Raw genomic sequence first — 57671 nt, forward strand, 5'->3', positions numbered from 1 at the left:
GCAAGCTGCTCGTCATCCTCAATGCAAAAGCACGCGATGCGCGCATCGAGTTCGCTAATGCAACTTGACACGTCAGATAGTCGCTCATCGCCCTGCCGGGCACTTCTCCCCGTAAACGGGGAGAAGGTAGCCGGCCGCAAATGAAGGCACCTTTTCTGCAACGTTGGCGATTGGCGAAATCAAAACGGCAGTCGTCCTTCTCCCCGTGAACGGGGAGAAGGTGCCGGCAGGCAGATGAGGGGCTGCGCCAACCGTCAAACCTTAGAGCCGTTTGCAATCCCCTCCGCCGGCATGAAGCGTGCGTCAAGCGAGTTGCAGAACGCGCTACCCAACCATCTGGCGCCAACGCCTCGCAAAGGCCTCCCACTCCGCGCCAGGCGACGTGATCGCCTGGCCGTCTGGCGCTGATTCAGCTGGCATCTCTCCGTCTGCCGCCAGCAACGCCGCGCCGATGCTGGTGCCGGTGGCGCTTGTTCCGGCCGAGATCACCGGCTGCGCCGTGGCGGCGGCAAGCATCTTCGCAAAGAGCACATTTGCGGCGAACGGACCCTCGATGATCGCCGGCCCCTTCGCCCCGATGAGTTCGAGCGCTGTAGCGGTCATCAAAGCGAGATAGAACGACGCGGCGGCAGTGCGCACTCCGCCCTCCGGCTCGCCGCCAATCCACTCGCTCTTCCGATCCGGAAACGGACCGGAACCCCGCTGGATTGACGGCGTGAGCATGATCGGCGATTTGAGCACCGCCTCGACCTCATCGCCCGCCGACGCGGGCGCATTCTCCCCGACAAGGATCGCGAACTCGCGCCCGCCCATGAAGCGCGCCGACGGCACCGGTTCGCCGAATGCACTGACGTTGACCAGCGTGTCGCGTGTCGGATCGAGTCCGACCCGCTCGCCCCCGATGGCCATCGAGATCACCCAGGTGCCGGTCGAAACCACGGAGAACGGCTGTTCCCGGCCGATCAGGTGCGGGAGCAGCGAAGCGTTGGAATCGTGAATGCCGCAGTGGACCGGCGTTCCGGAAGCAAGCCCTGTTGCCGCCGCGACCTCGGGCAAGATCGGACTCAGCCTGTCAGCGGCGCGCCGAACCGGAGCCATCAGCTCGCGCCAACCCATGCGCTCGACCAAAGAGGAGAAGTGACCTTCGCGGACGCCCCACAGGTCCGTGTGGCAGCCGAGTGAGGTCGTCTCGTTGGCGCGGACCCCGGTGAGACGGAATGCCCAATATTGCGGGTACATGAGGATACTCGCCGTGCGAGCGAAATCCTCGGGAAACGTCCTTGCCTGCCAGAAGAGCTGGGCGCCCAGGTTCAGGCCGACCGGCAGGCGCGGCGTCCCGGTTTCGGCAAAGGGCGGCCGCTCGGCATCATATTCGCCTGCAACCCGGTCCGGACCGTCATGCTCATAGTCGAGGATCGGCAAGGCGAGCCTGCCACCGGCATCGATAAGCGCTGCCGTCGCACCATGCGTCGTGATGGAAACGGCATCGATCCTCTGCTCGCGGTTCAGTGCGGCGAGACTGTCGAGGACGAACGCCCATAGCCGCTCGGTATCGAAATGCGGATAAGGGCCATCCCTGAGGACCGCGTTCGGCATGCGCCGCACGCCGGTCTCGGCCCGGCGATCGAGATCGACCACCACCACCTTGGCGTTCGTTTTGCCGATATCGATAACGGCGACATGGCGTACGGGCATGAGAATACCAGGAAGAAGAGGGGCACAGCGCCTTGGCGCCGTGCCCCTTGCCTGTTGGCGAGGTCGGCCTACTTCGCCGCTGCCTCAACGTTGCTCTTGTCGTAGACGGTGAACGGCCCCATCAGGACGCGCAGCCCCTTCTCGCGGGTCGGGTCCTTGGTGATCTCGTAGTCACCCATGCGACCGGCCGTGAACTTCGCGCCCTCCTCCGCCTTCAGGTCGCCGGCCGCGAGCATGTAGGCAGTGTAATAAGTGAGATAGCCGAGGTCGACGAAGCTCCACAACGCAAACTGCGGAGCGCAGCCATTCATGGTGTAGGACACCATCTCGGCCGGCAGGCCGAGGCCGCTCACCTTCACCTTGTCGCAGAGCTTCTCATCCTGCATTGCCTTGGCCGCCGCGGCGATGCCGACAGTCGTCGGAGCCATGATGAGCTTGAGGTTCGGATGCTTGTCGACGAGCGCCAGGGCCTGGTTGTAGCTCTGCTCGGACTGGTCGTTGCCGTAGACGAGGTCGACCTGCTTGAGCTTGGCGTATTTCGGGTCCTTCAGGACTTGCTCGAACGCTTTGATCCAGGCGTTCTGGTTGGCCGCGTCCGGAGAGGCCGAAAGGATAGCGAATTCGCCGCCATCGGGCAGGATGTTGAGCGCCATATCGGCCATCACCTGCCCGGTCTTGTTGAAGTCGACCTGCGCGACGAATACGTCCTCGCCTTCCGCGGTGGGGATCGGCGAATCCCACGTCACGATCTTGATGCCCTTGTCATGCGCGGCCTTGGCCGCCGGCGCGATCTGGTCGCCGGCATTGTTAGAGATCATGATCGCCCCGACATTCTGCGTCGTAGCGTTGGTCACGATTTCGATCTGGCCGGCCACACTGTTTTCGGGCGTCGGTCCCAGGAACTTCACCTCCTTGGGATTCTTCAGCTCTTTCTGCGCTTCGGCCGCTCCCGTGTGCGCCTGATCGAATACGGCGATACCGAGGAATTTCGGCAGGAGCACCATGTCGATGCTCTTGCCGGGGGTTGCCTTGGCGTCTGCGGCATAGGCCGCATGGGCCATCACGCTGACCAGGGCCAGGGCGGCCGTGGTCGTCAGAAACTTCTTCATGTCTCTCTCCCCTTCAGTCGTTTTAGAGTGCTTTGCACGATGTTCGGAACCAGGACTGAAAGGATCAGCAGGGCTCCGATCACGCTCGTTTGGGTATTGCCGGTGATGTTGGCCAAACCCATCCCATTGCGGAGGTTGAGAATAAGGAAAATCGACAGCCCAACCCCCAGAAGACTGCCTGATCCGCCGAAGATGCTGACCCCGCCCAGAAGCACGATGGTGATGATGTCGAGTTCGAAGCCGAAGGCAGTGTCGCCGCGCACCGAGCCGAGCCGCGCGGCATAGAGGAGCCCTGCGATCGCCGCGACGACGCCGGAAGCCGTGAACAGCATCAGCTTCACCCGCTTGACGTTCACGCCGGAGTAGCGCGCCGCCTCGATGCCGTTGCCCATGACGTAGATGTAGCGGCCGAGCGCCGAGCCGTGCAGCGCGATGCCGATGACGGCAAAAAGCAGGATAAAGACGATGATAGAGAAGGTGAGCGGCCCGAAGATCGGCTGTTGCCCAAGGCTGTTGAACCAGGCCGGATAGCCGCCGATGGCGCGGTCCTCCAGGAAGATGCGTGCAACACCCCGAAATCCGATCAGGCCGGCAAGCGTGACTGCCAGCGACGGCAGCCCCACATAGGCCACCCAGAAGCCGTTGAACGCTCCGCAAAACGCCCCGATCAGGATCGCCGCCAGAAGGCAGAGTGGCATCGGCAGGCCCAACTGGAACAACCATGCCATGACGCAGGCGGCGAGCCCCATGATCGAGGCGACGGAGAGGTCGATCTCGCCGCTGATGATGATCAGCGTCATGACGAGCGCCACGATGATCTTCTCGATCGAGAGCTGGAACAGGTTCACGATGTTCTCGACGCCGAGATAGTAGGGCGAATAGCCGATATTGATCGCGACGATGACGACAAGCAGAGCGAGCAGCAGCCCCTCCCAGCTCATCAGCCGGCTCTGCACCGCGGTCATGGCGCGACCTCCCCTTCGCTGCCGACAGCCGACGTCGGCCTGGCGACGGGCCGCATGTCGGCGCGCGCCCACAGCGCTCTCAAGCGGTTCAGCAGCACTGCGTCGCTTGCGACGGCAAGCAGGATGAGCAGGCCGAGAATGGCGTCGCGCCAGAACTCGTTGATCTGCAGGCGGAACAGGCTCTGCTCCAGCGTGCCGATCATGACCGCGCCGAGCATCGCGCCGATCAGCGTGCCCGAGCCGCCGAAGATATTGACGCCGCCCACCACGACGGCAGCGACCACCTGCAGCTCGAGCCCGCGGCCGGCCTCGACGGTGATGTTGCCGAAGCGGGCGAGAAACATGAAGCCGGCGAGCCCTGACAGCGCGCCGGAAAGCGCGAAGGCGGTGAAGATGATGCGCTGCTTGGGCAGCCCGACCAGCTCGGCCGCGTCCGGGTTCGAGCCTATCGCATAGAAGCCGCGACCGAAATTGAAGAAGCTGAGGAGCAGCTGGAATACGATGACAACGATCAACGCCAGCACGACGATCGCGCGGATCTCGAGGCCGCCGATGGTCATGAGCGGCATCTGCGGCAGATCGACGAGCCAGGGCGGCAGGCTGTCCGTGGTCACCGTCTTGGCGCCGGAATAGTCGATCAGGATGCCCCGGTAGATCGCCAGCGTGCCGAGCGTCACGATGATAGACGGAACTCGGCCCCAGGCGACGATGACGCCGTTGACAGCCCCCATCAGAAGACCGAGCCCCATGGCGATCGCGATCGCCGACAGGGCTCCGAGATTGGGATTGGCCGCGAGCTGAACACCGGTGAAATAGGCGGTGCAGCCGACGATCGAGCCGACCGAGAGATCGATGTTGCGGGTGAGCACGACGAGCGTCATGCCGGCACCGATGACGGTGACGATGGCGACGCTGGTGGCGATACGGTTGAACGTGCGCGAGGTGTAGTAGCCGTCGATCATGGCGCCGAACACGATCACGGCGAGAATGATGATGAGCAGCAGGCTGAGCTCGCGGACCTGCTCCGGCCGGATATGGCGCTGCAGCCAGCTCATGCCGCCACCTCTACAGGCGCCACCGCCGGAGCCTGCCCCATAGCCGCCGTCATGATGCTCTCCTGCGTCGCGGCCTCCCGGTCGAAGATCGCCACCCGCCGCCCTTCGCGCATGACAAGGATGCGGTCGCTCATTGCCAGCACCTCCGGCAGATCCGATGAGATCATGATGATCGCGATTCCCTCGGCTGCGAGCTCGCCGATCATGGCATGCACCTCGGCCTTCGCGCCCACATCGATGCCGCGGGTTGGCTCGTCGAGGATGAGCAGAGAGGGATGCGTGTTCAGCCATTTGCTGAGCATCACCTTCTGCTGGTTGCCGCCCGAGAGCTTGGCGACCGGCAGTTCGACTGACGGGGTACGGATCGCCAGCCGCTTCCTGAAGCTTTCGGCGGTCGCCCGTTCCTCGGCGGCGCGGATCAGACCGAGCCGGCTCAGATAGCGCCGCAGGACTGGCAATGTGATGTTGGAGGCGATCGACATCGGTAGCGACAGGCCGAGCTGGCGCCTGTCCTCCGAGACATAGGCTATGCCGCAGCTCATCGCCTCGCGCGGAGACTTGATGATCCGCTCCTTGCCGTTCAACGTGATCGTTCCGGCAGTCGCCGGTTCGATGCCGAACAGCGCCAGGCCGACATCGGTGCGGCCGGCACCAATCAGTCCGGCGAGGCCGAGCACCTCGCCCTTCTTCACGGAAAAGCTCACATCGCTGAAGACGCCGTCGCGCGCTAGCCCGTGCACCGTGAGCACAGTCTCGTCCCCCGCGACGGACGGGCGCTGCTCGAATAACCCCAGCTCACGCCCTACCATGTCGGCAATGGCGCGCTGCGGCGTCATCTCCGAGCGCGGACGCGTAGAGATCAGCCGGCCGTCGCGAAAAACCGTGATGCGATCGGCGATCTCGAACACCTCTTCCATGCGATGACTGACGAAGACGAGCGCGACGCCGCGGTCACGCAGATCCTTCACCCGCTTGAAGAGCTGGGCAACCTCATGGGCGGAAAGCGACGCCGTGGGCTCATCCATGATCAGGACACGCACATTCATCGAAATCGCCTTCGCGATCTCGACCGACTGCTGCGCGGCAAGGGTCAGCCCGCGCGCCGGGCTCTTCACATCGAGCGCCACGCCGAGGGTCGCCAGGATGCGCTCGGCCTCGCGCGACATCTGCCGCCAGTTGGTCAGCGCGCCGCGGCCCTGGTGGCCGATGAAGATGTTCTCAGCGACATTGAGGTCGGGGAAGAGCAGCGGCTCCTGGTAGACAGTCGCAATGCCGGCATAGGAAGCCTCGCGCGGGGAGCTGAAGGTGACCGGCTTCTCGTCGATCGTGATTGTGCCGCTATCAGGCGAATGCACGCCGGACATGATCTTGATGAGCGTCGACTTGCCGGCGCCGTTTTCGCCGAGCAGCGCATGCACCTCGCCCGGCCGCACGTCGAAGCTCACATCGTTCAGCGCCTTCACGCCGGCAAAGGACTTGGAGATGTTCGTGAGCTTGAGAACTGGGCTCATGGCAGGCCCCGCGAGAAATCGCTGCCGCAGCTTGTCCGCTGAGGAAATGATGCGCTAACCGGCGGCACGTTCGTCTGCCCTCAAAGTGACGATCTCGACGCGCACCCCTTTGTCGCGCAGCATGGTCACGGCTTCCTCCGGTGCTTCGTCGTCGGTGATGACCGTGCTGACGCGTTCGAGCGGGCAGAGAATAAGGCTCGAGCGGCGCTCGAACTTCGACGAATCCACGAGCAGGACGAGTTCGTCGGCCTGGTCGATCAGCTTCTGCTCCGCCTGGATGATCAGCGGGTCGCCTTCCATCACGCCGAGCTGGCTTACGCCCTGCGCGCCCATGAACATGCGCCGCGCGTAGAAGTTGCGGGTCACGTCGTTGTCGAATGGGGAGAGGATGATGTTCTGCTCGCGATAGATCGTGCCGCCCGACAGCATCACCGTATTCTTCGAATGCTTGAGCAGATGCTCGGCGATCGGGAAGGAGTTGGTGAAGACCGTCAAGCGGCGGCTCGCCAGGAAATGCACCATCTGGAAGGTCGTGGTGCCGCCATTGATGATGATCGACTCGCCGTCGCTGCAGAGCGCGACGGCGGCCCGCGCGATCGCCCGCTTCTGGGCGGCGTTCAAGGTCTCGTTGACGCTGAAGGGACGGCCGGCTAGCCCGATGAACTGCGGCGGGGTGAGCGCTTCGGCGCCGCCGCGCACGCGGCGCAGGCGCTTCTGAAGATGCAGCGCAGCAATGTCGCGCCGGATCGTCGCCTCCGACGAGGAGGTCAACTCCACCAGCTCCTGCACCGTCACCACAGGCTTTTCCTGGATGGCGGCCACGATGAGCCTATGACGCTCCTTTTCGTGCATGACTCCTCCCCGAGCCAGTCCATTAATTCACCCGCAAACGACGCTGTCAATCAACTTCGATCATAATATTTCATTGTGCAGTGCAATATGATCGTTTCTGATCGTTTTTGATTGACACGCTCTCGGCCAACATGTGAATTTGAGGCATGATTGCCGTGCCGGACCTGCTCGGCACCAGGAGACTTCCATGCTTGAAACGCGCACCAATCCGCGCCTCGCCAACCTTTGGGACGATGCGAAGGCGGCAGGCATGAGCGAGCCTGAGCGGTTGCTTTATCGCTCGAACCTGCTCGGCTCCGACAAACGGATCACCAATTATGGGGGCGGCAACACCTCGGCGAAGGTGATGGAGAAAGACCCGCTCACCGGAGAGCCGGTCGAAGTGCTTTGGGTCAAGGGCTCCGGCGGCGATGTCGGCACCATCAAGCTCGACGGCTTCGCCACGCTCTACCAGGCCAAGCTCGAAGCGCTGAAGAAGCTTTATCGCGGCCTCGAGCACGAGGATGAGATGGTGGGCTACCTCGCCCATTGCACCTTCAACCTCAACCCGCGCGCTGCCTCGATCGACACGCCGCTGCACGCCTTCGTGCCCAAGAAGCATGTCGACCACATGCACCCGGATGCGATCATCGCGATCGCTGCATCGAAAAACAGCAAGGAGCTGACGGAAAGGGTCTTCGACGGCGAGATCGGCTGGCTGCCCTGGAAGCGGCCTGGATTCGAGCTCGGCCTGTGGCTGGAGAAGTTCTGCAAGGAGAACCCGGACGCCAAGGGCGTCATTCTCGAGAGCCACGGCCTTTTCACTTGGGGCGACACGGCGAGCGAAAGCTATGAGACCACGATCAGGATCATCAATCGCGCTATCGAATGGTTCGAAGGCGAGACCAAAGGCAAACCGGCTTTCGGCGGCGAGACGCATCCGCCCCTGCCCGCCGCCGAGCGCCGGGCGATCGCGGCACGGCTCATGCCGGCGATCCGAGGCATGATCTCCGCCTCCGAGCGCAAGGTCGGCCATTTCGACGACCAGGCGGCCGTGCTCGAATTCGTCGGCTCGAAAGAGCTCGAGAGGCTCGCCGCCCTCGGCACGAGCTGCCCCGACCATTTCCTGCGCACCAAGATCAGGCCGCTGGTGGTCGACTTCGACCCGGCCAATCCGGATCTCGAAAAGACGCTTGCGGGTTTGTCCGGCGCGATAGAGGCCTACCGCGACGGCTATGCGGATTATTACGAGCGCTGCAAGCGGCCGGACAGCCCTGCTATGCGTGACCCGAACGCGGTGGTCTACCTCGTGCCCGGCGTCGGCATGATCACCTTCGCCGGCGACAAGGCGACCGCGCGCATCTCGGCGGAATTCTACGTCAACGCGATCAACGTGATGCGCGGCGCGTCCGGCGTCTCGACCTATGTCGGCCTGCCCGAGCAGGAGGCCTTCGACATCGAATATTGGCTGCTGGAAGAGGCAAAGCTCCAGCGCATGCCCAAGCCCAAGCCGCTTGCCGGCAAGGTGGCGCTGATCACCGGCGGAGCCGGTGGCATCGGCAAGGCGACCGCTGAACGTTTCCTGCGCGACGGCGCCTGCGTGGTGATCGCCGATATCGACGAGCCGGCGCTTGCCGCGGCCGAGAAAGATCTCGCCGGCCGCCATACCGCCGACGCCATCCGCAGCGCCCGCCTCGACGTGACGAAGGAAAAGGACGTGACCGACGCCTTTGCCTTCGCAGCCGCCGAATATGGCGGGCTCGACATGCTGATCTCGAACGCCGGCATCTCCTCCGCCGCGCCGATCGACGAGACGGAGCTGTCCATGTGGAACCGCAACATGGACATACTTTCGACCGGCTACTTCCTGGTCGCGCGCGAGGCCTTTCGGCTGATGAAGAAGCAGAATACGGGTGGCGCGATCGTCTTCATCTCGTCCAAAAACGGGCTTGCAGCCTCGCCCAATGCAGCGGCCTACTGCACGGCCAAGGCCGCCGAAATCCACCTTGCGCGCTGCCTTGCGCTGGAGGGCGCGGAGTTCGGCATACGCGTCAATACGGTAAATCCGGACGCCGTCCTGCGCGGTTCCAAGATCTGGACCGGCGAATGGCGTGAGCAGCGTGCCGCCGCCTACAAAATGGCGCCGGACGAGCTGGAAGAGCATTACCGCAAGCGTTCGCTGTTGAAGCTCGGTGTCTTTCCGGAGGATGTCGCGGAAGCTGCGTTCTTCCTCGTCTCCGACATGTCGGCGAAGTCGACCGGAAACATCATCAATGTGGACGCGGGTAACGCACAGAGCTTTACGCGGTAGTGACGGTGCCAAGCTGGGAGGAGAACCAATGGCCGAGCAACTGATCGCCGCCGATATCGTCGAGAAGGACAACGCCGCGCGCGAAGCCAATCTCAAGCGGGACTACGATGCGCTCGGCGAGCAGCTCGCGCGGCGCGGGATCGCGATCGACGGCATCTTGAAGAAGGTTTCGGCCTTTCACGTGGCCATTCCCTCCTGGGGCGTCGGCACGGGCGGCACGCGCTTCGCGCGCTTTCCCGGTCCCGGAGAACCGCGCGACGTCTTCGACAAGATCGAGGATTGCGCCGTCATCCAGCAGCTTGCCCGCGCCACGCCGACGGTCTCGCTGCACATTCCCTGGGACAAGGCCGACCCGAACCGCCTGAAGCAAGCCGCTTCGCGTTTCGGGCTCTCCTTCGACGCGATGAACTCGAACACCTTCTCCGATGCGAAGGACCAGAAGCTTTCCTACAAGTTCGGCTCGCTCTCGCATAGCGACCCGGCCGTACGTCGGCAGGCGGTCGAGCACAATCTCCAATGTATCGAAATCGGCAAGGTAATAGGCTCGAAGGCGCTGACCGTGTGGATCGGCGACGGGTCCAATTTCCCCGGCCAATCGAATTTCACCAGAGTCTTCGAACGCTATCTCGAAGCGATGCGCGAAATATACGGCGCATTGCCCGAGGACTGGCGGCTCTTCACCGAACACAAGATGTACGAGCCTGCCTTCTATTCGACCGTCGTCCAGGACTGGGGAACGAACTACATCATCGCTGAGCAGCTTGGGCCGAAGGCCTACTGCCTCGTCGACCTCGGCCACCACGCTCCGAACGTCAACATTGAGATGATCGTGGCGCGGTTGATCCAGTTCGGAAAGCTCGGCGGCTTTCACTTCAACGATTCCAAATATGGCGACGACGATCTCGACGCCGGCTCGATCGACCCGTTCCGGCTTTTCCTGGTCTTCAACGAGCTGGTCGATGCCGAACTGCGAGGCGCGAGCGGCTTCGATCCCGCTCATATGCTCGATCAGAGCCACAACGTCACCGATCCGATCGAAAGCCTGATGCTGTCCGCGGTCGAGGTGCAGCGTGCATACGCACAGGCGCTGCTCGTCAATCGCAAGGCGCTCGAAGCCTACCAGGACGACAATGACGCGTTGATGGCGCGCGAGACGCTCAAGGCTGCGTACCGGACCGACGTCGAACCTATTCTCGCCAGGGCAAGACTCGATGCGGGTGGCGCGATTGATCCAGTCGCTGCCTATCGTACGAGCGGCTACCGGAAGAAGGTAGCAGCGGAGCGACCGGCGGTGGCAAGCGGGGGCGGCGGCATCGTTTGACCCCTCAGACCGATAAGGCGCATGCCGATTCGGCCCCGAGCAGCAGGCCATAGCGAAGGTCAGCCGAGCAAAAGCTGCAGAATTTTCGGACGGGATCATGCTCCTACAACAAAGAGCTACCTCTTTTTCGGTATCAGCAGCCGGAAAAGTCACGAAATATCAATAAGCTTGTGTTGAAAGTGAATGCGGTCGGACCCTATTTCTGTCAATAGGAGGGGCGGGCGCGCAATCCGTCATGATTTGCGCACAAATGGTCGCCAAAGCCTGATGAAGGCGACAAGAGAAATGTGCGGGGCATGCTTACCAAGAAGGGAAAATACGGTCTGAAGGCGCTCGTTCATCTATCCGGGCTGCCTCAGGGTCAACTCGCTTTCGTCAACGACATCGCAGTCAAAAACAATATTCCGAAGAAGTTCCTGGACGCGATCCTTGGCGAGCTCCGCAATGCCGGCTTCGTGCAGAGCCGCAAAGGCAAGGACGGTGGCTACCGTCTCGCCCGCCTGCCTTCCGAGATCAAGGTCGGCCATGTGGTCCGGGTGCTCGACGGGCCGTTGGCGCCCATCCCGTGCGCCAGCCGTACACAGTATCAGCCCTGCGAAGACTGTGACGAGGCGATCTGCCAGGTCCGCCACATGATGCTCGAGGTGCGTCAGGCGATCGCCGAGGTTCTCGACAATCGCAGCCTCGCCGACATGCGCGACGCCGCCAACGACGACGTGCTCGCCGGTATCAAGTACCAAATTTAGAAAATCGTTTCGCTACCCTGCCTGCGTTAACATTTGTCGGCTTCGCTCGCAGCCTGTATCCTATATATGCCAGGATCCCAACCGGAGGCGTTGCTGAATGACCGGCAGGCCAGGCAGGCTGGCGATCATCATTATCGGCGGAGGCGCGAGTGGCGTATTGCTAGCCGCGCATCTGCTGAGTGATCCCGAAGCCGATATCCGCGTCACGCTGATCGAGAAGCGCCAGGCCTTCGGCCAGGGCCTCGCCTATTCGACCACGCTAGACGACCATATTCTCAACGTCAGTGCGCTCGGCATGAGCGCCTATGCCGACGATCCCGAGCATTTCTGGCACTGGCTGGAGCGCACTGGACGCGCGCCGGACAAAAACCCCCGCAAGCTCTATCTGCCCCGCCATCTCTATGCCGAATACCTCGCCGGCATTCTTGATGAGATGCGCGCGAGGGAAGCACAGTCCGGGCGTCTTCATATGATGTCCGAGGAATGCGTGTCCGCCGCGGCAACCCCGTCGGGCGTCGCCGTCGACCTTGCCAACGGCACGAGCCTCGTCGGCCATATCGCAGTCCTCGCGGTCGGCCATGAGGAGCAGCCCCTGGTTGGCAAGGATATCGCCATTCGCCCGGGCAGCGAAGCAGACACACCGGTCGATCCTGACGCGGACGTGCTCATCCTCGGGACGGGGCTCAGCATGGTGGATGCCTGGCTCTCGCTCGTTGCGCATGGCCATCGCGGCCATGTCGTCGCGCTGTCGCGGCGTGGTCTTCTCCCCTCCATGCACCGCAAGGGCAACCCGATCCGCCTGGATGCCGCGGACGTACCGCTTGGCACCGAGCTATCCTATTTCGTTCGCTGGTTCCGAGATCTGGTTCGGACCACAGTGCGCGCCGGCGGCGATTGGCGCGACGTGGTGGACGGCATCAGGCCCTTCAACCAGAAGATCTGGCGCAGCTGGCCGCCGAGCGCCCGGCGACGGTTCATCGAGCACACGCGCGCCTGGTGGGACATCCATCGTCACCGTATGCCGCCGGACCTCCACGAACGCGTGACCCAGGCCGTGACGGACGGGACGCTCGAGCTCGCGACCGGCAAGCTGGTCGGCGCCAGCCGCGAAGGCGATGCCATCGCGGCGACGATCAAACGTCGAGGCGCGCCAGGCCCCGAGACGCTGCACGTCGCTCGCGTCTATGACTGCACCGGCATTACGGCAGACCTGACCACCGGCACGAATCCCGTAGTGCGCGCGCTGATTGACCGCGGCCTGGCTCGGCCCGACCCCCTGCATATTGGACTCGACGTGACGGAAGGCTGCGCCATCATCAAGGCGGACGGCCAACCCTCGGAGCGCCTCTACGCGATCGGTCCCCTGACGCGCGGCGCCTTCTTCGAGATCGAGGCGATCCCGGACATCAGGGTGCAGTGCTCGATGCTGGCAAAGAACCTGACCGAACGTGCTCGGATGGCTCAGGCGGGGTAGTGCCGCCACCAGACGTTGCGGAACTTGCCGTGCCGCGGCCGCATGGCCGCATCGCTGCAGCACTCACATTCCGCGTGGACCTTAGGCCGAGTACCGTCCCCAGTGCGCGTAGACAACATTCGCGGACCGTGCCTGGATGTCCTCCCGCTGATCAAAGCCGCGATGCGCAAGCGCACGCCGCACCATCGGAGCGACGGCGCTGCCGAAAGCGGAAATATCGCGGGCTGTGCTGAGCCCGGTCACGATGAAGTCGGTGACCCCGATGTCGCGATAATCGAGAAGCGTGAGCGCGGCCTTCTCGGGGGCGCCGGGGATGACGGCCGCCTCCGCGCCGGTCGAACCCATTTCGGCAAAGCCGGCGTAACGATTGGCCGACCACCGCACCGGAAGCGCAAAGCGGATGGTGTCCGCGCGGCGGTGACAGGAGGCGGCAACTCTGACACGCTCGATGGTCCGCCGCGTCTCCTCCATGGTTGCAGCGGGCAGCACGAAGAGATCGGCATGCCGCGCCGCGATCTTCACGGCCGTACCGGAAGCGCCGGCCAACGCCAGCGGAACCGAACTGCCGTTGAAAGGCTTGGCGCCGGAGAAGGCCGCCTTCAGACGATGGAAGGTGCCTTCATAGTCGATCGGCTTGTTGTTCGACCAAAGCCGCTTCAACAGCACGACATATTCGTCGAGCCGGGCCAGGCTCTCTTCATGCGAAAGAGGCGGTGCCTCGCAGGACGCAGGCTCCATGCGGACGGTGATGCGCCCGCTGCTCAACTGGTCGAGCGTCGCAATCTGCCGCGCTGCAATCTCGGGCGAGAGCGATCCGGCGCGATGCTCGACCTCGAGGCCCAGCACCGAGGTCGCATTCAAAACGCAGGAGGCAAGTGTCGCTGCATCCTGCGCCCCGCCCTTCTCGGCGATCAGCAGCCGGTCGAAGCCTGCCGCCTCTGCGGCGCTCGCAAGCTCGGCAAGTGCATCGCGGCTGATCCGCCCTTCACGATCCGCTGCGCCAAGACTTGGAATATCGACAGTGAATTCGATCCGCATTTTGTCCTCCGCTGGTTGCGCAAGGCACAACCATGCACCGCCCAGGCTGACCCGTCCGGCGAAATGCTGCGCAGGCGATCAACCCGCCTGCCGATGGTGCTAGTGGCCGATAACCCCAAAGACTAGGGCGGCCGCGAATCCGACGGAGAGGAAAAAGGTGAGCATCAGGACGATGTCCTGAAGCGAACGCCGGCGATGTGCCGTGCTGTGCAATCGGGGCCGGTCATCGGCCGAACGGGTAAGGTACGTCATGTAGACCTCCGTCTTGCACCTTGAATCTAGCAAATTAGTAGACATTGTCGATTTCGATTTTTATGGGAAACGCGATATCCTATTCTAAAAATAGCATGCTAATTGGCATGTAATTCCAATTGTTCAGGGATTCCTTTGGCACCTGTGGAGAAGGCGTTGGTCCACCGTCACGAGTCAGTCACAATCCTAAACGTGTTGTGACCGTCTGCTTCGGAAGGCGATTAACGGCTCAAGCGGCAAAGCGATCCCGCTGGATCGAAATTTTCTCCGAAGCTGCCGCTTGTCGGAAAACGCATCTCTGGCATTCCTGCGGTGGCCATCCATAATCCACTAGGAAACAGCGGCGCGGGCGGCAGATGCAGGCAATGGGGTGGAGCTTTCGCTCTGCGGTGCGCCTGGAAGGGGACTTTCAATGTCTTACGAACTGATTTCTCGGCGCAGCATTCTCAAGGCCACTGGCCTGCTCCTCGCTTCGACGGCCATGCCTACCCTCCTTGTCGCGCAGGAGGCGCCCAAGAAGGGCGGCCGCCTCACCGTCGCAGCCGATTCGGAGCCGCGCAACCTCAATCCCGCGATCGTGGCGTCCAACGGCGTGTTCTTCGTTTCGAGCAAGGTGGTGGAGCCGCTCGCCGAAGCTTCGTTCGATGGCGAAGGCGGGCTCGAGGGGCGGCTGGCGACGAGCTGGGAAGGCTCGGAAGACGGGCTGACGGCGACCTTCCGGTTGCGCGAGGGCGTGAAGTGGCATGACGGCAAGCCGTTCACCTCGGCCGACGTCGCCTTCTCGGCGCTGCAGATATGGAAGCCGCTGCAGAATCTCGGCCGCGTCGTATTCAAGGACCTGGAGGCGGTCGAAACGCCTGATCCGCAGACGGCGGTGTTCCATTTCAGCAAGCCGACCCCGTTCCAGCTCATCAGGAATGCCCTGCCTGCGCTTTCCAGCGTGGTGCCGAAGCACCTCTACGAAGGGACCGACATCAGCAACAACCCCGCAAACAATGCGCCAGTCGGCACAGGTCCATTCAAGTTCGCCGAGTACAAGCCCGGCGAGTTCTACCGGCTGGAGCGCAATCCCGACTATTGGCGCCAGGACCAGCCCTATATCGACGAGATCATCTACCGCGTGCTGCCGGACCGCGCCGCGGCCGCAAACTCGCTCGAAGCCGGCGAGATCGACCTCGCCGCCTTTTCGATGGTGCCGCTCGCCGATCTCGATCGCATCGGCAAGGTCGAGGGCCTGGAGGTGGTCACCAAGGGCTATGAAGCCCTCACCTACCAGCTGATCGTCGAGATCAATCACCGCCGCAAGGAACTCGCCGACCTCAAGGTGAGGCAGGCGATCGCTCATGCGATCGACAAGGATTTCGTCGTCAAGACCGTCTTCCTCGGTTATGCCGAGGCAGCAACTGGGCCCGTGCCGCAGAACGACAAGCAGTTCTACACGGCGGAGGTGCCGACCTATCCTTTCGATGTGGCAAAGGCCAATGCTCTGCTCGACGAAGCCGGCTATAAGCGCGGCGGCAACGGAATCCGTTTCAAGCTGAAGCTGCTCCCCGCGCCCTATTTCAACGAGACGAAGCAGTTCGGCGACTATCTCCGCCAGGCGCTTGCCGCGATCGGCATCGATGCCGAGATCGTCAACAACGACGCGGCGGCGCACCAGAAGGCTGTGTATACCGACCACGCTTTCGACCTGGCCGTGGCGCCGCCCGTCTTCCGCGGCGACCCGGCCATCTCGACGACGATCCTGGTGGAGAGCGGCATCCCGGACGGCGTGCCTTTCTCCAACCAGGGCGGCTACGCCAATCCCGAGCTCGACGCGCTGATCGCCAAGGCCGCGAGCGAGCTCGATCCGGACAAGCGCATCGCGCTCTACCATGATTTCCAGAAGCTGGTCGCCGCCGACCTGCCGCTGATCAACGTCGCCGAATGGGGCTTCACCTCGGTTGCGAGCCAGAAGGTGAAGAACGTCGCCAACAACCCGCGTTGGGCGGTGTCGAACTGGTCGGACGTGTGGGTGGAGGGGTGATGAGAAAGGCGATTGCCTGATGTCATCGCAGCTTGATAACCGATAGGCCTGCTTTGCCTAACGGTCGTTGAACGTGGTGCTCTACGTTGCCCCCCCCCCCCTCTGTCCTGCCGGACATCTCCCCCACAAGGGGGGAGATTGGACGGCCGCTTCGGTTTCGCCAATCGCCAACGCTGCAGAACGTGTGCTGTCAAAAATGAAGGCCAATCTCCCCCCTTGCGGGGGAGATGTCCGGCAGGACAGAGGGGGGCGCGACGGGGCGAAAGCTTCATCAGATAGAAGCAATCAGCGGAGCACCCCATGCCCCGCGCGCTGATCCTCCTCCGCCGCCGCCTGCTCACCGCCATCCCCGTGCTCCTGCTCGTCGTCATCGGCACATTCTTCCTGCTGGAGGCTGCGGGTGGCGACGCGGTCGACGCCTACATCGCTTCGACTGGCGGCGATGCGGGCCTGATCGAACAGCTTCGCCACCAATGGGGGCTCGACCAATCGGCCGGCGCACGGCTAGCTGCCTATCTCTGGGCGCTCGCCCATCTCGACCTTGGCTGGTCCGTCTCCTTCTCCCGGCCGATCGGCGAGGTGATCGCCGAGCGCTTGCCGAACACGCTGCTTTTGATGGGCTCGGCGACGGCGCTCTCCTTCGGCCTCGGCTCGGCGCTGGGCATCGTCGCCGGTGCGCGGCCGGGCAGCCTGCGCGACCGAGCGCTGTCGATCGGGTCGCTGGCACTCTACGCCGTCCCCGGCTTCTGGCTCGGGCTGGTGCTGACCGTGATCTTCGCGGTCCAGCTGCGCTGGCTGCCGCTCTCCGGCATGGAGACGATCGCTTCCGGCAAAACCGGCCTGGCCCGCGCTGCCGACATTGCGCGGCATCTGGTGCTGCCCGTCGCAGCGCTCGGCTTCATCTATCTCGCGCTGTATCTCAGGACCATGCGCGCCGCCATGGCGGAAGCCTGGCGGCAAGACTTCGTGCTCGCTGCCAAGGCGCGCGGGCTCTTACGCCGCCGCATCGTGCTCATCCATGTCGCCCGCAATGCACTGCTGCCGCTGGTGACGGTGCTCGGTGTCCAGTCAGCGGCGATGCTCGGCGGCAGCGTCGTCATCGAGACTGTCTTCTCGATCCCCGGCCTCGGCAGGCTGGCGCAGGAAGCGGTCGCCTCGCGCGATACGCCGCTGCTGCTTGGCATCATTCTCGTCAGCGCAGTGCTAGTGATCGCCATCAACCTCGTCGTCGATCTGGTCTATGCAATGCTCGACCCCCGTATCGGGCGTGATCCCGGAAAATTGCAGGGTTTTCGGATGAGATCAGGCTATAGAGGCAAGAACAGCGGAGAGCCGGCGTGAACACGCTGCGCCGTTTCTTTGCGACGCCGGAAGGTGCCGCCGGGGCGGCTATTCTCGGTATGCTCGTACTGATCGCTCTTTTTGCGCCGCTCCTCTTCCCGCAGGACCCCCTGTCGATCGCCGGCCCCCCTCTTCTGCATCCGTTCACCGACTGGTCGCTTCCGCTCGGCACGGACCGCCTTGGCCGCGACGTGCTCGCCGGCATCGTGCATGGCGCCCGCACCTCGCTCGCGGTGGCGCTGGCCGCGGCCCTCGCCTCCATCGTCGTCGGCGCAACCGTGGGGACGATCGCAAGCTTCGCAGGAGGTCTGGTCGACGAGGCTTTGATGCGCCTGGTCGACGCCTTCCAGACGGTGCCCGGCTTCCTGCTGGCGCTCGCTTTCGTCAGCATCGTCGGCCCCTCGCTCGCAGTGGTGGTGGTGGCCATCGCGCTGTCGGCCTGGACCGGACCTGCCCGCATCGCCCGCGCCGAGGTTCTGTCGATCCGCGAGCGCGACTATGTCGCTGCCGCACGCGTTATCGGCATGCGCCCGTCCGAGATCGCCTTCCGCGAGATCCTGCCCAACGCGCTGCCCCCCGTGCTCGCGCTCTCCGCGATCATCGTCGCCTCGGCGATACTGATCGAGGCGGCATTGTCCTTTCTCGGCCTCGGCGACCCGAACCGTGTCACCTGGGGTGGCATGATCGCCGAGGGGCGCACCGTGTTGCGCTCTGCACCCTACCTCTCGATCATTCCCGGCATCGCGCTGGTGCTCGCCGTGCTCGGCGTTTACCTCGCCGGGGAAGGCATAGTCGAGGCGACCGCTGCCAGACGGGGCTACACGTGACCCCTCGCCTTTCCATCCAAGATATTTCGGTCCGCTATGTCGGCGCTGCGGTGCCTGCGCTCGATCGCGTGAGCTTCGACCTTGCGGCCGGCGAGCGGCTCGCCGTCATCGGCGAAAGCGGCTCGGGCAAGAGCACGCTGGCGCTCGCCGTCGTTGGCCTGCTCCCATCGCGGACGGTCGTGTCGGGCAGCACGGACTGGCCCGGCCTCGGCCATCCGCCTGTCAATGGTCGCGATATCGGCTTCGTCTTCCAGGACCCCGGCGCGAGCCTCGATCCCGTCATGCGCGTCGGCAGGCAGATCGCGGAAGTGGCCTACACGCATCTCGGCATCGGCTGGCAGGCCGCCCATGCCACCGCGATCGAGCTGATCGGACGCGTCCGCTTGCCCGAGCCGGCGCGCATCGCCGAAGCCTTCCCGCATCAGCTCTCCGGCGGGCAGAGACAACGCGTCGCCATCGCCGCCGCGATCGCGGCGCGGCCGAAGCTGCTGATTGCCGACGAGCCGACCAGCGCCCTCGACACCATCGTGCAAGCCGAGATCGTTTCGTTGATCGACCGGCTTGTGAAGGAGGACGGCATGTCGCTGATTTTCATCAGCCACGACATAGCGCTGGCCTCCACGATCGCAGACCGAATTGCCGTGTTCCGCGCCGGCCGCATGGTGGAGATCGGCAAGACCGAAGATGTCGTCGCCGTGCCGCGAGAGGCCTATACGCGGACCCTGATCGAAGCAGCGGTCATTCCCCTTGCCACCTCCGCTGACCATGCTGGAGGCGGCCAGTCATGAGCGCAGCGCTTCTCGAGCTGCGAGGCGTGTCGAAGTCCTTCCTTCGCGCAGGCCAGCCCGTCAGCGCCGTCGATAGTGTTTCGCTCGACCTCGGATGCGGCGAGACGCTGGCGCTGGTCGGCCCTTCCGGCAGCGGCAAGTCGACGCTCGCCCGCATCGTCATGCGCCTTGTCGAGCCGGACAGCGGAGAAATCCGCTTCGACGGCGTCGACCTCGCCGCCGCGCAAGGCGAGGCGCTGCGCAAGCTGCGCCGGCGCTTCCAGATGGTCTTCCAGGATCCGCTCGCCGCGTTCAACCCGCGCGCGACGGTCGCCCGCGTGCTCGACGATCCGCTGCGCATCCACCGCCTGGCCGGTCGCGACGAACGCCCGAGCGCTATTGCCGCCCTCCTTGAACGTGTCGGCCTCGATCGGTCGCTCGCCGGCCGGCGCATCCACGAGATTTCCGGTGGCCAGCGACAACGCATCGCCATTGCCCGCGCCATTGTGACGAAGCCTGACCTTGTCGTGCTCGACGAGGCGCTCTCCGCTCTCGATGTGACCGTGCGCTCTGCCGTGCTGAAGCTGCTCCGCGACCTGCAATGCGAACAGCAGCTCTCATATCTCTTCATCTCTCACGACCTCGCTCTTGTGTCATCCTTTGCCGAAAGGATCGCGATCATGGATGCCGGCCGCATCGTCGAGACAGGGCCGGCCGCAAAGGTGATCGCCGACCCACAATCGGCTACCGCCAAGGCGCTGGTCGCGGCAATCCCAAAGCTGAAGACGGGAGCAGTCCAGCCATGAACGATCTTCCGGACAAAAAGGCCGACCGCGCCGAAAGGTTGAGCCGTGAGCTCGACGCCGCCTTCAGGAACCGCGCCGACCTCTACCGTCTCCTTCTCGACGAACTGACGGCCGAGATTGGCAGCCAGGCCGCAGAAGCCGTCATGATCCGCGCAATCGAGAAGCGCGGCCGCGAGGTGGCGGCCGCAGCCTTCCCGAGCTTCGGGCCGAACGACGCGCGCGCGATCGGCGAGGCTTTCCTCGCTGTCAGTCCCGATGATGGCCGTATGTACCCGACCGATGTTGAGAGGAGCGACACCGGCATCGCCTTGAAGGTGCGCCGCTGCCCGCTGAAGGACGCCTGGATCGAGGCCGGCGTAGGCGGGGCCGAACTGGCGACGCTCTGCCGCATCGCCGGCGCCTTCGATCGTGGGCTCTTCGAGGCGACGGGTGTCCGCTTCGAGAACGTCACCTGGACGCCGGGCCACGGTCCCGGCTGCTGCCATATCCGGCTCACCGATCGCGATGCGTGAGCCGCAAGTCAAACGCTGGCAAACCGATGCGCGGCTGCGCTAAGGTGGATCAACAGCGACGGCCGATTGGGAGGAGCCTTTGCCGAACGAGATCATGGATTGGTCGAAGGTTACGCCGAGGACCGTGATCCCCGGCTTTGTCGGCCGCTTCCTGCATTCCGACACGATGACGTTCGCGCTTTGGGAGATCGCCGCCGGATCGACGCTGCCCGAGCATTCGCATCATCACGAGCAGGTCGTGCATCTCTACGAGGGCGAGTTCGAAATGACGGTTGAAGGCAAGACGATGCGGATGCTGGCAGGGACGGTCTTCGCCATCCCAGCCAATGCCCGCCATCACGGGCGCGCGCTTACCAACTGCCGCATCATGGACGTGTTCTACCCGGTGCGGGAGGACTATCGCGAAGGTGCCGGCAAGACCATTATCGGCGATGCTGCGAGGGACTGACGCCATAGCGCGCCTGAAACCTTCTGTTACATCTGCGTCTCCGCCAAACTCCGGCGTTTGAGATTTGCGGCGAGCGAAATGCCAAGCTCCCCCTTCTCCCCTTGTGGGAGAAGGTGGCTCGGCGCTTGCGCCGAGACGGATGAGGGGTGCTCCAGAAGGCGATGTCGGTTGTGGAGCTGGACGAAATGCGACGCTGAAGGAAGAAACGCCGGTGCGGAAGCTCACCAGCGCCCTATTCGGAACCGCCGCGCTCCACGCAACACCCCTCATCCGTCTCGGCGCTATCGCGCCGAGCCACCTTCTCCCACAAGGGGAGAAGGGGGAGCTCTGCATTTGCGTCTCCGCCAACCTCAAACGTTGCGATTTGCTTGAAGGTGAAAGGCTGCCTCGCCCCCTACATCACCGCGCCGACCTGCCAGGGCACGAACTCGTTGTCGCCATAGCCGAGCTCTTCCGACTTCGACTTTTTGCCGGAGGCCACTGCGAGCACTTCGCGGAAGATCTCCTCGCCCTTGTCGGCGAGCGAAACGCCGTCGAGTATGTCGCCGCAATTGATGTCCATGTCGTCGACCATCTTCTCGTACATCGGCGTGTTTGTGGCGAGCTTGATCGATGGCACGGGCTTGCAGCCATAGGCCGAGCCGCGGCCGGTGGTGAAGCAAAGCACGTTCGCCCCGCCCGCTACCTGCCCGGTCGCAGACACCGGATCGAAGCCGGGCGTATCCATGAAGACGAAGCCTTTCTCGTTCACCAGCTCCGCATATTCGTAGACCGCGGTGAGCGCCGTCGTGCCGCCCTTGGCCGCCGCGCCGAGGGATTTCTCCAGGATTGTCGTGAGCCCGCCGAGCTTGTTGCCCGGCGACGGGTTGTTGTTCATCTCGCCGCGGTTGCGGGCGGTGTAATCCTCCCACCACTTGATGCGCTCGACCAGCTTCTCGCCCACCGCCCGGCTCACGGCGCGGCGCGTGAGCAGGTGCTCGGCGCCGTAGATCTCGGGCGTTTCCGAAAGGATTGCCGTGCCGCCATGGCGCACGAGAATGTCGGCGGCCACGCCGAGTGCCGGATTGGCGGTGATGCCGGAATAGCCGTCGGACCCGCCGCATTGCAGCGCGAGCGTGAGCTCGGCCGCCGGCAGTGTCTCGCGCTTTGCCCGCGCCACGATAGGCAGCATCTCCTTGATGCGCTCGACGCCCCATTCCACCATCTTCTTGGTGCCGCCGATCTCCTGGATCGTCATGGTCTGGAACGTGTCGCTCTCCTCGATGCCGTAGACCTCCTTCATCTTGCCGATCTGGAATGCCTCGCAGCCGAGGCCTACCAGCAACGTGCCGCCGAGATTGGGATTGCAGGCATATCCCCACTGCGTGCGGCGAAATATCCGGAAGCCCTCGCCGTCGAGATCCATCGCGCAGCCCGTGCCGTGCACGAAGGGGATCACGCCGTCGATCGTCGGATAATCGTCGAGGATGCCGGATCGGTTGATCTCCTGTGCCATGTACTTGGCGACCGTCGCCGAGCAGTTCACGCTGGTTAGGATGCCCAGATAGTTGCGCGTTCCCGCCTTGCCGTTTGCGCGGCGGAAGCCTTCGAATGTCGCACGCTCGCCCTCCGGCACGAAATCGGTCCGCGGAGCGGCAGCGGAGAAGTCGTAGTCGCGTTCGAAGGCGCCGTGCTCCGGCCCCATGTCGCAATTGTGCGTGTGCACCCAGTCGCCGGTCACAATCGGCTGGCTGGCGAAGCCGATGATCTGGCCGAACTTGATGACCGGCTCGCCGACGCCAATGTCACGCGCCGCAATCTTGTGGCCGAACGGAATGCGCTGCCGCGCCTTCACGCCCTCCGTCGTGGCGGCATCCTTTTCGATGCGTTCGCCGGCGACGAGGATGTTGTCCTCAGGGCTGAGACGCAGTGTGCGGGCGGTAGTGACGGTAAGCATGGCAGATTCCGGAAGCTGGCTGGACAATGCTGTTTTGGCTGCCCGTTATCTGCCACGCTGGGCGGGTGCGGGCAATCGCCTTCGTTTGTCACATTTGTCGGACGATTGCGACAGGCGGTGACGTTCAGGAGGAACTTCGCCCCGCCCTGGGCACCAAAATTCTCCTGAGGTCTCGTCAATCCTCAAGAGTGCTATTCGGGCGGGCTCCGATAAAAGGATCAGTCGTGGTGAAAAACCTCGACCATGCTTGCCCACCACTCGCCTTTCGCACGCGTGTCGAGCGGGACCTGCATGGGGTCGCAGATCGTCCACCATTTCTGCATCGCGGGATTGTCAGCCATTACGGCGGCGTCGGCTGCGAAATCGGTCCCATGGTATTCCCAATAGGCGAAGAGGATATCCTCCGGTTCGCGCAAGAAGATCGAGTAGTTGCGGATGTTGGCCTTCGTAATGGCCGCTAGTACTTCCGGCCACACGGCGGCGTGGATTTTCCGGTATTCCTGGATCACCTCCCGCTTCAGCCCGATACATAAGCCCATCCGCTGCATGCTTTTCCTTTCCTCGTTGGATGACGTGCTCATCCTATAGGTCGGAGGCGGGCACGTTCGATTCCGCATTCAAGGCGATCGAGTCCGACGCTATCTCAAGCGTATTGCGCAGCGACGTCGCCAGATGCTCGCGCATGCATTGCACCGCGAGCTCGGCGTCTCCGGCCTGCAGCGCTTGCAGGATCTGCATGTGCTGGCGGATCGTCACCGCCCCCAGACCGGGCTGGGGTATGGCGAGGTGCCGGCCGCGATCCATCTGCGCCTTGGAAATATCGACGGCACGCCAAAGCATATGCAGCCCGTTCACCTCTGCGATCATGCGATGGAAGGTATCGTCGAGCCGGATCGCGTCATCGAAACGCTGACGGTTGATCGCGAGCTCGTGAGCGGCGATGTTGTCGGCGAACGCCTCGGCTGCCTGGACCGTTAGTCGGCCCGCCGCGCGAGCGACGCTCTCGGCTTCAAGCGCGGTGCGGATTATATAGGCCTCCTCGAGCGCCTTGCGGCTTATCGGAGCGATGAATGTTCCGCTCTGGGCAAAGACGTCGATCAGACCCTCGTCGCTGATCCGCTTCAGTGCCTCGCGCACCGGCGTGCGCGATACGCCGAGCTGCGCCGCGAGCGCCGCCTCGATCACCGCCTCGCCCGGCCGCATGCGCCCGCTTACGATCAGGTCGCGCACGACCCGGTAGACCTGTTCGCTAAGGGCTCCGCCGCGGCGTTTCAGAAGTGCAGTTTCTAGATTCATCTTGTTGCTTCCGGCGCAAAGCCAACAGAACCGACGAGACTTTTCCAGAGCGTTTGCCCGGAAGGTCGAGGCGGAAATTCCGCCTCGACCCAGGTAAGACACGCGCCGGCTACTTGGCGATGCAGGTATCGGCGTTAGCGGGCGTGCAGACGTCAAGGCCGGTGTAGGTCGGGTCCTGTGGCCCGGGTTTGCCGTCCTTGATGTCCTTCAGCGCAATCATCGACTTATACCCCATTTCATAGGGGCGCTGGCCGACCTGGCCCTGCGAAAGACCCTCCTTCATCTGGTCGATCTGGGTGGGCAGCGTGTCGGCATAGACGACCGCCAGTTCGCCCTTGGCGATCTTGTCCTTGAACGGCTCCGTCGCGGCACGGTTCGCGTCGGGCACGAACTGGGCGAAGCCGCCCGTCGCCGCGAAAGCATCCAGGTTCGGCATCTTGGTCAGGAGATCCTGGAACTGCTGAGCCGCCAGCGGGAAGTCGTCATTGGTGTAGAGCGGGCAGCCTTCAGCTTCGGTCCAGCCGTTCTGGCCGGTCAACGGATCGCCAGGGGAGGCAGCCGACTGCTTGCCGGCCAGGCCGTCGCGAATGCCCTGCATGCGCTCGTTGAGGTTGGCCGCGGCAGCGCCACCCGACTGGATGCAGATCGTGCCGCCATTCGGCTTCAACTGCTGGAGGATCTTCGCGATGTTGGTGCCGATCTCGTAATTGTGGGTGCCGATATAGGCGGCGCGCAAATCCTTGTTCTCCGGCAGCACGTCGGAGTCGAAGGTGATCACCGGGATGCCGGCATCCTTGGCCGCCTGCAAGGCCGATACGATCGCCACCGCATTGGATGGCGACACGGCAATACCCGCGACTCGCTTGGCGACCAGGTCCTGCACGATCTGCACCTGCTCGTCCCCGCCGCCGTGCTGGCCCGGGCCGATATACTGGCACTCGAATGCGTTGCCGGAATCCTCGGCGGCCTTTTTGCAGCCGGCCAGCGCTTGGTCGTAGAACGGGTTGTCCATAGCCTTCGGCACGAGTGCGAAGACGGGCTTGTCCTGCGCAAAAGCCTGTGCGCCGGCCAGCGCCGCGAAAGCGACGGCGGCGCTCAAAACGATAGTTTTCATGGTTCGATTCTCCTCCGGAATATTTCTCGTTTCGTGCCCCAATGGGCGATTCAAAAGAACGTTTCGTCTGCCTGGATTGCGCTCATCGCGTAATGCCGCCGCCGGATGGCGACACGAGCAGTACTGCTCATCGATTTCTTCTCATTCACGCTCCCTCACGTTGGCTTTGATGGTGCTGCGGTTCTCCTCCCGCAGGTTTTGCTAGTGGCGGCTGATCGGGATCCAGCGATGCAACACCGCACGCAGCGACGTGCCGCCGGTCTGCATACCGAGCAGAACCGCGAGAATGATGAAGACACCGACAAACGCCCCTTGCCAGTTCGAGTCGATGCCGGCCATAAGCAAGGCGTTTCGGATCACCTCCAGGAAAGCCGAGCCCACCACGGCACCGAAAGCCGTGCCGTAACCTCCCATCAGGCTAGCTCCGCCGATCACGGTCGCGGCGATCACGCGCAGCTCGTAGCCGGTCCCAAGGGCATTGAGGGCCGAGCCGTTGTACCCCAGAAGCAGAAGGGCGGCGACGGAAGCCGTGAACGCGGAAAAGACGTAGGCCTGGAACTTGATCCAGTCGACGGGCACGCCGGTCAGCCGCGCCGCGTGCTCGTTGCCGCCGATCGCAAAGAGATGCCGAGCCCAGGCGGTGAAGTTGAAGACCCAGCCCACGATCAGGGCGAGCACGATCAACGTCCAGAAATGCGACGAGAATTCCGGCATCCAGGACGGGGCCCAGCCAGCCGGCCCTCGAAGCGGCCACTTCGCCTGGCCGATCGCCTTCACGATCGGTGCATCCGGCCCGAACTGGTAGAGCATCTGGTTGCCTGAAAACACTACAGCCAACGACCGGGCGAACGACATCATGCCGAGCGTCACCACGAAAGACGGCATGCCGAAATAGGCGACGAAGAACCCGTTGATGGCACCGCAGGCGAGCCCCGCCATCATGCCCATCGAGAAGGCGACGTACCAAGGATAGTGCCAGGTCAGGAACAGGCCGGCCACGATGGCAACAAGCGCCATAATGGAGCCTATGGACAGATCGATGCCGCCGGTGATCAACACCACCGTCATGCCGAGGGCCATGATGCCGAAGGGCGCGAAGTTACGCGAGATGTTGCCGAGATTCTCGACCGAACCGAAGGTCGGTTCCAACGCCGTCATCACAAGCATGAGCGCGGCCAGCGCCACCGCCACCCAGAAGGACTGGGCGTGGAACAGCTTCTGCAACGGCGTCTGCTCGCGCACGTCAACCACTTCGTCCAAAGCAGCATGGCTTGCGACGGCCGATTCGGATGCAACGGATGCTCTAGGCTGCACGTATCGCTCCCGTAATCAGTCCGGTGATCTCTTCAGGCGACGTGGCGGCCGTGGCCTTGTCGGCCACCTTTGTGCCGCGGCGCATGACGATGATGCGGTCGCACACGGCAAACACGTCGGGCATACGGTGGCTGATCAGCATCACCGAGACGCCCTGCCCCTTGAGGCGGCGGATCAGCTCGAGCACCTCGGCGACCTGCCGCACCGAGATCGCCGCCGTCGGCTCGTCCATCATGACCAGCTTGGCGTTCGACAGTCGCGTGCGTGCAATCGACACCGCCTGGCGCTGCCCGCCTGACATTTTCCTGACGAGATCGCGTGGCCGGGTCTCCGACTTGAGTTCGGCGAACAGCGCCGCCGAGCGGTCGATCATGGCCTTCTTGTCAAGGACGCGGAAGGGCCAGACGCCCTTCTTGATCTCGCGGCCGAGGAACACGTTCTGTGCGGCGGTCAGGTTGTCGGCAAGCGCGAGATCCTGATAGACAACCTCAATTCCCTGGGCTCGCGCCTCGATAGGCTTGTGGAAATGGCAGACTTGTCCATCGACGACCACCTCGCCCTCGCTGGGCAGGAAATTGCCGGCGATCAGCTTCACCATCGTCGACTTGCCGGCGCCGTTGTCACCCATGAGACCCACGACCTCAGCGGGCTCGACAGCGAAGCTGACGTCCGTCAGGGCACGGATCGCTCCGAAATTCTTCGACACTCCGCGTACTTCCAGAAGTGGCATTCCCCTCCTCCAATTCCGGCCGCGCCGACACATCGGTCCCGTGGCCTGTCGCCTCGCGCTCTCGGGCGCTGCCCGGCGACACCAATTCCTCTAGCCGATGCCCTCCGGGCTGGACGCGGAAATTTCCTCGACAGCCTCCCATTGTCGGGAACGCGCCGAGCGCAGCACGGCCTCAACCACCGCATCTGTGGCGAGCCCGTCGCGGAAGTCCGGCACGCGCTTCTCTCCGGTCCGCAGACCGGCCAGGAAGTCGGCGACTTGGTGCACGAAAGTGTGCTCGTAGCCGATCTGAAGGCCAGGCACCCACCACGATTTCATATACGGATGGTCGCCGTCCGAAACGTGGATCGAGCGCCAGCCGCGCAAGGCGCCCTCGTCACGGTGGCTGAAGTACTGAAGCCTGTGCAGGTCGTGCAGGTCCCAGGCGATTGAGCCGTGTTCGCCGTTCACCTCCAGCGTGAAAAGCGCCTTGTGCCCGCGCGCGAAACGCGTCGCTTCGAAGGTTGCGAGCGAACCGTCGGTGAAGCGCGCGAGGAACAGGCTGGCGTCTTCGGCCGTCACGGCCAGCCGCTTGCCGCTCGAGATGTGCATGCGCTCGCGGATGAAGATCTCGCTTGTGCCCGACACTTCGGCAACTGGCCCGACGAGCCAGAGAGCCGCATCTATGCAGTGCGCGAGCAGATCGCCGGTGACGCCGCTCCCCGAGACGCCGGCATCGAGCCGCCACGTGCCCGCGCCGCCCTGAGGCAGGTCGGCCGACATCGTCCAGTCCTGCAGAAACTTGAAGCGACTGTGGAAGATGCGCCCGAGGCGCCCTTCGTCGATCAGATGCTTGGCAAGTGTGAGCGCCGGGACGCGGCGGTAGTTGTACCAGACCATGTTGGGCACGGCCGCGCGCTCCACCGCCTCGGCCATGCGCCTGGCCTCGGCCACCGTGCGCCCGAGCGGCTTCTCGCAAGCAACCATCTTGCCCGCCCCAGCGGCGGCGACCGCGATCTCGGCATGCGTGTCGTTGGGGCTGGCAATATCAATCAAGTCGATGTCGCTGCGCTCGATTAACCTGCGCCAATCGGTTTCATATGAGTCAAAGCCCCATTGGGCCGCGAAGTCCCGTGCCGTGGCTTCGTTTCGCGAGCAGACGGCCACCAGCTCCGGGCCGACTTCCCCGGGGAAAAAGCGGAGCACCTGGCCATAGGCATTGGAGTGGGTCCGGCCCATGAAGCCCGTCCCCACGAGCCCGACCTTCAAGTTCCGATTCGCCGGCACATCATCCTCCCATAGATGCCAGAGCGGCTATGTTCATCGTCGAAGGGAAGCTGTCAACGGAAATTAGTATATTAGTGTACCAGAGCGTTGAAGTATGTATCGGATGGTGCCTTGAAGCTTGTCCATCACCTTCACCTGGCTGAGGTTGAAATGACCGACGAGGCATCGCCAGGCGGCGCCGTGCCGATTAAGAATGGCGGCAACCTCCATCGAGGGGTGACTCATCGCGCCCCGTCGAGGTGAAGAGCACGATCAGTGCAATGTTATCTACTTTCGGGGAAGATAAGCCTTCTGCCCCTGAGTGATCGCCCCTTACCGGGATCTGCTCCGCTCAATTGCGAGTCTGCGACGGAGCCGAACTTCTTCCAGGCTTATTGTTTCGCTAAAGAAAAAGCATAGAGCTTGTGGTTGTCGCCGGCGTAAGGCAGCCCGAGGACTTTGGTGTGATAGCCGCTACCCCAGTACACCGTGCCGTCGACGATCGCAGCGCCGGACACGACCGCCCCGCCGCTGTCGAACTTCCACTTTATTTCGCCGGTGGCCGCATCGAGCGCGTACATGTTGGCGCCGCTGCCGGCGAGTGAGCCGGCATAAACCACGCCATTGGCTTCGGACATCGCGACGGTGTCCATCATCTGCTGCGGATCGGCCGTGCGCCAAAGCACCTTGCTGGTCGCCGCATCGACCGCTCCCCAAATCCCACCTGTGGTCGTGGTCTGGCCCTTGGGTGAATTGACGGCGATGGACTCATGATTCAGGTTGCCGATCGACCCGTAAATGCGCCTGCCGTCGGCTGCGGTGCCCCACAGCATGCCGCCCAGCAGACTACCGGGACCGAGCTGGGCTTCCCAGACGACCTTACCCGTCTTGGGTTCGACCGCCCAATAGACGCCGCTCTTCTGACCGGCGCCGAGCAGGGTTTGTTCATGGCCTGCTATCGTCGTCGTGAACAGATTGGTACCCGCACCGAAGTCGTAATCCGGCCCATCCTTGTGATTGTAGTTCGTCGACATGTCGGCGGGCAGCATGCGGGTGGCCCACGCGATTTTGCCGGTCTTCAGGTCGAGCGCGACAATGCTGTCGATATGATTGTCAGCCACCGCCGGCTCGCAGTTCTGTTGCGTAGGAGACCGGCAAACACCATTCGGGACGGAGAAATTGTTCCCGGTGGCGACATACAGCAGGCCAGTGTCGTGATCGACAGCCGGGGTGCCGCCCCACACCGAGCCGCCCGTATAGCCTTCGGGCACCAGATAGGTTTTCCAGCGCAGCTTGCCGGTGGTCGCGTCGAGGGCCACGACACTGCCCCGGTAATTGGGGACCTCGTTGAGAGCTTCGGCCCGCGACGACACCCCGTCGTAGACGACACCATCATCGATAACCGGCGAGCTGGTGATGATGGCGGTCGGTTCCTGCTCGACCTGGGTGCGCCACGACGGCGCGCCATCGTCTGCCTTGATGCCTAACAAGTAAGCGCCCGTCGCATTATTGGCGAGCTGAGTGCCCTGCCCGATCACCAGCGTCCCCTTCCAATAGGCGGGGCTGGTACGCGAAGCGTCATTGGGAATCCCGGTGTAGTCGCTGACCTTCTTGTGCCACTTCACCTGCCCGCTCGCGGCGTCGACGGCCCATAACGTACCACCGAAGTCTGGAACATAGACGACGCCCTCGACTACCGTCGGCGTGGCAGACACGTTGCCATCGGTATCGAGCGTCCAGCGAGGGGAGAGCTTGGCCACGTTGTCCAGCCCGATGGCGCGCTCGCCCTGCATGCTACGGGTGTCATGGAGATTCTGCCCCGCCATCGGCCAATCCCCTGCGCTTTGCGCTGCAGCGGGACCGGCGGCCATGACACTCCCCATCAGCGCGACCGAAGCCACGATAGCGGGATTGGGCCCTCGCGACCACGAAAGCCGACGAGCACTTTTCCTGTTGAGCTGATTGCGCATTTTGCCACCTCGATGCGAGGTCAATGGCGTAACCGGCGGCGAACCCTTCCGATGCCATTGGTGGGCATCGTGAATTCACCACCTAGACGAATTTCGGCAAAAGCAACTAGAGCGCAATTGATGAATTGCAACGGCAGATCCTGCTCGGCCCCACCAACCGAAAATGCCGTGCGATTGCGGGGCTTGGACATCCGAGATGCGCTGCCGCTGCAAAGGGAACTGACCTGACTGGAATGACGGTCTCAGCTGGGAAAGGATCGAGTATCCCACCCAAGGCTAATCCATGACAGCGACGGTCTATATGGGTCAGCCCTGCCCTCGAAGGCCTGACCCGTCAGGCGCTGCGCACCGCCCGCTCCTCCCTGGCATAGTAGCGGCCGAAGCGATTGGCGAGGAAGACATCGAGGCCGATCTCTTCCTGTCGGACGAAACCCTTCGCCGACAGCTTGCCTTCGGCGAGCAGGTCAAGGACCGCGCAGATGCTGGTTGCCGTGGTGATCTGGATCGCGCTGTGCATCTTGCCGTGAACAGGCCCGGCATAGACCTTGTGGGCGTAGGTCTCCTGCACCAGCCGCCCGTCCTTGCGGCCGCTCACCGTGACGAAAATGATCACGACGTCCTGCATGGTGGTCGGCAGGGCATTCTCGAGTATGTCCTTCAGCACCTCGCGGCGATGCCTCAGTCCCAGATCATTGAGCAGCGCCTTCATGATCGCCGCATGCCCGGGATAGCGGATCGTGCGGTAGTTCAGGGTGCGCACCTTGCCCTTCAGCGTGTCGGCCAGCGTGCCGAGCCCGCCCGACGTGTTGAAGGCCTCGTAGGTGACGCCGTCGAGTGCGAACTCCTCGCGCTCTTCGAGCGCCGGCACTTCGACCAGCTCGCCTTCGACGACCGCCTCGCACGGCTCAATATATTCGTTGATGACGCCGTCCGTGCTCCAGGTCAGGTTGTAGTTCAGCGCATTGGACGGATATTGCGGCAGCGCGCCAACCCGCATTCTGACACTCTCCAGCGTGTCGAAATGGCGCGCGAGATCGCTTGCGACGATCGAAATGAAGCCCGGCGCCAGGCCGCATTGCGGGATAAAGGCGGTTTCTACCTCGGCCGCAATCTGCTTCACGCGCCGCGTCGATCCGACATCCTCGGTGAGATCGAGATAATGGACCTTTGCCGCGGCAGCAGCCTCCGCAATCGCCTTCGTCAGCTGGTAGGGCGCCGCACTCAGCACGGCGAATTTGCCGGCGAGCAACGCCTTCAGCGCCGCATCATCGGTAATGTCCGTCTCGACCGTGCGGACAGCCTTGTGCGGTTCGATTTCTACAAGCTGCGCTGCCGAACGGTCCGCCACCGTCACCGAATAGTCGCCGCTGCGGCTGAGCAGCCGCGCAATCGTCGAGCCGATCTTGCCAGCGCCGATGACCACAATGTCTTTCATCGCTTTTTCTCCCGCCATTTCAGTTGCAAGGGGAATAAGGGAATAGGTCAGTAGGGGAATAGGGAGTGATTGGCTGCCGCTGGCGATGTGCCCACAATGGCTCAGGTCGCGTTTTCCTAACCCTATTCCCTTACTCCCCTATTCCCTTACTGCCTCAGCTTGCGCGATATGACAGCCGATGCTGGACGATTGGAAGCTGACAAAGCGACGATTCGCAGCTAAGCTTTCGTCAAAACGACGAAGATACCTGTTGAATCGCCGATGGACGACACCGACCGCAAGCTCATCGCCATGCTGCGCGAAAACGCCCGTGCGCCGACGGCGGTGCTTGCCCGCCGCCTCGGCCTGTCGCGCACGACGGTGCAGGCCAGGCTGGAGCGGCTCGAGCGTAACGGTGTGATAGCGGGCTATGGCGTGCGGCTCTCGGAGGATGTCGAACGCGGTCTGATCCGCGCCCATGTCCTGGTCACGATCTTGCCGAAGACCGCGCCGCGGATCGAAGCAGAGCTGCGCGCCATCCCCGAAGTGCGCACCTTGCATTCGGTGAGCGGCAGCTTCGATCTGATCGCCATCGTCGAGGCCGCTTCCATCGGCGAACTCGACCGCCTTATCGATCGGATCGGTGCGCTGGAGGGCGTCGAGCGCACGCTGTCGTCGATCATCCTGTCGACGCGGATCGACAGGTGACCGAGAGTATCGAACGGAATCGAAGCACCGCGTCAGCGAAAGTGCGGAGCGGCTTTCGCTCCGATGCGCAACAATGAGATGGAGCGGCGTGGCGATCCAACTTGAACGCACGCCGCTCCACCATGCCGCATCCCCCGGTCAGAATGGGTAGTGCTGCCCCGGATCCTCGATCGTTACCCAGCGAAGGTCCGTGAACTCCGCGATGGCCGCCTTTCCGCCAAAACGGCCGTAGCCGGAGCCCTTGACGCCGCCGAACGGCATCTGCGCCTCATCGGCCACGGTCGGACCGTTGATGTGACAGATGCCGGATTCGATCCGCGAGGCGACGGCAAGCGCTCGCTTCACGTCGCGGCTGAACACCGCCGCCGCCAAACCGTATTCCGTGTCGTTGGCGACCCTTACCGCCTCGTCCTCGCCCTTGACGCGCACCACCGGCTTCACCGGCCCGAACGATTCCTCGGCATAGATGCGCATGCCGGGCGTAACGTGGTCGAGCACCGTCGCCTCCACCACCGTGCCGTTGCGCTTGCCGCCGGCGACGAGCTTGGCGCCCTTCTCGATCGCGTCGGCGATCAGCTCGTCCATCTTCTCGGCCGATTTCGCGCTCACCACCGAACCGAGCACGACATGGCCACGCGGATCGCCCGCTGGCAGCGATGCCGCGCGCCTCGCCAGCTTCCCGACGAACTCGTCGGCGATCTTCTCGTCGACGATGATGCGCTCGGTCGACATGCAGATCTGCCCCTGGTTCATGAAGGCACCGAAGACGGCGGCATTCACTGCACCGTCGACGTCGGCGTCATCGAGCACGACCAGTGGCGCCTTGCCGCCGAGTTCGAGCAGCACCGGCTTCAGATGCCGCCCCGCCAGCTCGGCGATGATCCTGCCAATGCGCGTCGAACCGGTGAAGTTGATGCGCCTGACGGCCGGATGCGCGATCAGCGCTTCCACGACCTCGGCTGCATCCTTCGGATCGTTGGTGATGACGTTGAGCACGCCCTTTGGCAGACCGGCCTCGGCAAGCGCCTGTCCGATCAGCCGATGAGTACCCGGGCACATCTCCGAGGCCTTGAGCACCACCGTATTGCCGCAGGCGAGCGGCATGGCAACCGCTCGGGTGCCAAGGATCACGGGCGCGTTCCACGGCGCGATGCCGACGCAGACGCCCACTGCTTGGCGGATGCCGAGCGCCAGCGTGCCAGGCTTGTCGGAGGGAATGACCTCTCCGGAAATCTGTGTGGTCATCGCCGCCGCCTCGCGCAGCATGTTTGCGGCGAGCATCACGTTGAAGCCGGCCCAGGGCGCCGTCGCGCCGGTCTCCTCGATCATCAGCCGCGTAAATTCTTCGACCTTTGAGGCAAGCGAGTCCGCTGCCTTCATGAGCAGCGCGCGGCGCTCGCCCGGCCCGGTCTTGGACCAGGCCGGAAAGGCTGCAGCCGCTGCGGCTACAGCGACGCCTACGTCGGCGACCCTGCCTGCCGCCGCGCGCGTCGCCGTCTTGCCGGTGAAGGGATCGCGCCGCTCGAAGGAGCCGCCCTCCACCGCGTCACGGTCGGCACCGTCGATGAGGAGAGAAACGTCCATTGAAACCTCCGTTTCTTGCTTGGAGCCATGCTCCGGATTGCCGCACGATCCCGATTTTCGGATCGGATCAAGCTTCAAGGCAAAGAGTTTGGAGCAAGATGGCAAGAAAAGTTCTGCCACCCGGCCCTAGAAACCCAGCACCTCCGCATTGACGGAGGCCTCGAGCCCTCCGTCGGCCGCAAGGTTGACGCCGTTGATCCAGCGCGCCGCATCAGAGCAGAGGAACAGGATCACCGGCGCAATATCGGCCGGCGTCCCTGCCCTGCCGACGCGCGCGATGTCGCTGTCGACGCGCTGATCGCCCAGCACCTCGCGGAATTGCGTGAGGATAGGAGTCTCGACTGGGCCCGGGCTTACCGCATTGACGCGAATGCCGCGCCCCTTGAACAGCGCCTGATGCGCGGCGCGGAAAGTCCAGAGCACCAGCAATTCCTTGGAGACCGGATAGCATTCTTCGTTCTTCACCTGATGATCGGCAACGACTTTGGCGACATCCGGGAAGCCCTCGACATTGACCATCGAGATCGCCCGGTTGAGGTTGGCCTGCCAGCCGAACCCGGCCATGGAGGCGACATTCACAACCGCGCCGCCCTCTCGGATTTTCGGCGCAAGTGCCTCCGACAGCGCGCGCAGCCCGTAGAAATTGACCGAGAGCGTCGGAATCGCCCCCGTCTTTCCCGAAAGACCGGCGACGTTGCAGAGCGCGTCGATCCGGACGGGAAGCTTCGCGGCGAGCTCGTCCACCCCAGCCTTGGTCGATATGTCGGCCTTGACGAAAGTTCCTCCCGGCGTTGCCGGCAGGCGTATGTCGACGCCAATCACGTCTGCGCCAAGCTGGCCGGCAAGCTCGACGGTGCGAGCGCCGATGCCTGACGCCGCGCCTGTGATCAGAATGGTCTTGCCGAGAAGCGTCGTCATGCGCGCCCTACCCCCTCTGTCCGATGCGCCGAGATCTCGGCAGCCGACCGCTCCCCGCCCTTCGGCGAGGGGACGAGGCGGTAGCCGACCGGGAGAAGGCTCACGTCCCACCTGTTTTCGATTGCGCCCCACAGCCCGTGCGGCAGGGCCAGCGAGAAGACCAGCGCCGTGCCACCGAGGCCGATCAGGTACCAGACGCCCATCGCGCCGAACCATGTCTCGATCAGGAAGAAGACGAGCGCCCCGAGTATAGCGCCCTCGAAGCGGCCAATCCCGCCGACCAGAACCATGAAGATCATGTAGGCGGTCCACTGCACGCTGAAATAGGCCTTCGGCTGGAACGTGATGGCTGTGCCCAGCCAGAGCGCCCCGGCAAGGCCGATGCCGAAAGCGGCGAGCACGAAGAGCAGGCGCTTGGTCGCCACGACGCGCACACCGACGGAAGCCGCCGCCTCCTCGCTGTCGCGAATCGCCTGGATCGCCGCACCGACGCGGCTTCTGAGCAGCACGAACAGGATCGCGAAGAGTGCCGTCATCGCGGCAAGCGCCAGCCAATAGATCGTGTCGTGCCGCACCGTGGCGCCATAAGCGTTGAGCGAGATCAGCGAAGTGCCGGTCTCGCCCTTGACGAGCCTGTCGAGGTTGACGAGCAGATGCGTAAGTTCGGCGATCACCCACATGCCGATTGCGAACTCTCCGCCGCGCAACCTGAGCATGAAGAGCGACAGGGGCAGCGAGAGCAGCGCCACGCCGATCGCAGCGACGAACATGGACAGAAACGGGTCTATCCCGGCGTCAGCGAGGCGGATTGTAAAATAGGCGCCAACGCCGAAGAACACCTGCTGGCCGACCGAGACCAGCCCTCCGAAACCGGCGAGCGCGTTCCACATCGCTGCGAGGATGACATAGATGAACAGTGCGGTGAGCCGGTCGACCAGGCCCGGGCCGACGAAGAGCGGCGCGAAGGCAAGACAGAGGATGACGAAAGCTACGCCGGCGACGGCGGCCCGAGACGCCGGCGTCCAGCGCTCGACCTCGAGCGATGTCGGAACGGCGCTCACGCGGTTCTCCCGAGCAGCGAGCGCAGCCGGCCCGCGGCCGTAAGTCGTGCGAACAGTACCAGCACGAAGGCCACATGGCCGCCGATCAGGAAACCGAGCGGATGGAGCTTGGCGCCGAGCGTTTGCGCGAGCGCGAGCACTATGCCCCCGGCTAGCGTGCCCCAAAGCGACCCGGCGCCGCCAATGACGGCCGCTTCGAATGCGAATAGAAGCTGCGGCGCGCCTGAATAGGGATCAAAAGTTGCGCGCATGCCCAGCGCCGCGCCAGCAAGGCACACGGTTGCCATCGCAATCGCCGTCGCCATCGCATTGATGCGCACTGCGTCGATGCCAACCAGGCCAGCCGTGTCCGGATCTTCCGACGTCGCGCGGATCGAACGGCCCATTGCCGAGTGGTTCAGGAAGAGTTGCAGTCCGCCGAGCAGCGCGACCGCAACGACAAAGATCAGCACGGCGAGCTTGCCGACATAAATGTTTCCGGGCCACTCCCAGGAATCATAGGAAAGACTGCCGATATAGGGGGCGAGCGAGCGTGTGTCGGCGCCGAACTGTTCGAACAGCAGGTTGTCGATCACGATTGCAAGGCCGAAGGTGGTGAGGATCGGCAACAGCGCACCGCCGCGCGCGCTGCGCTCCAGCAGGTAGCGCTGCAGAACCCAGCCCAAAACCGCCATTACCGGCAGCAGGACGGCGAGGCCGAGGAAGGGCGACAATCCAAAGCGCTCGGCGAGCAACCACAGTCCATAAGCCGAGAACACAGCCAGGCTGCCATGCGCGAGATTGATGATGCGCATCACCGAGAACATGAAGGACAGCCCGCAGGCGATCAGCGCGTAGTAGCCGCCGAGAAGCACGCCCTGGACGAGCTGGTTCATGATCACGGATGCATGCTCCCTTGCTGGCCTGCCTTGCGCAGCCCGAAGTAAGCCTGCGTGATCTCCTCCCTGGTGACCTCGTCTGTGGTCCGCTCCAGGACGATGCGGCCTTCCAGCATGCAGACGATGCGGTCCGCTACCGCCATCGCGCGGGCGAGGTCCTGTTCGACCAGCACTACCGTCATTCCGGTATCGATCAGCTTCTGCAGCGATTGATAGACCCGTTCGACGATCAACGGCGACAGGCCGAGCGAGACCTCGTCGAGCAGGAGAAGCTCGGGATTGGTCATCAGCGCACGGCCGATGGCGGTCGCCTGCTGCTCGCCGCCGGAGAGATTGCCGGCCCGGGCCGCGCGGCGCGCTTTCAGATTCGGGAACATCTCGAACACGCGCTCGACACTCCACTCGCCCGGCCGGCCGGCGGTCCTGCCGAGCAGCAGATTCTCTTCGACAGTCATCTGCGGGAAGAGGCGGCGCCCTTCCGGCACCAGCGCGATGCCCATCGCAACGCGCCGGTGCGAGGGCACATGGGTGATGTCCGCGTCGTCGAGCAGCACGCGCCCATTGGCCGGCGGATGTGCCCCGGCGACGGCGCGCAGCAGCGTCGTCTTGCCGGCCCCGTTCGCGCCCACCAGCGCCAATGTCTCGCCGCTGCCGACGCTGAAGGAGACGCCGCGCACCGCCTGCAGCAGCCCGTGTCGAACGTCAAGGCTCTCGACGGTGAGCGCTCTCATTTCGGGCCTCCGCCGAGATAGGCCTTGATGACCTGCGGGTCGGCCATCACCGCGCCCGGCTCGCCGTCGGCGATGATCTTTCCCCCATCCATGCAGATCAGCCGCTTCGCCACCTGCAGGAGCACGTGCACGATGTGCTCGATCCAGACGATGGCAATGCCGCGCCGCCTGAGCTCCAGGATCGTCGTCACCAGCTCCTGCGCCTCCGCGTCGGTCAGCCCGCCGCCAATCTCGTCGAGCAACAGGAGGCTCGGCCCGGTCGCCAGCGCGCGGGCAAGCTCCAGCCGCTTGCGGTCGAGCAGGCCGAGCGTCTCGGCCGGGCGATTGGCCACGCCGGACATGCCGCAGAATTCCAGCGAGGCAATGGCGTTGTCGTAGGCTTCGTCACGATCGAGCCCGCCGCCATGCGCGGCCGCAACAAAGACGTTCTCGAACGCGGTCATGCCCCCGAACGGCTTCGGTATCTGATGCGTCCTGACCAGTCCCAGCCGACAACGCCGCGCCGCCGAGAGTGAGGTGACATCTGCGCCACGGAACTCCACCCTGCCCGCGCTCGGCGCAAACGCACCGGCAAGCACGGAAAGCAGCGTCGTCTTGCCGGCTCCATTGGGCCCGACGATGCCGACCGCCTCGTCCTCCTTCAGTGCAAGATTGACGTCATCAAGCACCGCAAGCGCGCCGAAGCGCTTGGAAATCCCTGATGCAGCGAGGATCGCGCCGTTCGCCATTCCACTCACGCCGCGATCCTCGAAGCCTCACGAATTGTAGGGAACGAGCTTCGCCTCGACAGGCACATTGGTGTCGGTAGCGTGCTCCGTAACCAAATAGTCGAACTTGAACTTGCTGCCTTCCTTAGCCGGCACCCATTGAGTGCCGATGATCGGCCCCGGCGACACGTTGGCGACCGGGCCGCTGGTGAAGTCGACCTTGCCGATCATCGTGTCGGCCTTGAGCGTCGAGATCGCCTTGGCGACGGCCTCCTTGCTTTTGGCATCGGAGCTGGCCTTGAGCGCCGCGAAGCCCGCATCGAACAGCGACATGGTCGCGCCGAGCTGTTGCGTCCACTGCTTGCCGCTTGCCGCCTCGTAGCCATCGGCAAGCTCGGTCCCCGAGACGCCGGTAAGGGGCGACTTGTAGGGGAACGCCTTGTGCCAGTAGGCAGCGCTCGCGATGTTCTTGCCGAGGTCGCCAAGCGCCTCGATGTCCGAAGGGAACAGCCCGGTTTTTGCAATCTGCGCGATCTTGATCTGCCGCGTCAGTCCCTGTTGCGCGGCCTGTCGCCAGAAGGCGGCGAAGTCCGGCGGGATCGGGAAGGAATTGAATATCTCGACGCCCTCCTGTTTGAAGAGCGCGATCTGCGAGGAATAGTCGGCGGTGCCGGTCTCATAGGCGCCCGGATCGATAATCGTGAAGCCCTCCTTGGCGAGCAGCGGCGCAAGGTTGGCACGGATCGCATTGCCGTCGGCGTCGTTGGGATACATCACGCCGACCTTCTTGTTGGTCTCGATGAGGTTCCACTGCGAGACATAGGTCTTGAAGAACTCCCCGACTCCGAAGCCGAAATGATAGGTCCATTTGAACGGCGACGGCGCGCCCGGCTTGGCGCCGCGACCGAAATACCAGGCTTCCCACGGCATGACCGTCGAGAGGCAGGGCACGCCCGCCGCCTCACAGGCGTCCGACACCGGATTGATGGTCTCGGGCGTGGAAACCGCGAGCATCAGGTCGATCGACTGATTGTTGATCAGGTCCTTGGCGAGCTGGCCGGCACGCGATGGATCCGACTGTGTGTCCTGGTCGAGGATCTCGACGCTGAACTTCTTGCCGCCGAGCTCGGCGCCGTCTGCGAGCGCCTTGCGCACCACTTCCAGCACATAGCCGTCAGTCTGGCCGAAACCGGCAAGCGGTCCCGTGCGCGGGCTGATGAACCCGACCTTGAGGCTGTTGGACTGCGCAAACGCCCTGCGGCCGCCGAAAGCAAGCGAGGCTCCGCCTGCCGCCGAAGCCGCGATGAAGCTACGGCGCGATAGCTGGCCCGCCCGCAGGCTGAACGATGATTTCTGCGACATGGCAGCAATTCTCCTCCCTGTTTTCCGCGAGCGATTGTCGACCCTCGACCCACCGGCGCCGCTCGGGTTCGGCGCATGAAAGCAGAACGCCCCGGCGTCGCTAACGCGAAGCAGAGGCAACTGCTGGCAAGTGCCTGATTTTCATAACTCCTTCCCCAAGCGGCGCCGATGTTCTCCCCCCGGTTTCAGCGACCCGCAGTATGGTTTAAGTCTCATGCGCATAAGGTGATGTAAAATGAAAAGAAGTGCTGAATTCATAATCTGCAGGATATGTATTCAGAGCTGCGTGGGCTGAACTCAGTACGGGAGCCCGACATAGTTCTCCGCAAGCGCTGTCGAGGCGGCGAGGGAGTGGACGAGATAGTCGAGCTCGGCCTCCTGGATGCGCTGGCCGAAGTCGCCGGTGTCGGGAAAGCGGTGCATGATGGTCGTCATCCACCACGAGAAGCGCACCGCCTTCCAGACGCGGGAAAGTGCCTTGGCGGAATAGGTTTCGATTCCGGCGGTCGACTTAGCGAGGAATAATTCTCTTAGCGCTTCAAACAGATAACGCACATCGCTCGCCGCAAGGTTCAGGCCCTTCGCGCCGGTCGGCGGCACAATATGAGCGGCGTCTCCGACCAGTGCCAGCCGGCCGAAGCGCATCGGCTCGGCAACGAAGGAGCGCAGCGGCGCGAGCGATTTTTCGAAGGACGGGCCGGTCGTCACCGCCTCGGCAATCTCTCGCGGCAGTCGCCGGCGCAACTCGTCCCAGAAGCGGTCGTCGCTCCAGTCCTGGAGCTTCTCGTCGAGCGGCACCTGCACATAGTAACGGCTGCGGTGCGGCGAGCGCATCGAGCAGAGGGCGAAACCGCTTCTATGGTTGGCATAGACCAGCTCGCGGTCGGCTGGCGGTACTTCAGCAAGCAGGCCGAGCCAGCCGAACGGGTATTGCCGCTCGAAGGTCCTGATCGCCGCTTCCGGCACCGAGCGCCTGCTGATGCCATGATAACCGTCGCAGCCCGCGATGAAGTCGCAATCGATGCGATGTGAAGCGCCGTCCTTCTCGTAGGTTGCATACGGTGCGCCACCGTCGAAGCCGCGTGGCCTAACATCAGCCGCTTCGAACACCGTCGGCAGTCCCGCGGCCTCCCGTGCCTCCATCAGGTCACGGGTCATCTCCGTCTGGCCATAGATCGTGACGTGCTTCCCGCCGGTCAGTCCTGCAAGGTCGATGCGGTGCAGCCGGTTATCGAAGGCGAGCGAGATACCGTCGTGCCGAAGCCCGTCGGCATGCAACCGCCTGCCCACGCCCATCTCTTCAAGCAGGTCGACCGTGCCTTGTTCGAGGACCCCTGCCCTTACCCGCTCCAGCACATGCTCGCGGCTCGCGCGTTCGAGGATGACATTGTCGACGCCGATGCCGGCAAGCAGCTGTCCGAGCAGCAAGCCGGACGGTCCGGAGCCGATGATGACGACCTGCGTGCGCAAGCTCAACCTCCTAATCGCGGCGACCAGATTGCCTTGGGAAGTCTGCGCGCTTCACACCCCCCTCTGGCCTGCCGGCCATCTCCCCCTCAAGGGGGGAGATCGGCTGTCGTCTACGGTTTCGCCAATCTCCGAGGCTTGCGATCGGCGAAATCAAAGCGGCCGTCCAATCTCCCCCCTTGAGGGGGAGATGGCCGGCAGGCCAGAGGGGGGCGCCTCGCTCGAGCCAAGCAAATTTGGCGTCATGCATTCGTCCCCATGCCCTCGATCTGCCCGGCAAGCTCGACGGCAAGTCGCAGCGCTCCCGCGGTGGCCGTCACCATCTGCGGCAAGATCAGCCATTCGAGCATCCAGGCCGCCCCGGAACGCTCGTATTCATGCACCAGCGCCTGATGCATACCGGCAAGCTGTGTCGCATTGAAACGCGCCAGCGCGACCAGCGCTTCGGCCGCGACAGGGTTCTGCTTGTGCGGCATGGCCGACGATCCGCCGCCGCCCGAGAGTGCGATATCGCTCCCCGACAGTGCCATCAGCGCAATATCCTGCCCGATCTTGCCGAGGCTGCCTGTCGTCAGTGACAGCCAGCCCGCGAACTCGGCGATCCCGTCCCGTTGGCTGTGCCATTGCGGCGCATCGGCAAGGCCCAGCCGCGTGGCGAGCCCTGCACGAACGGCTGCCGCCTTGCCGCCGAGCTTGTCCAGAGTGCCGGCAGCGCCGCCGAGCTGCACGGCGAGCAGCCGCTCGGACCGCTCCTTCAGTCGCTCGCGGTCCCGCTCGAGCGGTTGGCGCCATGCAGCGAGGCGATCCGAGACCCGGATCGGGATCGCCGGCTGCATCCGCGTCACGCCGGTCAGCGTCCTTCCGCCGAAGCGGATATTAAGCGCCGCCAGGCGCTCGATCAGGTCGGCCAGCAGGCGGTCGAAACGATCAAGGATCGGCTTGAGCCGTAGCATGAGAGCCGTGTCGATGATGTCCTGGCTCGTCGCGCCGAAATGCACCTGTTCACGAAAGGGCTCCGCTACGCCAAGCCGTATCTGCCGAACCAGTTCCGGCACCACGACGCCATCGCGAGCCAATGCCGTCCTCAGTTTCCCCATGTCGGGCGCAAATGAATCGAGTGCCGCCTGGATCGCCTGGGCCGCAGCCGGTTCGATCACGCCTTCGGCGGCCTCAGCTTCCGCCAATGCCCGTTCGACGGCGATCATCGCCGTAATCTCAGAGGCCACCGAGAACGCCCGTGCCGCCTCCTCATCGCCGAGCAACGACGACAGCAGCGGGTGATCGAAGGGCGAGATGGTCATGGCGTCAGCTGTCGAAGAAAACCGTTTCCCTCTCGCCCTGCAGATGGATGTCGAACTTGTAGGTGTCCGCAGCCCGCGGTGCGATCAGGGTCGGAACACGCATGCGATGCTCGATTCGTGCGAGGATTGGATCCTCGGCATTAGCCTCCTCCTCGTCGCCGAAATACATCCGCGTATGCAGGCCGAGATTGATGCCGCGCGCGACGATCCACACCGAGATGTGCGGCGCCATCAGTCGTCCGTCAGGGAATGGAACGCGGCCGGGCTTCACGGTCTCGAACACGCATTCGCCGGTTTCCATGTCGGTCGCACGGCGATTCCAGCCGAAAAAGTTCGGGTCGGCTTCGCCGCGTGTCTCGACAGGCGAAGTGAAGAAGCCGGCGGCGTCCGCCTGCCATAGTTCAATGAGAGCGTCGCGAAGCGGAGTTCCTGTCCCGTCGAGCACGCGCATGCGCACTGAGATGCGCTCGCCCTTGGTCTTCGCATTGATCATGGCGCCGCCGAGGTCGTGGTCATAGACGCCAGATATGCCGCAGAAATTCGGCATCAGCCCGATATGTACATAGGGCCCCGCCGTCTGCGACGGGCTTTCCCTGAGACGATTGAGCGACTGCACCATCAGTTGCCCTCCAGCCTGTTCTCGAACAGCGACGAGCGACGGCCGCGCAGCACGAGATCGAATTTGTAGGCGCGCGCATCCATCGGAACCGTTGCCTGCATGTCGAAAGCGGCGATCAGTGTCTCGATTGCGGCCCTGTCGGGGATGGTGCGCACGATCGGGCACAGCCAGATCAGCGGATCGCCCTCGAAATACATCTGCGTGATGAGCCGCTGCGCGAAGGAATGGCCGAAGACCGAGAAGTGGATGTGCGAGGGCCGCCAGTCATTGACGCCATTCGGCCAGGGATAGGGGCCCGGCTTGACGGTTCTGAACGAATAGCCGCCGTCCTCGTCCGTGATGGTGCGGCCGCACCCGCCGAAATTGGGGTCGAGCGGAGCGAGGTAGCCGTCCCTTTTGTGGCGATAGCGACCGCCCGCATTGGCCTGCCAGAATTCGAGCAGCACGCCGGGCACGCCCTTGCCGCGCTCGTCGAGCACGCGCCCGTAGACGATGATGCGTTCGCCGATCGCGCTCTCCCCAGTCTTTGCAAAATTCAAGGTGAGGTCGTTGTCGAGTTCGCCCAGCAGGTCGTGGCCGAAGATCGGTCCGGTAAGCTCCGACAGCGTGTTGTCGAATGAAACGGGTGCCTTTTGCGGCGAGCGCAGCACCGACGTTTTGTAGGGCGGCGTGAAGGCGGGCGGATGCCACAGCCGGTCGCGCTGGAACAGCGGCCCGGTCTCGACTCGCCGGTTAGAAGGAAACTCAGCGGCCATCGCTGCCTGTCGATTCTGTGTCCATCTCGGCCAGCACCTCCTTGGCTATCCGGATCGCGCGGTTGGCCGCCGGCACGCCCGCATAGATCGCCACATGCAGGAACGCTTCGCAAATGTCTTCACGCGTAGCGCCCGTATTGGCGGTCGCGCGCACATGCATTGCGACCTCTTCATCATGACCAAGCGCGGCGAGCAGCGCCAGCGTCACGATCGAACGCTCGCGCTTCGACCAGTTCGGCCGCGCCCATACCGTGCCCCATGCCCCCTCGGTGATGAGCTGCTGGAACGGCCGGTCGAAATCGGTCGAGGCAAGCTCCGCACGATCGACATGGGAATCGCCGAGCACCGAACGTCTGACGGCGAGTCCCAGCTGGTATTTGTTCGCACCCGGCGACTGATCATGCATCTTCAGTGTCTCCGGTCTTAAGATCTCTGGCCTCACAGCCGGCGCCACAAGCCACCCGATGGTGATCATAGCTCGGCATCCGCGATGATCCGATCAAAGGCAAGCTCGACTGGTGGCGACATTGCAGTAGTTGTTTGGTTCGGTAAAATGATATTTCATGGCATTTCCTTAACTGCAGGGTTATAGGAAGCCATGATCGACAACCGCGTCCGCTTCCGGCACTTGCAGACATTCCTGGAAGTTGCGCGCCAGAAGAGCGTGGTGAAGGCGGCGGGCCTCCTCAATGTCAGCCAGCCTGCGGTGACGAAGACGATCCGCGAATTGGAGGAGGTGCTCGGGGTCGCCGTCTTCGAGCGTGACGGTCGCGGCATCAGGATTACCCGCTCAGGCGAGATCTTCATGCGCCATGCCGGCCAGGTCATCACGGCGCTCAGGCAGGGGATCGATTCAGTCGCCAATGGCGATGCCGGCGCCGGGCCACCGATCCGCGTCGGCGCGCTGCCGACTGTCTCGGCAAGCATCATGCCCCATGCGATGAGTCTATTCCTCGACGAGAAGACCGGCAGCACGATCAAGATCGTCACCGGCGAGAATGCGGTGCTGCTAGAGCAGCTTCGTCTCGGCGAGCTCGACCTCGTCGTCGGCCGGCTGGCGGAGCCGGAGCTGATGACCGGCTTCTTCTTCGAGCACCTCTATTCCGAGCAGGTTCTGTTCGTGGTGCGCGGCGGGCACCCGCTGACTTCGGACAGCCGCAACATATTCGCTCGCCTGGCCGAATTCCCTCTGCTGATGCCGACGCGCGGCTCGGTTATCCGGCCCTTCGTGGAACGCTTCTTCATCACCCACGGCATCGCCGCCATCCCGACCCAGATCGAAACCGTATCGGACTCGTTCGGCCGCGCTTTCGTTCGGCAGAGCGACGCAATCTGGATCATCTCGGCCGGCGTCGTCGCCGGCGATATCCATTCCGGCGCGCTTGTCGCGCTGCCCGTTGACACCAGCGAGACGCGCGGTCCGGTCGGCCTCACCATGCGCACCGACACTGCACCCTCACCGGCATTCTCGATTCTTCTACAGACAATCCGCGAGGCGGCGAGGAGCAAGGCGTAAAATGCAAGCTCCCCCTTCTCCCCTTGTGGGAGAAGGTGGCTCGGCGCGCAGCGCCGAGACGGATGAGGGGCCTCCAGAAGGCGACGTCGGTTGAAGGGGTGCCCGACGGAGTGCGACGTTGCCGGAAGTGGTGTCGGTGCGGGAGCCTACTAGCGCTCCTTTCGGCGCCGCCGCGCTCCACGCAACACCCCTCATCCGTCGCCTTCGGCGACACCTTCTCCCACAAGGGGAGAAGGGGGAGCATTGCATTTGCGCCTCCGCCAATTTCCAACATCGCGATTTGCGGTGAGCTGAACGTGAAAGGCTGCGTCAACCAAAGCAGAAGGCCCTCAGTTCCTGAACCCCGGCGGGAACTTCTTCCAGGGCACGCCATTGCGGCCCATCTGGTAGCCGGTGTCGTAGAGCGCCCGCATGAACTTGTTGTCGAAGGGGCTTTCCGACTTGACGTTGAAACTGTCGGGTATGTCGATCACGTTGTAATCGATGCCGTCGCGCTGTGAGATCGCATAGAGCCGATAGAGGTCTCCGACAGCCTGCGTATCGATGAGGGATCCGATCGCCTTTCCGGCGATCGCAGGCAGGGTGGCCTTCGTGACGCTGAATTCCGGGTTGGTTCGGCCGTTGCGGATCACGAACAGGCGCGGCTTGGTCTCAATGCCGAGCTTCCGATCGATTGCTTTGAGCGTCATCCCTGCCGGCATCAGGAAAACCTCCGTGGTAACGCCGCCGTCCACATGCATCTCGTCATAGCTTTTACCGTCGGCGTCCACGTTGAAGTGGATCGGCGGAAATACGCCTGGAATTGATGTCGAAGCGAGGATCACGTCCCTGAACAGCTTGTTGCGATCCGGCCGCTTGCTGGCAGCAATGGCCCCCATGTTCCAGATGACCGGGCGGTCGGCGTCGAGATTCGTCGTCCCGATCAGCAGCCGCCTTCCCTTGGCATATTCCACGGCGACCTTATCGATGACGTCGTCGGTGATGTATTTTTCGAGCATCTTGCGCAGCGGCTCGTTGCTGGTGAAGGCACCGGTCCTGATGACCCCTCGCAAGCCCGCCCATTTGAAGATGTCGTCGTCACCGACCGTGGTGAAGGCTTCGCCGAGCGGCTTGTCATAGTCGGGCCCGAGGAAGGCAAAAGGCGCTATCAGCGCACCGGTGCTGATGCCGGTGACGAGATCGAATTGCGGCCTCGTGCCGGCCTCGGTCCAGCCGGCAAGCACGCCCGCGCCGAAGGCGCCACTGCTGCCGCCGCCCGAAAGGGTCAGCGCATTGATCTCTCCGGGTTTGATGGCCGGGTCGGATTTGGCTGCCTTCAGCCGCTGCTCGCGCAATTGCATCACCCGCTCCGGAGGCAGCGTAATCAAAGTGTCACCCCAGATGCGGATGTCCGGCGGATAGCCCTTCACCTGGGCGATTGGAGCGAAATTCTCGGGCACGGCATTGCGAGGCGCTCCCGACAGGCAGCCGCTGAGCTGCACTGTGGCTAGGACAAGAAGCAGTGCCCTCGCCAGAACTGCGAGGCTCGCCCGCCATCGACGGTTGCTCATACGTCCCCCCTGACGCCCAAGTACAAGCAAAACTCAAACTACCGAACTGCGCCCGCGATTACCATGCGGTCGCCTGCGCCTCCGGTCGTCAACTGCAATGCACGCGAAGAAAACACCATAAATATGGGGGTCGACGAAATCGGAATTCTTCCAGCGCCGAGCCGCTGGCAAGAAATAGCTGTATCGCGGCGATGCTTCCCGCCACTTTCCCCGCGTATTTCAACGTGCCGGGACCTGTTGCGGGCCTGAAGCGTTTCTTTGTTGCCGATTGGCATGGCGCTCATGCCGGCGCCGATTAGAATGCTGTCGATCATGGAGTATGTCGGATGACCGCCATATCAAAAGAGACAAGCCGCGAAGCCGGAACGATGGCTCGGCTGCGCCCGCCCTATGGATCGGTGCTCGACCTGATCGGCGAGACGCCGGTCGTCGAGCTCACCAGGTTCGACACCGGCCGCTGCCGGCTGTTCATCAAGCTCGAGAGCCAGAACCCCGGCGGCTCGATCAAGGACCGCATCGCGCTTTCCATGATCGCCGACGCCGAGCGCTACGGCCGGCTCGCGCCGGGCGGCACCATCGTCGAGGCGACCGCCGGCAACACCGGCCTAGGCCTTGCGCAGGTCGGCATCCCAAAGGGTTATCACATCATCCTTGTCGTGCCCGACAAAATGTCGCGCGAGAAGATCCAGCATCTGCGCGCGCTCGGCGCCGATGTGCGCATGACGCGCTCCGATGTCGGCAAGGGCCATCCCGAATACTACCAGGACATGGCCGAGAAGATCGCCGCCGAAATCCCCGGCGCCTTCTACGTCAACCAGTTCGCAAATCCGGCCAATCCGGCCGCGCATGAGACGACCACGGGGCCGGAGATCTGGCAACAGCTCGGCCAGGATGTCGACGCGGTTGTCGTCGGAGTGGGGTCCGGCGGCACGCTGACCGGACTTGGGCGCTTCTTCGCGAAGGTCTCGCCCAAGACTGAGATGGTGCTAGCCGATCCCGTCGGCTCGGTTCTGGCGCCGCTGGTCAAGACCGGCAAGATGATCGAACCCGGCAGCTGGACCGTCGAGGGCATCGGCGAGGATTTCGTCCCGCCCAATTGCGACCTGTCGCTAGTCAGGAAAGCCTATTCCATTTCCGACAAGCACTCGATGCTCGCCGTCCGCGACCTGCTTTCCAGGGAAGGCATCCTCGCCGGCTCCTCCTCCGGCACGCTGCTTTCGGCCGCCTTGCGCTACTGCCGCGAGCAGACGACGGCGAAGCGCGTCGTGACTTTCGTCTGCGACAGCGGCAACAAGTATCTTTCCAAGGTCTTCGACGATTTCTGGCTGGCCGAGCAGGGCCTTTCGGAGCGCGAGCAGCATGGCGATCTCTCCGACCTCGTCGCCCGCGCGCATCGCGAGGGCGGCACGGTCTATGTCGGTTCCGACGACACGCTGCTCACCGCCTATGGCAGGATGCGCCGCGCCGACGTCTCGCAGCTTCCGGTGCTGGATGACGGCAAGCTGGTCGGCATCATCGACGAGAGCGACATCCTCGATAAGGTCGAAGGCTCCTACGAGGGCCGCTGGGACCGCTTCAACGCGCCAGTGAACAGCGCCATGACATCCGAGCTGCACACGCTGCAGGCGAAACAGTCGCTCGACGCGCTGCTACCCGTCTTCGAGCGGGGCGAAGTGGCGATCGTCTTCGACGGCGAGGAGTTCGTCGGCCTGATCACTCGTGTCGACCTCATCAATCATCTGAGACGCAACAATAATGTGAGACGTGCCCAATGACCGTTTCCCCCAAGAACCGCCTTGCCTTCGCGACCCGTACGATCCACGGCGGCCAGAGCCACGACCCGACGACGGGCGCGGTCATGGTGCCGATCTATGCGACGTCGACCTATGGCCAGCAGAGCCCCGGTGTGCACAAGGGGTTCGAATATGCCCGCAGCCAGAACCCGACGCGATTCGCCTTCGAGCGCGCCGTGGCCGACCTCGAAAGCGGAACGGCCGGCTTCGCCTTCGCTTCCGGGCTGGCGGCGATCGCCACCGTCTTCGAGCTGCTCGATTCCGGAGCCCATATCGTCGCGACCGACGACATTTATGGCGGCACGTTCCGGCTGCTCGAGCGGGTGCGCAAGCGTTCGGCCGGCCTTCAGGTGAGCTTCGCCGACTTCACCGATCTCACGGCCGTGGAGGCCGCGATCAAGCCAGAGACGAAGATGCTGTGGGTGGAGACGCCGACCAATCCGCTGCTGCGCATCGTCGATCTCGCCGCCGTCGCCGCGCTTGCCAGGCGCAAAGGCATTCTCTCCGTCACCGACAATACATTCTGCAGCCCCTACATCCAGCGGCCGCTCGAGCTCGGCATCGATATCGTCGTCCACTCGACCACGAAATATCTCAACGGCCATTCCGACATGGTTGGCGGCATCGCCGTGGTCGGCGAAAACAAGGACCTCGCCGACCGGCTGAAATTCCTGCAGAACTCCATCGGAGGGATCTCAGGCCCGTTCGACAGCTTCCTTGCGCTACGCGGCATCAAGACGCTGGCGTTGCGGATGGAAAGGCATTCGGCAAATGGCCTGAAGATCGCACGCTGGCTCGAGGCGCGGAAGGATGTCTCACGCGTCATCTATCCCGGCCTCGAAAGCCATCCGCAGCACAGGACTGCCAAGGCGCAGATGCAGGCTTTCGGCGGCATGATCACAGCGGTGCTCGACCGCGACCTCGCCGGTACGAAACGGTTCCTGGAACGCACGCAGCTCTTCACCCTGGCCGAAAGTCTTGGCGGCGTCGAGAGCCTGATCGAGCATCCGGCGCTGATGACGCATGGCTCCATCCCCGCCGAGACTCGGGCGAGGATCGGCATCTCGGACGCACTGGTCAGGCTCTCCTGTGGCATCGAGGACGCCGACGACCTGATCGCCGATCTCGACCAGGCTCTGGCTGGGTAGGCTCTGGGGACAGTTTACTTTTTTCCGCTTGCGCCAGCTTCGAAGCGCCACCGCCTTTCTGCGGAAAAAAGTAAACTGTCCCCGGCACTTACCCTTCGAAGCTAAGCCAGTCTGCTGCTCGCGACCAGTCCCGACGACCGCCACAGCACGATCGTCATCACGAACAGGTTGAGCATGTTCCAGGCGATGCCGTTCATGAACGCTGCGGCATAGGAGCCGGTGAGATCGTAGATCCAGCCGGACATCCAGCCGCCCAGCGCCATGCCGAACGTCGTCGCCATCATGACCACCCCGACGCGCCTGCCTGCTTCGGCCGGAACCATATATTCCCGAACTATCACGGCATACGCCGGCACGATGCCGCCCTGCGACAGGCCGAAGATCAGCGAGACTATGTAGAGTGCCGCCAGCCCGTCGAACGGGAGATAGAAGAACAGCGACAGGCATTGCAGAACGGAGCCCAAGAGCAGCGTTTTCACGCCGCCTATCTTGTCGGCCAGCAACCCCGAGACCAGACGGCTGGCCAGCCCGGCGGCAAGCATGATCGAGAGCATTTGGGAGCCCCGCGCAACGCCATAGCCCAGGTCCATGCAATAGGCGACGATATGCACCTGCGGCATCGACATGGCCGCGCAGCACGCCAGCCCGGCAATGACCAGCAGCACTTGCAGCGCGGTCGGCGAAAGCTGGATGGGCAGAACGCCGCGACCCGCGCCCGACGAGCCGGAGAGTTGGAGTGGCGCGGGACGCCTCAGCATCAGCACCAGCGGCACCATGGTTACAAGGCATATGCCGCCGATCGCGGCATAGGTGATGCGCCACCCATAGGCGCCCATCGCATGGGAGATGACCAGCGGCCAGAAGGCGCCGGCAAGATAGCTCCCGCCGGCCGCGATCGAGACCGCCAGTCCCCGGCGTTTCTGGAACCAGTGCGATATGTCCGCGATCAGCGGACCGAAGATCGCCGAACAGCCGAAGCCGATCAGCAGACCGTGGACCAGCGCGAACTGGCTGATCGATGTCGAGAGCGACGCCTGCCCGAAGCCGACGGCAAGCGCTATCGATGCAACGAGCGCCGGGCGCCAGTATCCCCAGCGGTCGATCGCATAGCCGACAATGACATTGCCTGCGCCAAAGCCGATCATCGTCACCGTATAGGGCAGCGACGCCTCGGCACGATCGACGCCGAACTCGGCCTGCACTGCAGGCAGCACGACGACCACTGCCCACATGCCCACGCCGCCGATTGTCGCGAGCAGCAGCGAGAGCGCCAGTCTGGTCCAGGCATAGGGGCCGTCGATCGGGGACGCCGGATGATGGGCCTGGATATTGGTCGGGTTCATGCGCAATGTCCGCAGCTCGGTCAGTGGCAAATAACGCCGATCCGTGAAGCTGCGGAGCACCACAACGCGGCTGCCGTCAGGCCAGGCATCGCCTGATAGTTTTTCGCCGGCGCTAAAATCCCCCTCTCCGGCCCTGCGGGCCACCTCTCCCCCACTTTGTGGGGGCGAGGAAGCACTGCCGCTATGCCGGCGCCAATCCAGATTGGGTCCCTCGCCCCCACGCAGCGGGGGAGAGGTGGCTCGGGCGAAGCCCGAGACGTAGAGGGGGAATCTAGCAGGCGCCGGGGACAGCTTGCTTTTCGCTGCAGAAAAGTCCTGCCAACTCACACGAAAAGTAAATGTCCCTGCACTTACCTACAGATACGCCACCGCCTTCAGCTGCTTGAGCAAGCCGTCACGGGCGATCCTATAGTGCATTTCCCACGATGCGTCGTTTGTCTTTGGCCAGCCGGCATTGCGCCGGACATTGCCGGCAACGCGATCGAGAAACTCGCTGGTTTGCGATTGCGGCTGGCCGGGCTTCGGTGTGGTGGACAGCAGAGCCTTGTCCAGTTCCATGACATCGTCGACATATTTGCCTGTTTCGATGCCAATCTCGACCTCGATGGAATCTATGGTAGGCCCGTCCGTGATCCATCTCGCTCCCGCGCCGTTCACGATGCCCTCCTTCATCAGGTAGAGCTTGACCGATTCATAGAGAGTGCTGCTGCCATAGGATATGTAGAGCGGGCGGCCATAGCGGGTCTTGGACCATTCGTACCAGAAATTGGCATCGTCCGGCCGAATCTCGATGCCATAGAGGCAATCGAATCCCCAGCACGCCCTGAGATTTGATCGGTAGCGTCCCAGCGCTCCGACGAGATTGCGCATTGCATGTCCGCCGCCGGAATGGCAGGCCAGGATCAGGTATCTGAGGCGCACGGCAGGGACGAACGCGGCTGCGTTGTAGAGGTCCCGTTTGGCGAGCTTGGGCGGCGCCAGCGCGTTGAGCACGTCGTCTATATAGAGCTCACCCCAATTGCCGGTGAGGCTGGCCACTCCGTCAATATACGCCTGGCTGGGACCGCGACCTAGCCAGGGCGCCACCAAGACGACATTCCTGCCGGAAGCCAGAACCTGCTTTCGCACCGCGACGCCATCCGCCTCGAAGAGTTGCTGGGCGCTGGGCACGAGGTGCCCGTGCAGGTAAAGGAGGATGTCGACAAAACCCTTGTTCGTTTCGGTGCCCGGCGGAAGATAGATACCCGTCGGCTTACGCCATTTGCCGAACGTGGAATCCGGGTCGGAATAATAGGTCGTCCCGGCAAGTGTCTGCTGCTCTTCGACTTTGATCGCGGGCCACATCGGCAGCTCCCAACGAACTGGCCGCACGGGCCGGTCTGAGCGCCAGCATAGCAGCGCCACGTAACCGGAAGGTCGCGACAGCGCACGCTCTGTAGCGCCGGCGAGGCGCTTTGTAACAGTAGTGCTGCAGCCGGCCTGATTTTGTGAGAACATAGGCCAAAGGGTCTTGCGCCGATGCCCATCGAGAAGATCAGTGCCATTGTCACCGATGTCGAGGGAACGGCGACTTCGATCGCCTTCGCAAAGGAAAAGCTGTTCCCTTACGCGCGGGCGCACCTGTCGGACTTCCTCGCCGACCACGGCGAGGATCCGGACATAGCATCTCTCCTGGCACAGGCCCGGGCGCTGGCCGGCCTCACCGATATCGATCTTCGCGCCACGGTGCGACTGCTTCAGGGCTGGATCGACGCCGACAAGAAGGCGGCGCCGCTGAAGGCGCTGCAAGGACTGATCTGGAAAGATGGATTTGCCCGCGGCGAATTGGTAGGCGATGTCTATGCCGATGCGGCAGCCGGGCTGCGCCGCTGGCATCGGGCCGGCATCAGGCTCTACGTCTACTCTTCCGGCTCTGTGCAGGCGCAGCGCCTGATATTCGCTCATACGCCGCACGGCGATCTCACGCCGCTCTTTTCCGGCTTCTTCGATACTCGGGTCGGCGGCAAGCTCGACCAGACATCATATCACGTGATCGCAGCGGCGATCGACACGGAGCCTAGCGAGATCCTGTTCCTGTCCGACCATGTCGGCGAGCTCGACGCAGCCCGCCATGCCGGCTGGCACACCACCGCGCTCGACAGCGGCGAGGCGGTCCTGCCGGAGAGGATCACCCATCCCATCGCCCACAATTTCGACGAAGTGGAACGCGGCTGGCATGCCGCCGCTTGAATTCCACCGCTGGCGGGGTGTAGCGTTGTGGCGTTGGAATTTTTCGTCCGAACGTTAGCCATGGTAAGAGATTTCGTCGATCTCCGCCAACTTTGGAAACATCATTCTCCAATTGGTGCTTCTCTATGCCCATATTTGGGATGGTTTTCTCCAAAGGCTCGTTTCATGTCGGCAGCGTCCGCAAAGGTGATCGATTTCCAGGCTTATCGAAACGCGCGGCTCGCTGAGCAAGCAGCGCCGTCGATCAGCATGCCGATGCCGATGATGCCTGCCCTGCCCACTGTTGCCTGGCTGCCTGTCTGGTTCATGCCCGTCTATTTCATTGGAACGGGCAGGATGGCAGGATGAGCCTGCCGTGACCGACGGCAAGGCAGAGATAGTTCCCTTCCCGGATCCCCCGGACGCCCTCAACGAACTGCCCATCGTGCTCGGCCGCAACCTCAGGCGGCTGAGGACGCGACAGGGCCATTCGCTTGAAAGGCTCGCCAAGCTTTCAGGCGTCAGCCGCGCCATGTTGAGCCAGATCGAAACGGGCAAGAGCGCGCCGACTATCAGCCTGCTCTGGAAGATCGCGACTGCGCTCGGCGTGCCTTTCGCCACGCTGCTTGACAGTCAGAAGGTGCAAGGGACGGTCGTGCTCAGACGGCAGGATGCCAAGATACTCGCTTCAGGCGACGGTCGCTTCACTTCGCGCGCGCTGTTCCCCTTCGACGGCGAGCGCAAGGTCGAGTTCTACGAGCTGCGCCTCGCCCCGCGCCATGTCGAGAATGCCGACGCGCATGCGCCCGGCACGGTCGAAAACATCGTGGTGGTGCAGGGCTCGCTCGAGATAAAGCCGGGACATGAGCCGGCCCAGCTGCTCGCCGAGGGGGACGCGATCGTCTTCGAGGCCGACGTCCCCCACAGGTACCGCAATCTCGCCGATCGGGAAGTGATCGCCTACCTCGTCATGACTTATGTCGAGACCGTTATAGGCTAGCTCTCTGTCTTGCAGCATGACCTTGTCCGAAAAGTCTGCAACTTTTTTTTTGCTGCGCTGACCTTCGGTTCGGGATCATGCTGAAAGAGGAAGGGCCGGCGAACCGACCCTTCCGCATTCGGTATCCAGGCGGCGGCTCAGGCCTCCGAGCCCATCATCATCATGTTGCCGCACATCATCATCATGGGCATGCCGTTCTCCATGACGGACACCATGCGCTTGCAGCACTCCATGAACATTTCCTTGGAGGCGTCGTCCATCGGCATCATCTCGCAGGCCATGCCGTCGGCCGTCATCTTGCAGCTCATCTTGCTCATCATCATGGGCATCATGCCGCCCATCGGCATCATCCCGCCCATCATCATGGGGTTCATCATCATCGGGTTCATCATGGGCATCATGCCGCCCATGGGCATCATTCCCATCATCATGGGATTCATCATAGGCATCATGCCGTTCATGCCCGGCATCATACTGCCCATCATAGGCGTGCTCGGCATCTTCGCTGCGGTAGCCATTTTCTGCTCCGTGGGTTCGTGGGGCGTCCTGCATGCAGGCCGTTGATGTACGAAGATGTAGGAGCTGACTTTCCGTCGCGGCAACCGCCAAACAGCGCGCTGCCTCGTTTTCCTCCGTTGCAGTAGACAGGCTGTTCGCAGGATTGGAAAAAGCGCCGTCTATTTTGCGCGAAGTGTCGGGCTGTTAGGAAGAACATGCCTCCGCGAGGCCAGAGCTGAGCACGAATTTCGATGCATTGGCCCAGGCGGCAAAAACGACACGGATAAGTCGGCGGGACAGCGCCCCCCTCTGTCCTGCCGGACATCTCCCCCACAAGGGGGGAGATTGGGCGGCCGCTTTGGTTTCGCTAGCCGCCAGTGCCGGAGATTGGCGAAACCCTCGATGACAGGCAATCTCCCCCCTTGTGGGGGAGATGTCCGGCAGGACAGAGGGGGGTAACGTAGGGCACCAAGCTTTCCAGGTTGGATAACCTCACCCGGCGCAATCACTCGCCCGGGGCCGCCTCCCCTTCCGCCGCTGCCGGCAGCTTTGCGGCGGGCGCGCGCTTGCGCACCGGGAACAGCCTGCGCAGCGTCACGTAGAACACCGGCGTCAGGAACAACCCGACGATCGTCACGCCGAGCATGCCGGAAAACACGGCCGTGCCGAGCGATTGCCGCATCTCTGCGCCGGGCCCGGTGGCGATCATCAGCGGCACGACGCCGAGGATGAATGCGAAGGCTGTCATCAGGATCGGCCTCAGCCTCAGCCGGCAAGCCTCGACCGCCGCATCGACCGGACTCATGCCACGCTCCTGTCCCTGTCGGGCGAACTCGACAATGAGGATCGCGTTCTTGGCCGCGAGGCCGATCAGCACGACCAGACCGATCTGCACGAGGATATTGTTGTCGAGCCCTCGGAAGGTGACGCCGAGCAGGGCCGCCAGCACGCCGAGCGGCACGATCAGCACGATCGCGAAAGGCATGATCCAGCTCTCATACTGTGCGGCCAGCGCGAGGAACACGAACAGCACCGACAGACCGAAGATATAGATCGCGGCATTGCCGGTATTGCGCTCCTGAAAGGCGAGCTCGGTCCATTCGAAGGAGGTGCCCGGAGGCAGCGCCGCCCGCGCGATCTCCTCCATCTTGTCCAGCGCCTGCCCGGTTGAAACGCCGGGTGCGGCGTTGCCCTGCAGCGGCACCGAGACATACATGTTGTAGCGTTGCACGAGCGCCGGTCCGGTAACGTCACGGATCTCGATGAGCGTGCCGAGCGGCACCAGCGCCCCCGTCGCCGAGCGCACCTTGAGCTTCAATATGTCGTCACGTTCCAGCCGGAACGCCTGGTCGGCCTGCGCCCGCACCTGATAGACGCGGCCGAACGCGTTGAAGTCGTTCACATAGGCCGTGCCGAGATTGATCGACAGCGTCTCGAAGATGTTGGGGATCGGCACGTTCAGCATGCGCGCCTTGTCGCGGTCGATCGCCAGGAAGAATTGCGGGCTCGACGCCGAGAAGGTGGTGAAGACGCCGGTCAGCCCGGGCGTCTGGTTCGCGGTCTGGGCGATATCGCGCGCGATCTCGAGTATCTGCCGCATATCGGAGCTGTTGCGCTCCTGGATCTGCATCTTGAAGCCGCCGGCATTGCCGATGCCGCGGATCGGCGGCGGCGGCAACGCGATGATGAAGGCCTCCTGGATGCTCTGCAGGCTGCCGAACAGATTGCCGATGACCTTGTCGGCGGACTCGCCTGCCGCGAGCCGCTCCTCGAAGGGTTTGAAGCGCGCGAAGACGACGCCGGCATTGCTTGCATTGGTGAAGGTCGCGCCGGAGAAGCCGGCGAATGCGATCGCATGATCGATGCCCGGTGTCTTCTGGATGATGTCGGACGCCCGCTTGATGACGGCATCCGTCCGCGCCAGCGAGGCGCCCTCCGGCAGCTGCACGACGACGATCGCATAGCCCTGGTCGAGCGTCGGTATGAAGCCGCGCGGCACCGTCGTCGCCATGTGGATAGTCGCATAGATCAGGCCCGCGAATATCGCGAGCATGACGGCCAGCGATAACGTCGAGCCCACCAGGAAATGCACGACACGCGCATAGAGATGTGAAAGCGCGTCGAAGCCGCGGTTGAAGCCCTCCGAGAACACGTGGCCGAGCCGCGCCAGGAAGAAACGCTGGCGCCTATGCCAGGGCTGGTGCGGCTTGAAGAGCAGCGCCGCGAGCGCTGGCGAGAGGGTGAGCGAGTTGAACGCCGAGATCGCCGTCGACACCGCGATCGTCACCGCGAACTGCTGGTAGAATTGGCCGCTGATGCCGGGAATGAAGGCTGTTGGCACGAAAACGGCGATCAGCACCAGCGAGATTGCAATGACTGCCGTGCCGACCTCGTCCATGGTTATGTGCGAGGCGGGATAGGGATCGAGCCCCCGCGCGATGTTGCGCTCGACGTTCTCGACCACCACGAT

The 57671-nt window shown here is 63.5% G+C and carries 51 protein-coding genes (1 of these 51 running past the window's edge); 19 read left to right on the forward strand and 32 right to left on the reverse strand.

What is annotated here, in order from left to right:
• Positions 1-324 precede the first annotated feature (324 nt).
• From SAZ10_RS31235 to SAZ10_RS31260, 6 genes are all read right to left on the reverse strand, one after another.
• On the reverse strand, positions 325-1695 hold the full coding sequence (locus SAZ10_RS31235; RefSeq protein ID WP_318613407.1) for an FGGY-family carbohydrate kinase: 1371 nt from the start codon (positions 1693-1695) through the stop codon (positions 325-327).
• 68 nt (positions 1696-1763) lie between these two features.
• Positions 1764-2804 (reverse strand): rhamnose ABC transporter substrate-binding protein, encoded by a 1041-nt coding sequence (locus SAZ10_RS31240; protein WP_318613408.1) that lies wholly within the window; start codon positions 2802-2804, stop codon positions 1764-1766.
• A complete protein-coding gene (locus tag SAZ10_RS31245) occupies positions 2801-3769 on the reverse strand; it encodes an ABC transporter permease (RefSeq protein WP_318613410.1) in 969 nt (322 codons plus the stop codon). The genes SAZ10_RS31240 and SAZ10_RS31245 overlap by 4 nt, the downstream gene beginning before the upstream one ends.
• Positions 3766-4824: an ABC transporter permease gene (locus SAZ10_RS31250; protein WP_318613412.1), complete on the reverse strand. Its 1059-nt coding sequence runs from the start codon at positions 4822-4824 to the stop codon at positions 3766-3768. Before SAZ10_RS31250 ends, SAZ10_RS31245 begins: the two co-directional genes overlap by 4 nt.
• Entirely contained in the window at positions 4821-6335 is a 1515-nt protein-coding gene (locus tag SAZ10_RS31255) for a sugar ABC transporter ATP-binding protein (RefSeq protein WP_318613414.1), read from the reverse strand. Before SAZ10_RS31255 ends, SAZ10_RS31250 begins: the two co-directional genes overlap by 4 nt.
• 54 nt (positions 6336-6389) lie before the next feature.
• Positions 6390-7187: a DeoR/GlpR family DNA-binding transcription regulator gene (locus SAZ10_RS31260; protein WP_318613416.1), complete on the reverse strand. Its 798-nt coding sequence runs from the start codon at positions 7185-7187 to the stop codon at positions 6390-6392.
• Between the two features lie 187 nt (positions 7188-7374).
• Here SAZ10_RS31260 and SAZ10_RS31265 point away from each other — a divergent pair, with 187 nt between their 5' ends.
• From SAZ10_RS31265 to SAZ10_RS31280, 4 genes are all read left to right on the forward strand, one after another.
• A complete protein-coding gene (locus SAZ10_RS31265) occupies positions 7375-9477 on the forward strand; it encodes a bifunctional rhamnulose-1-phosphate aldolase/short-chain dehydrogenase (RefSeq protein WP_318613417.1) in 2103 nt (700 codons plus the stop codon).
• A gap of 28 nt (positions 9478-9505) precedes the next feature.
• Positions 9506-10798 carry an L-rhamnose catabolism isomerase gene (gene rhaI, locus SAZ10_RS31270; protein WP_318613418.1) on the forward strand — a complete coding sequence of 431 codons (1293 nt, stop codon included), beginning with the start codon at positions 9506-9508 and terminating at the stop codon, positions 10796-10798.
• 296 nt (positions 10799-11094) lie between these two features.
• Positions 11095-11544: an Rrf2 family transcriptional regulator gene (locus tag SAZ10_RS31275; RefSeq protein ID WP_318613419.1), complete on the forward strand. Its 450-nt coding sequence runs from the start codon at positions 11095-11097 to the stop codon at positions 11542-11544.
• A 97-nt stretch (positions 11545-11641) separates the two neighbouring features.
• Positions 11642-13018: an FAD/NAD(P)-binding protein gene (locus tag SAZ10_RS31280; RefSeq protein ID WP_318613420.1), complete on the forward strand. Its 1377-nt coding sequence runs from the start codon at positions 11642-11644 to the stop codon at positions 13016-13018.
• An 81-nt stretch (positions 13019-13099) separates the two neighbouring features.
• Here SAZ10_RS31280 and SAZ10_RS31285 read toward each other — a convergent pair whose 3' ends face one another.
• Complete coding sequence (locus SAZ10_RS31285) at positions 13100-14056, reverse strand: LLM class flavin-dependent oxidoreductase (protein WP_318613421.1); 957 nt, start codon at positions 14054-14056, stop codon at positions 13100-13102.
• Between the two features lie 664 nt (positions 14057-14720).
• Between SAZ10_RS31285 and SAZ10_RS31290 the strand changes: the two genes are divergently transcribed.
• The 7 genes from SAZ10_RS31290 to SAZ10_RS31320 all read left to right on the forward strand — a co-directional run bounded on the left by SAZ10_RS31290 (position 14721) and on the right by SAZ10_RS31320 (position 21035).
• Positions 14721-16334 (forward strand): ABC transporter substrate-binding protein, encoded by a 1614-nt coding sequence (locus SAZ10_RS31290; protein WP_318613423.1) that lies wholly within the window; start codon positions 14721-14723, stop codon positions 16332-16334.
• A gap of 300 nt (positions 16335-16634) precedes the next feature.
• A complete protein-coding gene (locus SAZ10_RS31295) occupies positions 16635-17675 on the forward strand; it encodes an ABC transporter permease (protein ID WP_318613424.1) in 1041 nt (346 codons plus the stop codon).
• Complete coding sequence (locus tag SAZ10_RS31300) at positions 17672-18502, forward strand: ABC transporter permease (RefSeq protein WP_318613425.1); 831 nt, start codon at positions 17672-17674, stop codon at positions 18500-18502. Before SAZ10_RS31295 ends, SAZ10_RS31300 begins: the two co-directional genes overlap by 4 nt.
• Positions 18499-19290, forward strand: coding sequence for an ABC transporter ATP-binding protein (locus tag SAZ10_RS31305; RefSeq protein WP_318613426.1), 792 nt, complete (start codon positions 18499-18501; stop codon positions 19288-19290). Before SAZ10_RS31300 ends, SAZ10_RS31305 begins: the two co-directional genes overlap by 4 nt.
• Entirely contained in the window at positions 19287-20075 is a 789-nt protein-coding gene (locus SAZ10_RS31310) for an ATP-binding cassette domain-containing protein (protein ID WP_318613428.1), read from the forward strand. Before SAZ10_RS31305 ends, SAZ10_RS31310 begins: the two co-directional genes overlap by 4 nt.
• Positions 20072-20587, forward strand: coding sequence for an L-2-amino-thiazoline-4-carboxylic acid hydrolase (locus SAZ10_RS31315; RefSeq protein ID WP_318613429.1), 516 nt, complete (start codon positions 20072-20074; stop codon positions 20585-20587). The genes SAZ10_RS31310 and SAZ10_RS31315 overlap by 4 nt, the downstream gene beginning before the upstream one ends.
• A gap of 79 nt (positions 20588-20666) precedes the next feature.
• Positions 20667-21035, forward strand: a complete 369-nt coding sequence (locus SAZ10_RS31320; protein WP_318613430.1) for a cupin domain-containing protein — start codon at positions 20667-20669, stop codon at positions 21033-21035.
• A 394-nt stretch (positions 21036-21429) separates the two neighbouring features.
• On the opposite strand, the gene SAZ10_RS31325 is transcribed toward SAZ10_RS31320, so the two are convergent.
• The 9 genes from SAZ10_RS31325 to SAZ10_RS31365 all read right to left on the reverse strand — a co-directional run bounded on the left by SAZ10_RS31325 (position 21430) and on the right by SAZ10_RS31365 (position 32093).
• The gene (locus tag SAZ10_RS31325) at positions 21430-22971 is read right to left on the reverse strand and encodes an altronate dehydratase family protein (RefSeq protein ID WP_318613431.1); all 1542 of its coding nucleotides are present in this window, start codon (positions 22969-22971) and stop codon (positions 21430-21432) included.
• A 218-nt stretch (positions 22972-23189) separates the two neighbouring features.
• A complete protein-coding gene (locus tag SAZ10_RS31330) occupies positions 23190-23519 on the reverse strand; it encodes an L-rhamnose mutarotase (RefSeq protein ID WP_318613432.1) in 330 nt (109 codons plus the stop codon).
• Positions 23520-23553: 34 nt separating this feature from the next.
• Positions 23554-24267 (reverse strand): GntR family transcriptional regulator, encoded by a 714-nt coding sequence (locus SAZ10_RS31335; RefSeq protein WP_318613433.1) that lies wholly within the window; start codon positions 24265-24267, stop codon positions 23554-23556.
• A gap of 109 nt (positions 24268-24376) precedes the next feature.
• Complete coding sequence (locus tag SAZ10_RS31340; RefSeq protein ID WP_318613434.1) at positions 24377-25381, reverse strand: sugar-binding protein; 1005 nt, start codon at positions 25379-25381, stop codon at positions 24377-24379.
• A 201-nt stretch (positions 25382-25582) separates the two neighbouring features.
• Positions 25583-26695, reverse strand: coding sequence for an ABC transporter permease (locus tag SAZ10_RS31345; protein WP_318613435.1), 1113 nt, complete (start codon positions 26693-26695; stop codon positions 25583-25585).
• On the reverse strand, positions 26685-27425 hold the full coding sequence (locus tag SAZ10_RS31350) for an ATP-binding cassette domain-containing protein (RefSeq protein ID WP_318613436.1): 741 nt from the start codon (positions 27423-27425) through the stop codon (positions 26685-26687). Before SAZ10_RS31350 ends, SAZ10_RS31345 begins: the two co-directional genes overlap by 11 nt.
• A 90-nt stretch (positions 27426-27515) precedes the next feature.
• Positions 27516-28691 carry a Gfo/Idh/MocA family oxidoreductase gene (locus SAZ10_RS31355; RefSeq protein ID WP_318613438.1) on the reverse strand — a complete coding sequence of 392 codons (1176 nt, stop codon included), beginning with the start codon at positions 28689-28691 and terminating at the stop codon, positions 27516-27518.
• Between the two features lie 371 nt (positions 28692-29062).
• Positions 29063-30541 carry a PQQ-binding-like beta-propeller repeat protein gene (locus SAZ10_RS31360; RefSeq protein WP_318613440.1) on the reverse strand — a complete coding sequence of 493 codons (1479 nt, stop codon included), beginning with the start codon at positions 30539-30541 and terminating at the stop codon, positions 29063-29065.
• A gap of 433 nt (positions 30542-30974) precedes the next feature.
• Positions 30975-32093, reverse strand: coding sequence for a saccharopine dehydrogenase family protein (locus SAZ10_RS31365; protein WP_318613441.1), 1119 nt, complete (start codon positions 32091-32093; stop codon positions 30975-30977).
• A 243-nt stretch (positions 32094-32336) separates the two neighbouring features.
• Between SAZ10_RS31365 and SAZ10_RS31370 the strand changes: the two genes are divergently transcribed.
• Complete coding sequence (locus SAZ10_RS31370; RefSeq protein ID WP_318613443.1) at positions 32337-32762, forward strand: Lrp/AsnC family transcriptional regulator; 426 nt, start codon at positions 32337-32339, stop codon at positions 32760-32762.
• 138 nt (positions 32763-32900) lie between these two features.
• Here SAZ10_RS31370 and SAZ10_RS31375 read toward each other — a convergent pair whose 3' ends face one another.
• From SAZ10_RS31375 to pcaC, 12 genes are all read right to left on the reverse strand, one after another.
• The gene (locus tag SAZ10_RS31375) at positions 32901-34346 is read right to left on the reverse strand and encodes an aldehyde dehydrogenase (protein WP_318613444.1); all 1446 of its coding nucleotides are present in this window, start codon (positions 34344-34346) and stop codon (positions 32901-32903) included.
• 126 nt (positions 34347-34472) lie between these two features.
• A complete protein-coding gene (locus tag SAZ10_RS31380; RefSeq protein ID WP_318613445.1) occupies positions 34473-35264 on the reverse strand; it encodes a coniferyl-alcohol dehydrogenase in 792 nt (263 codons plus the stop codon).
• Entirely contained in the window at positions 35261-36325 is a 1065-nt protein-coding gene (locus SAZ10_RS31385; RefSeq protein ID WP_318613446.1) for a branched-chain amino acid ABC transporter permease, read from the reverse strand. The genes SAZ10_RS31380 and SAZ10_RS31385 overlap by 4 nt, the downstream gene beginning before the upstream one ends.
• The gene (locus SAZ10_RS31390; RefSeq protein ID WP_318613465.1) at positions 36322-37203 is read right to left on the reverse strand and encodes a branched-chain amino acid ABC transporter permease; all 882 of its coding nucleotides are present in this window, start codon (positions 37201-37203) and stop codon (positions 36322-36324) included. Before SAZ10_RS31390 ends, SAZ10_RS31385 begins: the two co-directional genes overlap by 4 nt.
• A complete protein-coding gene (locus SAZ10_RS31395; RefSeq protein ID WP_318613447.1) occupies positions 37203-37934 on the reverse strand; it encodes an ABC transporter ATP-binding protein in 732 nt (243 codons plus the stop codon). Before SAZ10_RS31395 ends, SAZ10_RS31390 begins: the two co-directional genes overlap by 1 nt.
• The gene (locus SAZ10_RS31400; RefSeq protein ID WP_318613466.1) at positions 37931-38662 is read right to left on the reverse strand and encodes an ABC transporter ATP-binding protein; all 732 of its coding nucleotides are present in this window, start codon (positions 38660-38662) and stop codon (positions 37931-37933) included. Before SAZ10_RS31400 ends, SAZ10_RS31395 begins: the two co-directional genes overlap by 4 nt.
• A gap of 27 nt (positions 38663-38689) precedes the next feature.
• Positions 38690-40003 carry an ABC transporter substrate-binding protein gene (locus SAZ10_RS31405; protein WP_318613448.1) on the reverse strand — a complete coding sequence of 438 codons (1314 nt, stop codon included), beginning with the start codon at positions 40001-40003 and terminating at the stop codon, positions 38690-38692.
• A 297-nt stretch (positions 40004-40300) separates the two neighbouring features.
• Positions 40301-41473 carry a 4-hydroxybenzoate 3-monooxygenase gene (pobA, locus tag SAZ10_RS31410; protein ID WP_318613449.1) on the reverse strand — a complete coding sequence of 391 codons (1173 nt, stop codon included), beginning with the start codon at positions 41471-41473 and terminating at the stop codon, positions 40301-40303.
• A 239-nt stretch (positions 41474-41712) separates the two neighbouring features.
• The gene (locus SAZ10_RS31415) at positions 41713-42771 is read right to left on the reverse strand and encodes a 3-carboxy-cis,cis-muconate cycloisomerase (RefSeq protein ID WP_318613450.1); all 1059 of its coding nucleotides are present in this window, start codon (positions 42769-42771) and stop codon (positions 41713-41715) included.
• Between the two features lie 4 nt (positions 42772-42775).
• On the reverse strand, positions 42776-43390 hold the full coding sequence (pcaG, locus tag SAZ10_RS31420) for a protocatechuate 3,4-dioxygenase subunit alpha (protein ID WP_318613451.1): 615 nt from the start codon (positions 43388-43390) through the stop codon (positions 42776-42778).
• The gene (gene pcaH, locus SAZ10_RS31425; protein WP_318613452.1) at positions 43390-44145 is read right to left on the reverse strand and encodes a protocatechuate 3,4-dioxygenase subunit beta; all 756 of its coding nucleotides are present in this window, start codon (positions 44143-44145) and stop codon (positions 43390-43392) included. Before pcaH ends, pcaG begins: the two co-directional genes overlap by 1 nt.
• The gene (gene pcaC, locus SAZ10_RS31430) at positions 44135-44551 is read right to left on the reverse strand and encodes a 4-carboxymuconolactone decarboxylase (RefSeq protein WP_318613453.1); all 417 of its coding nucleotides are present in this window, start codon (positions 44549-44551) and stop codon (positions 44135-44137) included. Before pcaC ends, pcaH begins: the two co-directional genes overlap by 11 nt.
• A 192-nt stretch (positions 44552-44743) precedes the next feature.
• Between pcaC and pcaQ the strand changes: the two genes are divergently transcribed.
• A complete protein-coding gene (pcaQ, locus tag SAZ10_RS31435) occupies positions 44744-45661 on the forward strand; it encodes a pca operon transcription factor PcaQ (protein WP_318613454.1) in 918 nt (305 codons plus the stop codon).
• Positions 45662-45990: 329 nt separating this feature from the next.
• Here pcaQ and SAZ10_RS31440 read toward each other — a convergent pair whose 3' ends face one another.
• On the reverse strand, positions 45991-47211 hold the full coding sequence (locus tag SAZ10_RS31440) for a patatin-like phospholipase family protein (RefSeq protein WP_318613455.1): 1221 nt from the start codon (positions 47209-47211) through the stop codon (positions 45991-45993).
• Positions 47212-47579: 368 nt separating this feature from the next.
• Here SAZ10_RS31440 and SAZ10_RS31445 point away from each other — a divergent pair, with 368 nt between their 5' ends.
• Together SAZ10_RS31445 and SAZ10_RS31450 are read left to right on the forward strand one after the other, a co-directional pair.
• Positions 47580-48986 carry a pyridoxal-phosphate dependent enzyme gene (locus SAZ10_RS31445; protein WP_318613468.1) on the forward strand — a complete coding sequence of 469 codons (1407 nt, stop codon included), beginning with the start codon at positions 47580-47582 and terminating at the stop codon, positions 48984-48986.
• Positions 48983-50152: a PLP-dependent aspartate aminotransferase family protein gene (locus SAZ10_RS31450; protein WP_318613456.1), complete on the forward strand. Its 1170-nt coding sequence runs from the start codon at positions 48983-48985 to the stop codon at positions 50150-50152. The genes SAZ10_RS31445 and SAZ10_RS31450 overlap by 4 nt, the downstream gene beginning before the upstream one ends.
• A gap of 101 nt (positions 50153-50253) precedes the next feature.
• Here SAZ10_RS31450 and SAZ10_RS31455 read toward each other — a convergent pair whose 3' ends face one another.
• Positions 50254-51495, reverse strand: a complete 1242-nt coding sequence (locus tag SAZ10_RS31455; RefSeq protein ID WP_318613457.1) for an MFS transporter — start codon at positions 51493-51495, stop codon at positions 50254-50256.
• A gap of 354 nt (positions 51496-51849) precedes the next feature.
• On the reverse strand, positions 51850-52839 hold the full coding sequence (locus SAZ10_RS31460) for a hypothetical protein (RefSeq protein WP_318613458.1): 990 nt from the start codon (positions 52837-52839) through the stop codon (positions 51850-51852).
• 174 nt (positions 52840-53013) lie between these two features.
• Between SAZ10_RS31460 and mtnC the strand changes: the two genes are divergently transcribed.
• The 4 genes from mtnC to SAZ10_RS31480 all read left to right on the forward strand — a co-directional run bounded on the left by mtnC (position 53014) and on the right by SAZ10_RS31480 (position 55267).
• Entirely contained in the window at positions 53014-53724 is a 711-nt protein-coding gene (gene mtnC, locus SAZ10_RS31465) for an acireductone synthase (protein WP_318613459.1), read from the forward strand.
• Positions 53725-53889: 165 nt separating this feature from the next.
• Positions 53890-54072, forward strand: coding sequence for a hypothetical protein (locus SAZ10_RS31470; protein WP_318613460.1), 183 nt, complete (start codon positions 53890-53892; stop codon positions 54070-54072).
• A gap of 7 nt (positions 54073-54079) precedes the next feature.
• Complete coding sequence (locus SAZ10_RS31475) at positions 54080-54703, forward strand: helix-turn-helix domain-containing protein (protein ID WP_412535335.1); 624 nt, start codon at positions 54080-54082, stop codon at positions 54701-54703.
• A 231-nt stretch (positions 54704-54934) separates the two neighbouring features.
• Positions 54935-55267, forward strand: a complete 333-nt coding sequence (locus SAZ10_RS31480) for a hypothetical protein (protein ID WP_318613462.1) — start codon at positions 54935-54937, stop codon at positions 55265-55267.
• Between the two features lie 439 nt (positions 55268-55706).
• On the opposite strand, the gene SAZ10_RS31485 is transcribed toward SAZ10_RS31480, so the two are convergent.
• On the reverse strand, positions 55707-57671 hold the 3' portion of the coding sequence (locus tag SAZ10_RS31485; protein ID WP_318613463.1) for a multidrug efflux RND transporter permease subunit. Its footprint extends 1236 nt past the window's final position; the window shows 1965 of its 3201 coding nt (coding positions 1237-3201); its start codon lies beyond the right edge, outside the window; it ends in the stop codon at positions 55707-55709.

This window comes from Mesorhizobium sp. BAC0120, assembly GCF_033542235.1.
Taxonomy (GTDB): Bacteria; Pseudomonadota; Alphaproteobacteria; order Rhizobiales; family Rhizobiaceae; genus JAWRCU01.

Excerpts from the sequence above, each read along its gene's own strand:
- SAZ10_RS31405 (WP_318613448.1), bottom strand. The coding sequence starts at position 40,003 with ATGTCGCAGAAATCATCGTTCAGCCTGCGGGCGGGCCAGCTATCGCGC.
- SAZ10_RS31295 (WP_318613424.1), top strand. The coding sequence starts at position 16,635 with ATGCCCCGCGCGCTGATCCTCCTCCGCCGCCGCCTGCTCACCGCCATC.
- SAZ10_RS31400 (WP_318613466.1), bottom strand. The coding sequence starts at position 38,662 with ATGGCGAACGGCGCGATCCTCGCTGCATCAGGGATTTCCAAGCGCTTC.
- SAZ10_RS31245 (WP_318613410.1), bottom strand. The coding sequence starts at position 3,769 with ATGACCGCGGTGCAGAGCCGGCTGATGAGCTGGGAGGGGCTGCTGCTC.
- SAZ10_RS31275 (WP_318613419.1), top strand. The coding sequence starts at position 11,095 with ATGCTTACCAAGAAGGGAAAATACGGTCTGAAGGCGCTCGTTCATCTA.
- SAZ10_RS31450 (WP_318613456.1), top strand. The coding sequence starts at position 48,983 with ATGACCGTTTCCCCCAAGAACCGCCTTGCCTTCGCGACCCGTACGATC.
- SAZ10_RS31285 (WP_318613421.1), bottom strand. The coding sequence starts at position 14,056 with ATGCGGATCGAATTCACTGTCGATATTCCAAGTCTTGGCGCAGCGGAT.
- SAZ10_RS31265 (WP_318613417.1), top strand. The coding sequence starts at position 7,375 with ATGCTTGAAACGCGCACCAATCCGCGCCTCGCCAACCTTTGGGACGAT.
- SAZ10_RS31255 (WP_318613414.1), bottom strand. The coding sequence starts at position 6,335 with ATGAGCCCAGTTCTCAAGCTCACGAACATCTCCAAGTCCTTTGCCGGC.
- SAZ10_RS31370 (WP_318613443.1), top strand. The coding sequence starts at position 32,337 with ATGGACGACACCGACCGCAAGCTCATCGCCATGCTGCGCGAAAACGCC.
- SAZ10_RS31365 (WP_318613441.1), bottom strand. The coding sequence starts at position 32,093 with ATGGCGGGAGAAAAAGCGATGAAAGACATTGTGGTCATCGGCGCTGGC.
- SAZ10_RS31455 (WP_318613457.1), bottom strand. The coding sequence starts at position 51,495 with ATGAACCCGACCAATATCCAGGCCCATCATCCGGCGTCCCCGATCGAC.
- SAZ10_RS31315 (WP_318613429.1), top strand. The coding sequence starts at position 20,072 with ATGAACGATCTTCCGGACAAAAAGGCCGACCGCGCCGAAAGGTTGAGC.
- SAZ10_RS31310 (WP_318613428.1), top strand. The coding sequence starts at position 19,287 with ATGAGCGCAGCGCTTCTCGAGCTGCGAGGCGTGTCGAAGTCCTTCCTT.
- SAZ10_RS31480 (WP_318613462.1), top strand. The coding sequence starts at position 54,935 with ATGAACATTTCCTTGGAGGCGTCGTCCATCGGCATCATCTCGCAGGCC.
- SAZ10_RS31415 (WP_318613450.1), bottom strand. The coding sequence starts at position 42,771 with ATGACCATCTCGCCCTTCGATCACCCGCTGCTGTCGTCGTTGCTCGGC.
- SAZ10_RS31460 (WP_318613458.1), bottom strand. The coding sequence starts at position 52,839 with ATGTGGCCCGCGATCAAAGTCGAAGAGCAGCAGACACTTGCCGGGACG.
- SAZ10_RS31380 (WP_318613445.1), bottom strand. The coding sequence starts at position 35,264 with ATGACGACGCTTCTCGGCAAGACCATTCTGATCACAGGCGCGGCGTCA.
- SAZ10_RS31375 (WP_318613444.1), bottom strand. The coding sequence starts at position 34,346 with ATGGACGTTTCTCTCCTCATCGACGGTGCCGACCGTGACGCGGTGGAG.
- SAZ10_RS31340 (WP_318613434.1), bottom strand. The coding sequence starts at position 25,381 with ATGAAAACTATCGTTTTGAGCGCCGCCGTCGCTTTCGCGGCGCTGGCC.
- SAZ10_RS31395 (WP_318613447.1), bottom strand. The coding sequence starts at position 37,934 with ATGAGAGCGCTCACCGTCGAGAGCCTTGACGTTCGACACGGGCTGCTG.
- mtnC (WP_318613459.1), top strand. The coding sequence starts at position 53,014 with ATGCCCATCGAGAAGATCAGTGCCATTGTCACCGATGTCGAGGGAACG.
- SAZ10_RS31350 (WP_318613436.1), bottom strand. The coding sequence starts at position 27,425 with ATGCCACTTCTGGAAGTACGCGGAGTGTCGAAGAATTTCGGAGCGATC.
- SAZ10_RS31330 (WP_318613432.1), bottom strand. The coding sequence starts at position 23,519 with ATGCAGCGGATGGGCTTATGTATCGGGCTGAAGCGGGAGGTGATCCAG.
- pcaQ (WP_318613454.1), top strand. The coding sequence starts at position 44,744 with ATGATCGACAACCGCGTCCGCTTCCGGCACTTGCAGACATTCCTGGAA.
- SAZ10_RS31325 (WP_318613431.1), bottom strand. The coding sequence starts at position 22,971 with ATGCTTACCGTCACTACCGCCCGCACACTGCGTCTCAGCCCTGAGGAC.
- SAZ10_RS31335 (WP_318613433.1), bottom strand. The coding sequence starts at position 24,267 with ATGAATCTAGAAACTGCACTTCTGAAACGCCGCGGCGGAGCCCTTAGC.
- pcaC (WP_318613453.1), bottom strand. The coding sequence starts at position 44,551 with ATGCATGATCAGTCGCCGGGTGCGAACAAATACCAGCTGGGACTCGCC.
- SAZ10_RS31235 (WP_318613407.1), bottom strand. The coding sequence starts at position 1,695 with ATGCCCGTACGCCATGTCGCCGTTATCGATATCGGCAAAACGAACGCC.
- pcaH (WP_318613452.1), bottom strand. The coding sequence starts at position 44,145 with ATGGCCGCTGAGTTTCCTTCTAACCGGCGAGTCGAGACCGGGCCGCTG.
- SAZ10_RS31260 (WP_318613416.1), bottom strand. The coding sequence starts at position 7,187 with ATGCACGAAAAGGAGCGTCATAGGCTCATCGTGGCCGCCATCCAGGAA.
- pcaG (WP_318613451.1), bottom strand. The coding sequence starts at position 43,390 with ATGGTGCAGTCGCTCAATCGTCTCAGGGAAAGCCCGTCGCAGACGGCG.
- rhaI (WP_318613418.1), top strand. The coding sequence starts at position 9,506 with ATGGCCGAGCAACTGATCGCCGCCGATATCGTCGAGAAGGACAACGCC.
- SAZ10_RS31240 (WP_318613408.1), bottom strand. The coding sequence starts at position 2,804 with ATGAAGAAGTTTCTGACGACCACGGCCGCCCTGGCCCTGGTCAGCGTG.
- SAZ10_RS31250 (WP_318613412.1), bottom strand. The coding sequence starts at position 4,824 with ATGAGCTGGCTGCAGCGCCATATCCGGCCGGAGCAGGTCCGCGAGCTC.
- SAZ10_RS31360 (WP_318613440.1), bottom strand. The coding sequence starts at position 30,541 with ATGGCCGCCGGTCCCGCTGCAGCGCAAAGCGCAGGGGATTGGCCGATG.
- SAZ10_RS31470 (WP_318613460.1), top strand. The coding sequence starts at position 53,890 with ATGTCGGCAGCGTCCGCAAAGGTGATCGATTTCCAGGCTTATCGAAAC.
- SAZ10_RS31440 (WP_318613455.1), bottom strand. The coding sequence starts at position 47,211 with ATGAGCAACCGTCGATGGCGGGCGAGCCTCGCAGTTCTGGCGAGGGCA.
- SAZ10_RS31280 (WP_318613420.1), top strand. The coding sequence starts at position 11,642 with ATGACCGGCAGGCCAGGCAGGCTGGCGATCATCATTATCGGCGGAGGC.
- SAZ10_RS31445 (WP_318613468.1), top strand. The coding sequence starts at position 47,580 with ATGGCTCGGCTGCGCCCGCCCTATGGATCGGTGCTCGACCTGATCGGC.
- SAZ10_RS31290 (WP_318613423.1), top strand. The coding sequence starts at position 14,721 with ATGTCTTACGAACTGATTTCTCGGCGCAGCATTCTCAAGGCCACTGGC.